At 65.0% G+C, this 57,671-nt stretch carries 44 protein-coding genes and 1 tRNA gene; 23 read left to right on the forward strand and 22 right to left on the reverse strand.

The features are described from left to right. Nucleotides 1-312 precede the first annotated feature (312 nt). The 6 genes from NLI89_RS05080 to NLI89_RS05105 all read left to right on the forward strand — a co-directional run bounded on the left by NLI89_RS05080 (nt 313) and on the right by NLI89_RS05105 (nt 5,624). Nucleotides 313-1,287 carry an RcnB family protein gene (locus NLI89_RS05080; RefSeq protein WP_254686027.1) on the forward strand — a complete coding sequence of 325 codons (975 nt, stop codon included), beginning with the start codon at nt 313-315 and terminating at the stop codon, nt 1,285-1,287. 191 nt (nt 1,288-1,478) lie between these two features. Further along, nucleotides 1,479-2,162: a prolyl hydroxylase family protein gene (locus NLI89_RS05085; protein ID WP_254686028.1), complete on the forward strand. Its 684-nt coding sequence runs from the start codon at nt 1,479-1,481 to the stop codon at nt 2,160-2,162. A 404-nt stretch (nt 2,163-2,566) separates the two neighbouring features. Next, nucleotides 2,567-4,318 carry a single-stranded-DNA-specific exonuclease RecJ gene (gene recJ / locus NLI89_RS05090; protein WP_254686029.1) on the forward strand — a complete coding sequence of 584 codons (1,752 nt, stop codon included), beginning with the start codon at nt 2,567-2,569 and terminating at the stop codon, nt 4,316-4,318. A gap of 61 nt (nt 4,319-4,379) precedes the next feature. Further along, a tRNA-Glu gene (locus tag NLI89_RS05095) sits at nt 4,380-4,454 on the forward strand. Between the two features lie 64 nt (nt 4,455-4,518). Further along, entirely contained in the window at nt 4,519-5,139 is a 621-nt protein-coding gene (locus NLI89_RS05100; RefSeq protein WP_254686030.1) for a hypothetical protein, read from the forward strand. Nucleotides 5,140-5,276: 137 nt separating this feature from the next. Then, nucleotides 5,277-5,624, forward strand: coding sequence for a VOC family protein (locus NLI89_RS05105; protein ID WP_254686031.1), 348 nt, complete (start codon nt 5,277-5,279; stop codon nt 5,622-5,624). A 353-nt stretch (nt 5,625-5,977) separates the two neighbouring features. On the opposite strand, the gene NLI89_RS05110 is transcribed toward NLI89_RS05105, so the two are convergent. From NLI89_RS05110 to NLI89_RS05125, 4 genes are all read right to left on the reverse strand, one after another. Beyond that, a complete protein-coding gene (locus tag NLI89_RS05110; protein WP_254686032.1) occupies nt 5,978-7,129 on the reverse strand; it encodes a cellulase family glycosylhydrolase in 1,152 nt (383 codons plus the stop codon). 66 nt (nt 7,130-7,195) lie between these two features. Next, nucleotides 7,196-7,912 carry a TetR/AcrR family transcriptional regulator gene (locus tag NLI89_RS05115; RefSeq protein WP_254686033.1) on the reverse strand — a complete coding sequence of 239 codons (717 nt, stop codon included), beginning with the start codon at nt 7,910-7,912 and terminating at the stop codon, nt 7,196-7,198. Continuing rightward, nucleotides 7,909-9,519 (reverse strand): AMP-binding protein, encoded by a 1,611-nt coding sequence (locus NLI89_RS05120; RefSeq protein WP_368077244.1) that lies wholly within the window; start codon nt 9,517-9,519, stop codon nt 7,909-7,911. Before NLI89_RS05120 ends, NLI89_RS05115 begins: the two co-directional genes overlap by 4 nt. Next, on the reverse strand, nt 9,501-11,030 hold the full coding sequence (locus NLI89_RS05125) for a carboxylesterase/lipase family protein (RefSeq protein WP_254686034.1): 1,530 nt from the start codon (nt 11,028-11,030) through the stop codon (nt 9,501-9,503). Before NLI89_RS05125 ends, NLI89_RS05120 begins: the two co-directional genes overlap by 19 nt. 160 nt (nt 11,031-11,190) lie before the next feature. On the opposite strand from NLI89_RS05125, the gene NLI89_RS05130 reads away from it, so the two are divergent. The 4 genes from NLI89_RS05130 to NLI89_RS05145 are packed head-to-tail and all read left to right on the forward strand — an operon-like array spanning nt 11,191 to nt 16,611. Further along, nucleotides 11,191-14,061, forward strand: a complete 2,871-nt coding sequence (locus NLI89_RS05130; protein WP_254686035.1) for a TonB-dependent receptor domain-containing protein — start codon at nt 11,191-11,193, stop codon at nt 14,059-14,061. Continuing rightward, nucleotides 14,058-15,368: a spinster family MFS transporter gene (locus NLI89_RS05135; protein WP_254686036.1), complete on the forward strand. Its 1,311-nt coding sequence runs from the start codon at nt 14,058-14,060 to the stop codon at nt 15,366-15,368. Before NLI89_RS05130 ends, NLI89_RS05135 begins: the two co-directional genes overlap by 4 nt. Further along, the gene (locus NLI89_RS05140) at nt 15,365-15,688 is read left to right on the forward strand and encodes a hypothetical protein (RefSeq protein WP_254686037.1); all 324 of its coding nucleotides are present in this window, start codon (nt 15,365-15,367) and stop codon (nt 15,686-15,688) included. Before NLI89_RS05135 ends, NLI89_RS05140 begins: the two co-directional genes overlap by 4 nt. Next, nucleotides 15,685-16,611 carry an alpha/beta hydrolase family esterase gene (locus tag NLI89_RS05145; protein ID WP_254686038.1) on the forward strand — a complete coding sequence of 309 codons (927 nt, stop codon included), beginning with the start codon at nt 15,685-15,687 and terminating at the stop codon, nt 16,609-16,611. The genes NLI89_RS05140 and NLI89_RS05145 overlap by 4 nt, the downstream gene beginning before the upstream one ends. Before the next feature lie 830 nt (nt 16,612-17,441). On the opposite strand, the gene NLI89_RS05150 is transcribed toward NLI89_RS05145, so the two are convergent. The 6 genes from NLI89_RS05150 to NLI89_RS05175 form a co-directional block, all read right to left on the reverse strand. Next, nucleotides 17,442-20,435 carry a TonB-dependent receptor gene (locus NLI89_RS05150; RefSeq protein WP_254686039.1) on the reverse strand — a complete coding sequence of 998 codons (2,994 nt, stop codon included), beginning with the start codon at nt 20,433-20,435 and terminating at the stop codon, nt 17,442-17,444. A gap of 98 nt (nt 20,436-20,533) precedes the next feature. Next, on the reverse strand, nt 20,534-21,388 hold the full coding sequence (locus NLI89_RS05155) for a FecR family protein (RefSeq protein ID WP_254686040.1): 855 nt from the start codon (nt 21,386-21,388) through the stop codon (nt 20,534-20,536). Further along, nucleotides 21,385-21,936: an RNA polymerase sigma factor gene (locus tag NLI89_RS05160; RefSeq protein ID WP_254686041.1), complete on the reverse strand. Its 552-nt coding sequence runs from the start codon at nt 21,934-21,936 to the stop codon at nt 21,385-21,387. The genes NLI89_RS05155 and NLI89_RS05160 overlap by 4 nt, the downstream gene beginning before the upstream one ends. A gap of 382 nt (nt 21,937-22,318) precedes the next feature. Beyond that, the gene (locus NLI89_RS05165) at nt 22,319-23,341 is read right to left on the reverse strand and encodes an IS110 family transposase (RefSeq protein ID WP_107956118.1); all 1,023 of its coding nucleotides are present in this window, start codon (nt 23,339-23,341) and stop codon (nt 22,319-22,321) included. A gap of 632 nt (nt 23,342-23,973) precedes the next feature. Next, entirely contained in the window at nt 23,974-25,002 is a 1,029-nt protein-coding gene (locus NLI89_RS05170) for a bile acid:sodium symporter family protein (protein WP_254686042.1), read from the reverse strand. 13 nt (nt 25,003-25,015) lie between these two features. Next, complete coding sequence (locus NLI89_RS05175) at nt 25,016-25,990, reverse strand: PDR/VanB family oxidoreductase (protein ID WP_254686043.1); 975 nt, start codon at nt 25,988-25,990, stop codon at nt 25,016-25,018. A gap of 242 nt (nt 25,991-26,232) precedes the next feature. Here NLI89_RS05175 and NLI89_RS05180 point away from each other — a divergent pair, with 242 nt between their 5' ends. The 8 genes from NLI89_RS05180 to NLI89_RS05215 all read left to right on the forward strand — a co-directional run bounded on the left by NLI89_RS05180 (nt 26,233) and on the right by NLI89_RS05215 (nt 35,405). Then, nucleotides 26,233-28,554, forward strand: a complete 2,322-nt coding sequence (locus NLI89_RS05180; RefSeq protein ID WP_439144477.1) for an acetamidase/formamidase family protein — start codon at nt 26,233-26,235, stop codon at nt 28,552-28,554. Between the two features lie 86 nt (nt 28,555-28,640). Then, nucleotides 28,641-29,588 carry a ribokinase gene (gene rbsK / locus NLI89_RS05185; RefSeq protein ID WP_254686045.1) on the forward strand — a complete coding sequence of 316 codons (948 nt, stop codon included), beginning with the start codon at nt 28,641-28,643 and terminating at the stop codon, nt 29,586-29,588. Then, a complete protein-coding gene (locus tag NLI89_RS05190) occupies nt 29,585-30,439 on the forward strand; it encodes an oxidoreductase (protein WP_254686046.1) in 855 nt (284 codons plus the stop codon). Before rbsK ends, NLI89_RS05190 begins: the two co-directional genes overlap by 4 nt. 128 nt (nt 30,440-30,567) lie before the next feature. Further along, a complete protein-coding gene (locus NLI89_RS05195; protein ID WP_254686047.1) occupies nt 30,568-31,788 on the forward strand; it encodes an aromatic ring-hydroxylating oxygenase subunit alpha in 1,221 nt (406 codons plus the stop codon). A gap of 95 nt (nt 31,789-31,883) precedes the next feature. Then, complete coding sequence (locus tag NLI89_RS05200; protein ID WP_254686048.1) at nt 31,884-32,975, forward strand: acetamidase/formamidase family protein; 1,092 nt, start codon at nt 31,884-31,886, stop codon at nt 32,973-32,975. 12 nt (nt 32,976-32,987) lie between these two features. Then, a complete protein-coding gene (locus tag NLI89_RS05205; RefSeq protein ID WP_254686049.1) occupies nt 32,988-33,944 on the forward strand; it encodes a helix-turn-helix domain-containing protein in 957 nt (318 codons plus the stop codon). 125 nt (nt 33,945-34,069) lie between these two features. Then, nucleotides 34,070-34,903: a DODA-type extradiol aromatic ring-opening family dioxygenase gene (locus NLI89_RS05210; protein WP_254686050.1), complete on the forward strand. Its 834-nt coding sequence runs from the start codon at nt 34,070-34,072 to the stop codon at nt 34,901-34,903. A gap of 10 nt (nt 34,904-34,913) precedes the next feature. After that, nucleotides 34,914-35,405 (forward strand): VOC family protein, encoded by a 492-nt coding sequence (locus NLI89_RS05215; protein ID WP_254686051.1) that lies wholly within the window; start codon nt 34,914-34,916, stop codon nt 35,403-35,405. A 128-nt stretch (nt 35,406-35,533) separates the two neighbouring features. Here NLI89_RS05215 and NLI89_RS05220 read toward each other — a convergent pair whose 3' ends face one another. Further along, nucleotides 35,534-36,655 (reverse strand): TauD/TfdA family dioxygenase, encoded by a 1,122-nt coding sequence (locus tag NLI89_RS05220; protein WP_439144478.1) that lies wholly within the window; start codon nt 36,653-36,655, stop codon nt 35,534-35,536. 317 nt (nt 36,656-36,972) lie between these two features. Here NLI89_RS05220 and NLI89_RS05225 point away from each other — a divergent pair, with 317 nt between their 5' ends. From NLI89_RS05225 to NLI89_RS05235, 3 genes are all read left to right on the forward strand, one after another. Then, a complete protein-coding gene (locus NLI89_RS05225; protein WP_254686053.1) occupies nt 36,973-39,423 on the forward strand; it encodes a TonB-dependent receptor in 2,451 nt (816 codons plus the stop codon). A 220-nt stretch (nt 39,424-39,643) separates the two neighbouring features. Continuing rightward, entirely contained in the window at nt 39,644-40,909 is a 1,266-nt protein-coding gene (locus tag NLI89_RS05230) for an MFS transporter (protein ID WP_254686054.1), read from the forward strand. A gap of 66 nt (nt 40,910-40,975) precedes the next feature. Continuing rightward, on the forward strand, nt 40,976-41,788 hold the full coding sequence (locus NLI89_RS05235) for a TauD/TfdA dioxygenase family protein (RefSeq protein WP_254686055.1): 813 nt from the start codon (nt 40,976-40,978) through the stop codon (nt 41,786-41,788). 66 nt (nt 41,789-41,854) lie between these two features. On the opposite strand, the gene NLI89_RS05240 is transcribed toward NLI89_RS05235, so the two are convergent. The 11 genes from NLI89_RS05240 to NLI89_RS05290 all read right to left on the reverse strand — a co-directional run bounded on the left by NLI89_RS05240 (nt 41,855) and on the right by NLI89_RS05290 (nt 55,331). Beyond that, nucleotides 41,855-43,228, reverse strand: a complete 1,374-nt coding sequence (locus tag NLI89_RS05240) for a peptidase M20 (RefSeq protein ID WP_254686056.1) — start codon at nt 43,226-43,228, stop codon at nt 41,855-41,857. After that, the gene (locus NLI89_RS05245; RefSeq protein ID WP_254686057.1) at nt 43,225-43,887 is read right to left on the reverse strand and encodes a cysteine hydrolase family protein; all 663 of its coding nucleotides are present in this window, start codon (nt 43,885-43,887) and stop codon (nt 43,225-43,227) included. The genes NLI89_RS05240 and NLI89_RS05245 overlap by 4 nt, the downstream gene beginning before the upstream one ends. Further along, complete coding sequence (locus NLI89_RS05250; RefSeq protein WP_254686137.1) at nt 43,880-45,004, reverse strand: LLM class flavin-dependent oxidoreductase; 1,125 nt, start codon at nt 45,002-45,004, stop codon at nt 43,880-43,882. Before NLI89_RS05250 ends, NLI89_RS05245 begins: the two co-directional genes overlap by 8 nt. A gap of 550 nt (nt 45,005-45,554) precedes the next feature. Then, nucleotides 45,555-46,925, reverse strand: a complete 1,371-nt coding sequence (locus tag NLI89_RS05255; protein ID WP_254686058.1) for an alpha/beta hydrolase family protein — start codon at nt 46,923-46,925, stop codon at nt 45,555-45,557. A gap of 26 nt (nt 46,926-46,951) precedes the next feature. Further along, nucleotides 46,952-47,989 carry an alpha/beta hydrolase gene (locus tag NLI89_RS05260; protein ID WP_254686059.1) on the reverse strand — a complete coding sequence of 346 codons (1,038 nt, stop codon included), beginning with the start codon at nt 47,987-47,989 and terminating at the stop codon, nt 46,952-46,954. 67 nt (nt 47,990-48,056) lie between these two features. Then, nucleotides 48,057-49,358: a family 1 glycosylhydrolase gene (locus tag NLI89_RS05265; RefSeq protein WP_368077245.1), complete on the reverse strand. Its 1,302-nt coding sequence runs from the start codon at nt 49,356-49,358 to the stop codon at nt 48,057-48,059. Nucleotide 49,359: 1 nt separating this feature from the next. After that, entirely contained in the window at nt 49,360-50,694 is a 1,335-nt protein-coding gene (locus NLI89_RS05270) for an alpha/beta hydrolase family protein (RefSeq protein ID WP_254686060.1), read from the reverse strand. Then, nucleotides 50,694-53,468, reverse strand: a complete 2,775-nt coding sequence (locus NLI89_RS05275) for a TonB-dependent receptor domain-containing protein (protein ID WP_254686061.1) — start codon at nt 53,466-53,468, stop codon at nt 50,694-50,696. The genes NLI89_RS05270 and NLI89_RS05275 overlap by 1 nt, the downstream gene beginning before the upstream one ends. An 86-nt stretch (nt 53,469-53,554) precedes the next feature. Beyond that, nucleotides 53,555-54,514 carry a FecR family protein gene (locus tag NLI89_RS05280; protein ID WP_254686062.1) on the reverse strand — a complete coding sequence of 320 codons (960 nt, stop codon included), beginning with the start codon at nt 54,512-54,514 and terminating at the stop codon, nt 53,555-53,557. After that, on the reverse strand, nt 54,511-55,083 hold the full coding sequence (locus NLI89_RS05285; protein WP_254686063.1) for an RNA polymerase sigma factor: 573 nt from the start codon (nt 55,081-55,083) through the stop codon (nt 54,511-54,513). The genes NLI89_RS05280 and NLI89_RS05285 overlap by 4 nt, the downstream gene beginning before the upstream one ends. A 38-nt stretch (nt 55,084-55,121) precedes the next feature. Beyond that, a complete protein-coding gene (locus NLI89_RS05290; RefSeq protein WP_254686064.1) occupies nt 55,122-55,331 on the reverse strand; it encodes a hypothetical protein in 210 nt (69 codons plus the stop codon). Between the two features lie 293 nt (nt 55,332-55,624). Here NLI89_RS05290 and NLI89_RS05295 point away from each other — a divergent pair, with 293 nt between their 5' ends. Both NLI89_RS05295 and NLI89_RS05300 read left to right on the forward strand, forming a co-directional pair. Continuing rightward, nucleotides 55,625-56,515, forward strand: coding sequence for a hydroxypyruvate isomerase family protein (locus NLI89_RS05295; RefSeq protein ID WP_254686065.1), 891 nt, complete (start codon nt 55,625-55,627; stop codon nt 56,513-56,515). Nucleotides 56,516-56,734: 219 nt separating this feature from the next. Then, nucleotides 56,735-57,385 carry a DUF2490 domain-containing protein gene (locus tag NLI89_RS05300; protein WP_254686066.1) on the forward strand — a complete coding sequence of 217 codons (651 nt, stop codon included), beginning with the start codon at nt 56,735-56,737 and terminating at the stop codon, nt 57,383-57,385. Nucleotides 57,386-57,671: the final 286 nt, after the last annotated feature.

Below are 57,671 nucleotides of genomic sequence, written 5' to 3' on the forward strand. Positions count from 1 at the left end.
GGGGATCTGGCGCGGTTGGTTCAGCCGCTTACGTGACTACTGTCAGCGTAACCCCCAACCGCTGCACCACCCCGGCGAAGGCCGGGGCCCAATTGGGGATGATGGGTAACGAAGCGCGCGGTTCATCATATCGGACGTTCCAATTGGGCCCCGGCCTTCGCCGGGGTGGATATTTTCTGGCAAGTGACGACCTATCCCAACTAAACCTGTCTAATCACTGACGAACCCATTCAGCCTCCCCACACTACCCGACGTCTAGAGCCGACACATCATAGGAGCCGGCTCGTGCGCCGGCAGTCGAGGACGACGGCGATGACGGGCAAGTTACTCAAACTCTTGATGGCGGCATCCGCCTTGGTACCGGGCACGATGATGGCAACCGCCGCCAGCGCGCAACAGGTCGATCAGGACCGCGGCGATCGGGGACCGCGTCAAGACCGCGGCCAGCGTCCCGATCGTGGCGATCGTGGCCCAAGCCGGGACGGCCAGGCCTTCCAGCAGCAACGTCCCGACCGCCCCGCAGCGCCCGACCAAGGCCAGCGCCCGCAACGTGCAGATCTCGGCCCACAGCAGCAGGTCCGCGGCGACCGTCCGGATGGCCAAGGCCGTCCCGACTGGAACGGGCAGAATCGCGGCGGCCAGCGCTGGAACGGTCAAGGCGGCAACGGCCAAGGCTGGAACGGCCAGCCCCGTCCCGACCCGCAAGCCGCTCAGAACCGCGGCGACTGGAACCGCGACCAGGGTCGTCCCGGCTTCGATCGCGGCAACCAGCAGGCGGATCGCGGACAGTTCGATCGCAACGGACGCAATGACGGTCGGGGCGACTGGCGCAACGACGGCCGGGGCGACAACCGCGGCGACTGGCGCAACAATGGTCGCGACGGCTACCAGAACCGCCAACCCAACCGCGCATACGGCAATTTCCAGGGCTATGGCCGCGGTGGCTACAACCAGGGCCATTACAACCAGGGCGGCGCGTGGAACCGTGGCTGGCGTAACGACAACCGCTACGCCTGGAGCAACTACCGCGCGTCGAACCGCGGCGCCTACCGCCTCCCGCGCTACTACGCGCCGAGCGGCTGGGGCTCCGGCCATCGTCGCTTCGGGGTCGGCTTCTCGCTGAACCGGATCCTCTACAACCAGAATTACTGGATCCAGGACCCGTACACCTATCGCCTGCCCGAGGCGTACGGCCCGTATCGCTGGGTGCGCTATTACAACGACGCGTTGCTGGTCGACCTCGACAGCGGCCGCGTGGTCGACACGGTGTACGACATCTTCTGGTAAGCGCGCGTCGATTGAAAAGCATCCTCCCCCGCCAGGGGGAGGTGGCAGGCGTCAGCCTGACGGAGGGGGAGGACAAGGCAAACCGCTGTTGCGTATCCTCCCCCTCCGTCACCTTCGGCGATACCTCCCCCTTGCGGGGGAGGATATGCGGGCCCCTTGCGTTTCGAGACGAGTTCGCCAAATCCTGCGGCGTGGGTATCTTTTCAAAAGCCAAGAAGGCCGATCCGGCCGCAGCACTCCGCCAGGCCTTCGGATCGCAGGTCGCCGCGCGGCTCGACGCCAATCCGGCGGTGCAGCGCATCGCGATGGACACGGTGCAGTTCTATTATCAGGACAAGTTCCTCGATCCCGCAACATGCAAGCGGCTGATCGCGATGATCGATTCGAAGCGGCGGCCATCCACCCTGCTGTCCGATCGCCCGAACAGCAATTTCCGGACCAGCGAGAGCTGCGACATGGATCGCTGGTCGCCCGACGTGCAGCCTACCGACGAGGCGATCGCGACGTTGCTCGGGATCGACCTGCTCCACGGCGAGACGATGCAGGGCCAGCGCTACGCCCCCGGCCAGCAATTCCGCGCGCACCACGATTATTTCCATGAATCCGAAAGCTATTGGGCCAGGATGCAGGAGCAGGGTGGCCAGCGCACGTGGACCGCGATGGTGTTCCTCAACGACGTCCCCGAAGGCGGCGCGACTTGGTTCCCGCAGGCGGGTATCAAGATCGCCCCGAAACGCGGCATGCTGCTGGCGTGGAACAACATGAACCCGGACGGGACGCCGAACGGGCTGACCTTGCACGAGGGCATGCCGGTGATGGAGGGCGTGAAGTATATCGTGACGAAGTGGTTCCGCGAGCGGCCCTGGATCAAGTGAGGAGGGCGAGTAGACCGCCAGGTCGCCCCCTCCCCCGTCGCGGAGCCCCCCCCCGGCGCGGATTCCTCATCCCCCGTTCGTCCTGAGTAGCCGTCGAGTAGCTCCAACGGAGCGTATCGAGACGGCGTATCGAAGGACAGGTTGGCGCGCGTAACCCATGCTTCGATACGCACCCTCGATACGCTCCTGACGGAGCTACTCGGTCGCTACTCAGCACGAACGGCGGGAGAGTTTACATTCCGCCAGTCCGCGCCAAACTGTTTCCCCGCGAAGGCGGGGCCCCAGACTGGGCTCCCGCCTTCGCGGGAGAACAAGACGCGTGCGGAACAACCGATTGCGAGGGCGCCTTAACAACGCGCTCCCTCCCCGCTCGACAATCCCCCCACAGCCACTACGTCCAAGACATGACAGTTCTCGGCGTAACCTCTTCCATCCTCGGCCAGCCCTGGCGTTGGCGAGCCTTAGCCGCCGACGGCCGGGACGGCTTCACCGGCGACGACCTCGTCACCCAGCTCCTGCTCGCCCGAGGCTGCCCCCGCGACGCACTCGACGCGCACCGCACCCCCTCGATCCGCGCGTTCATGCCCGACCCGTCGATCTTCCGCGACATGGACCGCGCCGCCGAGCGCCTCGCCGACGCCGTCCAGGCAGGCGAACAGATCGCGATCTTCGGCGACTACGACGTCGACGGCGCCACCTCCGCCGCGCTCATGGTCCTAGTCCTGCGCGACCTCGGCATCGAAGCGCGCCCCTACATCCCCGACCGCCTGCTCGAAGGCTATGGTCCTTCGGGCGAAGCGCTCGTCCGCCTCGCCGACGAAGGCGCCACACTGATCGTCACGGTAGACTGCGGCGCGCAGGCGTTCGAAGCGCTCGACGCCGCCCGCGACGCGAAGGTCGACGTGATCGTCATCGACCATCACAAATGCTCGACCGCGCTTCCCCACGCACTGGCCCTCGTTAACCCCAACCGCCTCGACGAGACCGAAGGCGCCGCACACGGCCACCTCGCCGCGGTCGGCATGTGCTTCCTCGCCGCCGCCGCGCTCGTCCGAACCTTACGCACCCGCGGCTTCTTCAAGGACCGTACGGAACCCAAGCTGATCGACCTGCTCGACATCGTCGCGCTCGGCACCGTCGCCGACGTCGCGCAACTCCGCGGCCTCAACCGTGCGTTCGTGTCACAAGGCCTCAAGGTCATGGGCGCGCGCAAGAACATCGGCGTCGCAGCCCTGATCGAGGCGTCGCGCCTGACCCGCAACCCGACCTGCACCGACTTGGGCTTCGCGCTCGGCCCCCGCATCAACGCCGGCGGCCGCGTCGGTCGCGCAGACTTAGGTGTCCGCCTGCTCACCACGCAGGACGCCGACGAAGCGCGCGCGATCGCCACCGAACTCGACCGGCTCAACGAAGAACGCCGCGCGATCGAGACTGCCGTGCAGGAGGCCGCGGACCTGCTCTGCAGCCGGGACCGCGCCGTCGCGGTGGTCGCGGGACACGGCTGGCACCCCGGCGTGATCGGTATCGTCGCCGGCCGCCTGAAAGAGAAGCTCGGCCGCCCCGCGATCGTCATCGCGATCGACGAGCACGGCATCGGCAAGGGCTCCGGCCGCTCGATCCCCGGCGTGGACCTCGGGGCGGCAGTGATGGCCGCACGCGAGCACGGCCTGCTCGTGGCGGGCGGGGGCCACGCGATGGCCGCCGGCCTGACGATCAGCGAGGCCGCAATCCCCGCCTTCACCGAGTTCCTCGAAGAGCGTCTCGCCGCCGCCGTGGAACGCTCGAACGGCGACCGCGCGCTTTTGCTCGACGCAGTCCTGGCGGCGGGCGGCGTAAACCCCGGCCTCGTCGAGTCGATGGAGGCCGGCGGCCCTTACGGCATGGGCTGGCCGGCCCCCCGCGTCGTGATGGGTCCGGTCCGCGTCATCAAGGCGGACATCGTCGGCAACGGCCACGTCCGCACGATCGTGGCGGGCGACGACGGCCGCAGCATCAAGGCGATGGCCTTCCGCGCTGCCGAAAGCCCCCTCGGCCAAGCCCTGCTCGGCGCGCCCCCCCACCGCAAGCTATGGCTGGCCGGCCGCGCCAAGATCGACGACTGGTCCTCGCGCCCCTCGGCCGAGCTTCATGTCGAGGACGCTGCATGGGCGGACTAAATTCTTCCACCGAAACGCTTGACGCCCCGCCCCCTTCTCCTTAGTCGGCCTCCATCACGCAGGCCCCTTCGTCTAGCGGTTAGGACGCGGCCCTTTCACGGCTGAAGCACGGGTTCGATTCCCGTAGGGGTCACCATTGCTGGTTTTTGATAGCTTACGCCGTTGAATAGACCAAAAGCCTCACGGTTTTATTTCACGGTTTGACCATCGGCGCGCACAAGCCTTGGTCCTCGTTGGTTTCGCTGTTGATCTCAACAGTCGTGCTATTTTTCAAATCGAGCGCTTTCATGCTCAACATGGTGCTGGTCGCCGCTGTCCTCTCCTGTTTCGCGGTTCCGTTCTTTGGCCATCTCGCCGACCGGCTTGGCATTCGCCGCGTCTATATGGCGGATGCGTTTGCGATGATGGTGATGGCTTTGCCCTATTTCTGGATGCTCGACACCAGGCGGACAATCCTGATTATCCTTGCGATCGTCGCCCTGATGACCGCGCATGATGCGATGTACGGTCCGCAGGCCGCCTACATCACCGAGACTTTTCCCGCCCATATCCCGCTACGCTGGCGCCTCGCTCGGCTATCAGGGAGCGTCGATCATCGCCGGTGGGCCCGCGCCACTGATCTCGCTTTGGCTCTACGACACGTTCAAGACCGGCTATGCGATCGGCGTCTATCTGGCGGTATTGTCGCCGATAAGCCTGGTCGCCGCGTTCTTCTTGGGCCGACCGACCAGAGACATGACGAGCGCTGTTGCCGCCGCGCCAGCGCAGCCGCACCACATCCGAATCGACGACGGCGCAAGATGCACCGCCCGTCCGAATAATATACCATGACGAGACCAAGGTTTCCGACGGACGCCCGCATCGCCGGCTTGATTCAAACAACGACTGCGGGAGCGCAGGTCGGGATGGACAGGCTGCGAACAGGTAAGATAGGCGTGCGACCGTGACTGGAAACGCAATGGTAACGGCCGTCGATCATACGGGTTTCTCCGTGTCATCGCTGGCGGAGGCGATACGGTTTTGGACCGAAGCGCTCGGTTTCACACTCGAACGGCAGTCGAAGATGCGCGGTGAGTTCATTCACCAAGTCACCGGCGTCGATGCTCCGGACGTGGAGACCGCCATCATGAAGGCACCGGACGGCTCCATGATCGAACTCCTGCAATATGGGCGGCGCGCACACAACGGCCGTGTTCCGGACAGTGCAGCCGCCATTGGCGCAGCCCATCTTGCCCTGACGGTCGCAGATATCGGATCGGCGGTCGAACGGATCGAAGCTGCCGGATGGGAAGCAAGGGGAAGCTAGCAGCCCATTCCCGGGGGGCCCCGAAAGGGAACGCGCGTCGTTTATGTCTCCGGGCCCGACAATATCGTGATCGAGCTGATGCAGCCCCCCACCTGACATTTTGGAACGCCGGTTTCGGCCGAACCGATCGGGATCGCGCTCCCCCATTGCGGCGAGCATCTTCCAAACTACGTTGCATCTAACTCACAATTTTTCCGGGGGTTCGGAGACCCAGTAGCGGACGTCCAAACGCTCTTCCTGGCTTCTCAACTACAGACGCTCTTTCATGCGCGATCTGAAACCGCTGCCCTCAGCTATTCACTTGCGAAACAACTGAGGCCTACAGTCGCGCACTGGCCCGATAGGCAGAAATATCAGCCGCCCTTTCGAGGTGGCTGGCGATTGCTTGTGGGCGCATCGACCAACCGCTTGATCAGGTCGACCTCCGACTGACGATATGGCGTTCCATCGGCCTTCAGCATGTCGTGGAACCAGATCGTTGGCTGGGTGAGCGTATAAGGATGATACCAACTGTTCCACGGCAGCCGCGTCTGAGTCTTTCCGTCGACGAAGCCCCAGTTCATCATCGCGACGTTGTAGCGCTTGCCGATCGGCAGGCTGCCATCGAACGTCGAGCCGTTACCTCGTGCCATAAACTCGGTGCACAGGATCGGCCGGTCATAGGGAAGTAGCTGTTTGATCTTGGCCTCGAACGTTTCAGGCCAATCGTAATTGTGAAAGCTGACGATATCGGACTGATCGAGCTGGATGGCTTCGATCGGCTTGCGCTTACCGCCCGGTGCCCAGTCGCCGTCATGGCTCCAAACGGGGCTCGTCAGAGGCTGAGTCGGGTTCATCGCCTGCGCCCACCGAAAGACATCACCGAGTATCGCCTGGACCTGGGCGACCTTGCCGGGAGTCGCCGCGTAGGCAGGTGCCAGATTATCGGGTTCATTCCATACGTCCCAGGCAAGCACGCGATCGTCCTTGGCGAAGGTCCCGACAATATCTTGTACATACGCCTTAAGCTGCGGCCGCGCAGCGCTGTCCGCCAAGATCGCGGCTCCCGGAGATTGTACCCAGCCCGAATTGTGGACGCCCGGGATCGGCGGATGCTGAGGACCCAGCTTCGGATCGGGATCCCAGCAACTGTCGAAGAAGACCAGCATGGGGCGGATCCCGTGGGTCTTCGCGATGGCGAGGAACGCATTGATCCGCGTCTTGAAGCCTTTGGGATCCTGCTGCCAGAGCTTGTCGTGAAGGAACACGCGCATCGTGTTCATGCCCATCGCCTGCGCCCAGCCGAACTCGCGGTCGATCGCCACGGGATCCCAGGTCGCGGCTTGCCACATTTCCAGCTGGTTGATCGCGTTGGCCGGAACATAGTTCGCGCCCACCAACCAGGGCTGCTTCGCATACCAGGCGTTGGCCTGTGCGCTCGTCCACCGTTCGCGGGCATTGGCTTTGCTCGCCCCCATAGCGGTGCAAGCCAGGGCGATCAGGGCAGGCCCCATCCGACGTTTCATGTGCATCTCTCCTGTCGCCGCGACCGCCGCTGCGGTTCTTTCGGCCTGTTGATCAGTGTTTCCTGCTCAGCCTTCCGAATCCTTCGCGCCCGACGTCGCTGCAAATTCACGGAAACCCGCTGCCATGAACCGCGCCATCCGCGCCTTCACCGCTTCGAAATCGTCGGAGTGGCACAGACCGTTCGACAGCTTGTCGATGCGCCCGGTCCGCGCGAGCGTGAGCAGCAGGCTGCCGGTAACGAAGTGATAGCCCCAGAAAATATCTTCTTCCGCCATGTCGGGCATCGCCCGCCTGAGCAGGTCGATCAGCCGCATCACGACCGGATCGAAATGCTTGTCCATCAGCTCGGCCCCATAGTCGGTGTTGCTGAGCTGGCCGCCGAGCGCACCCCAGTTGCGCCACCCTTCCCCGCCGGAAATGTACAGATCGAGATCGGTATCGAGGAACGCGTGCAGCGCGCCCTCGACCGTCGGGCGACCCTCGCACGCACGTTCATAGGCATCGAGCGCCTCGATCCGCCGCGCGCGCGTGACGGTGGCGCGCCGTTCGAAGACCTCGACGAACAACGCCTGTTTGTCGGCGAAATAATAGTGCATCAACGACGTGTGGACGCCTACGCGTTGTGCAACGTCCTTGAGCGTCACGCCGTAGATGCCGTGTTTCGAAAACAGATATTCCGCGGCGTCGAGGATCTGCTCGATGCTGTCCTCGCGGCGCTCCTTCCTGGAGCGTTTGGGCTGCGGGCGTTCGGCGGGTTTGTCGGTGGCCATGAGGATGGTCATGCGCGGAGGACCGCGTCGGACGCAACCGCTTCGGCCGCGCCAAAAGTTGCACGGAGCGCCAGCTTGTCGATCTTGCCCGTGACGGCAAGCGGCATCCGGTCGATCCTCACGATCGCATCGGGCATCCACCACCGCGGGATCCGGCCATCCAGCAGCGCTTCGACATCGACGTCGGCGCTGGCCTCGTAGATCAGGACCGGTCGCTCGCCCCATTTGGCGTCGGCGCGCGCGATGACCGCGACCATGCCCGTATCCAGACCCTCGGCGACGATGCGCTCGATCTCGCCGGGATTGATCCACTCGCCCCCGGATTTGATGAGGTCTTTCGCCCGTCCCGTAATCGTCAGGCTGCCGTCCGGGTCGATGCGCGCCAGATCGCCGGTGTCGAACCAGCCTTCGGAATCGGTTGCATCCTGCACAGCCCCGAAATAGCGCCGCACCACACTCGGTCCACGGACTTGCAGATGCCCCTCGGCTTCGCGCTGTTCGGCAAGCACTGCGCCGGATACGTCCGTCAGTCGCAGATCGAGACCGATCGGCGCGCGCCCCGCCGATCCGGGACGCGTCCGGTCCACGCCGTGGGGTGCCACGGTACCGAGCGGCGAGAGCTCGGTCATACCCCAACTCGCATGGACAGACACGCCGAGTCCGCGTTCCAGTCGGCGTTGCGCATCGATCGGCATGGCCGCACCGCCGAGATAGATCCGCTGCAAGGACGGGAGTGCAATACCGTGGCGCTCGACATGATCGAGCAGGTCGAGCCAGACCGTGGGTACGCCCGCCGCGACCGTCACCGCCTCCGACGCGATCAAGCCGGCGAGGGCAGCGCCGTCCAGGTTCCTCCCAGGCAGCACGAGTCCGGCACCCACCGCTGGAGCGGCAAACGGTATGCCCCAGCCATTGGCATGAAACATCGGGACGATCGGCAGCACCCGGTCGTCGGTCGTCAGCGCCAGCGCATCGGCCTGGAGAAGGCGCAGCGTGTGCAGATAGTTGCTGCGATGCGTGTAGAGAACGCCCTTGGGCGGACCAGTCGTCCCCGACGTAAAACAGAGCCCGGCAGGATCGTCCTCCAGAGCGGCGCCCCAGACCGGTGCCATATTGCCTTCACCACCGGTAATGAGCTCGCTGAGGGATGTACCGGCCGAGCGCTCCGGATCGTCGATCGCGATCGTCGCCAGAGCACCGTTGGTAACCTCGGACGCCAGTGATGAGAGGCCAGACCCATATAGCAGGAGGCGTGGGCGGCTACGCGCCGTCATCGCGGCGAGCTGCGCTGCGCTAAGTCTTGGATTGAGCGTATGGCAGATCGCGCCGATCGCGGCGGCCGCATACCATAGCAGCACGTGCCCCTTGGTGTTCCAGCCGAGCGTCGCGATCATGTCACCCCGCGTGATCCCTCTCGCGGACAAAGCGGCGGCCAACTGGCCCGCTTCGCGCCGCAGTTCGGCATAGCCTGTTCGAACCACCCCATCAGGGCCCGCCGACGCCACGGTCACGTCGGGATGCCATTTGGCCGCGTGGTCGAGAAACTTCTCTACGGTGAGGTCATGGCGCTGCATCGATCCTGCGTGCAACCGCTCGCCGGTCATGGTTCGTTCGTCCACGCAGCGATTGAGGTTGCCAGGGCGGCCTTGCGCGCCTGCTCCTCGAGCGGAGTCAGCATCGTCGCCCTGATCGGCGTCGCGATCGTCAGGCTGCGCGGCGCCGTCGCACCTTCGATCCGAGGCCAGACGACCGCCCCCTTCGCATTCGGATCACCCGTTCGCGCGAATTGCACCCAATAGTCACCCATCGCCCGCGAGACGGCACGATCGGCATCGTCCCACACCGCACCGTCATACGGGTTGCCGAAGAGATATTGCAGCTCGTCGCCATGCCCCGCACCTGCGGAACCGGCGCGTTGCGACGCAGGGACCTGGTCGAAGTAATAGCTGTATGTACGGCCACCGGCAGCGGCATGCATCGACCCGATAGATACCGAGGGCAGGATCGACAGGACATCCTCGGCCAGATCGGTTTTCGCGGCGTCCGCCGATCTACCCGGTCGTGCCGCGACATAGCGCGTCTCGAACGCGCTCGCTGCGGTGCCCAGTGCCAGCTTCACCCCATCGGCGTTGTTCGACGACAGGGTCGACTCGTTCGAATTAGCACCGATGATCAGCGGTATTTTCATCTCGCGCTTGCGCATGAACGCGGTACCCGGGCTCGCGACGACCACCCTCCCGTCGATAAACGGGAAGCTCCGCATCAACAGCTTGTCCGCCGGAAGCGCGCGCAGCTGCGCCGCCGTGATATCGCCCAGACCGGCAGCATCGCTCAACGTCTTGCCGATGGCTTCCACCTTCGCAAAGCTCGGCAGTACCGAACCGCCCGCACCCGACTGGCTGATCGCCTTGTCGAACAGACCCGCTGCCGCGGGCGCCCCCATCAGGAGCTGCACCGTGCCAGCCCCCGCGGACTCGCCGAACGCCGTGACGTTACGCGCATCGCCCTGGAAACCCGCGATGTTCTTCCGCACCCATCGCAGTGCGGCGATCTGATCCATGATCCCGTAATTGCCGAGCGCGCTGCCGGGTGCCTCGCGCGTCAATGCAGGATGCGCGAAGAAGCCCAGCACGCCGAGCCGGTAGTTGAGCGTCACCACGACGACGCCGCGTCGTGCCAGCGCGGCACCGTCATATAGCGGCACGCCTGCCGACCCATAGGTGAACCCTCCGCCGTGGAGGAAAACCATCACCGGATATCTGCCCGGTTTGGCCGGCTGCCAGATGTTGAGGAACAGACAGTCCTCGCTAGTCGGGCCGACCTGTGCCCAGGCTTCCTTGCGTCCCGCCGGCTGCATGCAGGCCGCGCCGAACCGCGTCGCGTCGCGCGTCCCCTGCCAGGCAATTACGGGGGCCGGCGCGCGCCACCGGCGATCGGCGACAGGCGGCGCGGCGTAAGGAATACCCTGGAATATCCGCAGATCGTCCGTGGCGCGTCCGGCGACAGCGCCACCTTCTAAGGTCACAACAGGCCCCTGCGGTACGGCAAACGCCGGTGCAACGCCTGCGAACATGGCCAGCGCCGTGACCAGCCCCGCCGCGACCAGCCCCCTCGTCAATCCAGATGTCATGCGCCCTGCTCCTCTATCCGATCCGCAGGCTCTTATGGCCTCGCTGATACCCCATTTCATCATTCACTAATTCACATGTCAATTAGTATTGACTCTATTTTGGCTTTCGAAGATGACTATGGGCGAGCGCCGAAGAGCGCCGTTTTTAGGGAGTAAGAGGATGCGAGGGCTTCTTCGTGCATCGGTATCGATGCTCGTGCTGACGGCATGGCCTGCCGCGGCGCAAACCGTAGCTGCGGGCGAGCGCGCGCCGGGGGCCACCAGTGCCGACCCGGTCCAGGCGGATGCCACGCCGCCCGACGACAGCACCGAGTCCAAGGATATCATCGTCACCGGATCGCGTACGATCGTCGACGGATCACGCGCGCCGACGCCGATCACCGTCGTGTCCGCGAGCCAGCTCGAAACTTCAGCCCCGGGCACCATCGCACAGGGGCTGAACCAGCTCCCCGCCTTCCGCGGATCGACCGGCGCGGCCAACGGCCAGAGCGGATCGAACGCCGCCGATTCCGGCAGTTTCATCAACCTGCGCAATCTCGGCGCGCAGCGCACGCTGCTGCTGCTCGACGGCCGGCGTGCGCCACCGTCGACGCCGCTGGGTACGGTCGACACCAACATCCTGCCGCAGGAACTGGTCAAGCGCGTCGATGTCGTCACCGGCGGCGCGTCCGCCGCCTACGGATCAGACGCGGTCGCGGGCGTGGTCAACTTCGTCCTCGATACCGGCTATGAAGGGCTTAAGGGCAGCGTCCAGGCCGGCACCACGACGTATGGCGACAACGGCACGCAGAAGGTCACGCTGACCGCCGGCTCGGGCTTTGCCGGCGGACGTGGCCGCATCGTCGCGAGCGGCGCGTTCTACAATTCCGACGGCGTCGGCAGCTCCGCGAAGCGCCCCTGGGGCCGGGACGCTTATGCCGTCATCCGCGACCCGGCGAATGCCGCACAGAGCATCATCGTCTCGGACTATAATAATCCGATCTTCTCGCCCGGCGGCGTGATCTACGGCGGCACCGGGCTGGGGTCTGGCGTGCTCCAGTTCGGTCCGGGCGGCACGTTGCTCCCGTTCGACCGCGGCACCATCGTCGACGGCGTGCAGGTCGGCGGTGACGGTCCCAAGACATCCACGAACCTGATCGCCAAGGTGCGCTACGGCAGCGGCTTCACGCATGCCGAATTCGACGTCACCGACACGCTGACCGTCTTTGGCGAAGGCATGTTCAGCAGCGTGCGCAACCGCTACAAACAGGTCGAAGACTTCTTCATTCCCGGTTTCAACGCGCCGACCATCCTGAGCGGCAACGCATTCCTGCCGACCGCCGTGCAGTCGATCCTGACCACCAACCGACTAGGCGGCTTCCAGCTCGGGCGCTTTTCGTACGATACGCAGCCCGCGACCGCGACGACGACCAACGACACCTATAACCTGGTCGCCGGTCTGAAGTGGAAGCTGCCGAGCGACTGGCGGCTCGACGCCTATTATTCGCGCAGCCACAACACCCAGCTGACCAAGGTCGCGAACGACGTCATCTACAGCCGGTTCTTCGCGGCGGTCGATGCGGTGCGCAATCCCGCCAACGGCCAGATCGTCTGCAATGTCACGCTGACCAACCCGGGGCTGTATCCCGGCTGCGTGCCGATCAACCTGTTCGGCAGCGGCAGCCCGTCCCAGGCCGCGATCGACTACATCAAGGGCACCGCCTTCTACCGCGCCGTGGTCAAGCAGCAGGTCGCCGAAGTCGCGCTGAGCGGCTCCGCGTTCACGCTGCCCGCCGGCGACGTCAGGGTCGCGATCAGTGCCGACTACCGCAAGAACTCGGTCACGCAGACCACCGACTCGCTATCGACCACCCCGGTGTCCGCCACCGGCCTACGTCTGGTTCCCGCCGCGGTGCTCGCCGGCGCCGGCAGCTATCAGCTCGGCAATACGCAGCCCTTGGGTGGTTCGTTCGACGTCAAGGAGATCGCCGGCGAAATCAACGTGCCGGTCCTGTCGTCGCGCTCGCCGGTCGGCTCGATCGATCTCAACGGCGCCGCGCGCTACACCGATTACAGCATCTCCGGATCGGTCACGACGTGGAAGGCGGGCGCGGTCTGGAAACCGGTCGACGGCATCGCGCTGCGCGGCACCGTGTCGCGCGATATTCGTGCGCCCAACATCCAGGAACTGTTCGGCGGCTCGATCCAGAGCCAGGTCACGGTCAACGACACGCGCAACAACGTCGCCGCCAACGTCATCCAGAGCCGGATCGGCAGCATCGCGCTCGATCCGGAGATCGCCAAGACCTATACCGGCGGTGTGGTATTCACCGGTGTTCGCGGCCTTGTCGCTTCCGTCGATTACTTCAACATCAACGTGAACGACGTCATTCAGACACTCACGCCGCAGCAGACGATCGATGCGTGCACCGCCTCGGTGTTTACGTCGGCACAGTGCGCGAACCTCGTCTACACGAATGCTGGGGCACGCACCGGACTGGTTCGTGTCTTCACGCCGCAACAGAATCTGAGCCGACTGAAGACGAGCGGCATCGACGGCGAGATCGGCTACACCACGCCGCTCGCCGGCGGAATGATGCAGGTCAGGGCGCTGGCGTCGTATCTGATCAAGTATTCGATCGGCGTCCCGGGCGGCGCGACGATCGATTACACCGGCGTCGTCGGGACGTATCAGAACCCGCGCGTCACCGCGCTTGCCAGCGCCTCCTATTCGGCCGGCGCCGTCACGCTCTACGCGCAGGAACGGCTGGTCGGGAAAGGCAAGTTCCAGGCGAGCACCGACTATTACAATCCGGCGCTCAGCCCGTCCGACAACCGCATCCGTGCGGCCTGGTACACCGACGTCACGCTGAAGGTCGATGTCGGCACGGACCGCCGCATGCAGCTGTTCGGTACCGTCAACAACCTGTTCAACGCGCATCCGCCGATCATTCCAAGCGGCGCGTTCCAATATGATTATCCGACCAATGCCAGCCTGTACGACGTCGCCGGTCGAACGATCACCATCGGCGCACGAATGAAGTTCTGGTGACCGCCGCCAGCGCCACGCCGGACGTCCCCTCCCCGCTCGTACCGGGGAAACCGACGCCAGCGCGGCGCTGGATCACGCTCGGCATCCTCACGGTCGTCTACATCCTCAACTATGTCGACCGGACGCTGCCGTCGGTCCTGGCAAAGCCGATCCAGGACGATCTGAAGCTGACCGACGGCCAGCTCGGATTGCTCGGCGGGCTGTACTTCGCGCTGTTCTACGGCGTGCTGTCGCTCCCCGTCGCCTGGATTGCGGATCGTTCGAACCGGGTGCGCATCGTCGCCGTCGCGTGCGCGCTGTGGAGTGCGGCGACGCTCGCCTGCGGTCTAGCCCGCGGCTACGGTGAACTCGCGACGGCGCGCATGGCGGTCGGTGTCGGTGAGGCTGGCGGCGTTGCGCCGTCCTATTCGATCATCGCCGATCTGTTTCCCGGCGAACGCCGCGCCACCGCACTGTCGCTTTACAATCTTGGGCCACCGCTTGGCCAGATGCTCGGCGTCGCCGGCGGTGCGGCGCTGGCCGCGAGCGGTGGTTGGCGCCACGCATTCCTGGTCGTCGGCGCGATCGGCATAATCGCGGCCTTGATCGCCTCGATCGCTCTCCGCGAACCCGCACGGCGCATAATGGATGCTGCTGTTCCAAATGCCCCGGAAGCGCCCGCGCGCATCGGCTTCACCACCAGCGTTCGCCTCTTCTGGGCCGACAAGACGCTCCGGCTAGCCGCATTCGCTGCAGCCGCATCGGCGTTCATCGGCTCGGGCACGCTCGCCTTCCTGACGCTGTTCCTGATGCGCGAAAAAGCCATGACATTGCAGCAGGTGGGCAGCTACTTCGCGGTCCTGCTCGGCATCTGCGTCTGTTCCGGCATCTTCGCCTCGGGCCGACTGGTCGATGTCTTGTCGCGACGGTCGACGGCCGCGTACGGCCTCATTCCCGCCGTTGCCACGGCGGTATCGCTTCCGTTCTTCCTCGGCTTCGTTGCAGCGCCTGATTGGCGGATTGCGCTTGCGCTGCTCGCCGTGCCGCTGTTCTTCAACTATTTCTACCTGACGCCGGCCGGTGCGCTGGTGCAGGCACGCGTCCCCGCCGAGCGCCGGGCGACCGCCAGCGCCGTCATGTTGCTCGTCATGAACCTGATCGGCGGCGGGCTCGGTCCGACGTTCCTAGGCATGGTCAGCGATGCCGCGCACGACGGCCATTCGGATACCCCGCTGCAATGGGCATTCTACGCGATGGCGCCGGTCTTTGCGATCGCGATCGTCCTGCACCTTGCCGTTGCGCGCAGGCTCAGGCGGCCGGCACCGTGACGCGCTCCGCAGCGCTAATCGCCGCCGCCCTGGCGCTCACTGCGTGCGACGGCAGCAAACGCCACACCAGCGACAGCGACAGCGACATCGTCGTCGTCCGCAACGACACCGACCTGCAAGCCGATGCGGTCAAGTTCGTCGTCCCCCAAAAACCGCAGACGCCGATAGTAACGCCGCCCCCACCGTCCGGACGCGAGGCTCCGCCGGCCGTCAGCGGAACCTTCACCGACACGCCGCTGCCATCCGAATTGGCGCACCTGAAAAATCTGGGCGCCGCGCTGATCACGATCACGTCGAAGCCCGAGGAGAGGATACCATGACGATCCGTACGCTGAGCGCCGCACTGGGGCTTTTGTCAGCCTTGCCTACCGCTGCGGCGGCGCAGAGCCTGGCACGGACCTCGCTCGTGCCCGGCGATGGCGACTACATCATCGCACCCGATATCGTCCCCCGAGCCTTCAAGCTCCACGTGCCCGCAAGCTATAACGGTACCCAGGCGGTGCCGCTCGTGCTCGACTTCCACGGTTTCAGCTCGACCGCCGAGGAAGAGCGCAGCGTCTCCGGCCAGCTTCAGCAGTCCGACAAGCACGGCTTCATCGTCGTCTATCCCGAGGGACTGGCGCGAAGCTGGAACGGCTATGGTTGCTGCTCGACGAGCAAGGCGACCGAGGTGCCCGACGTCCACTTCGCACGCGCGATTATCGACTGGGTGAAGGCCCGCGCGAAGATCGACGCGACCCGGGTCTATGTCACCGGTATATCCAACGGCGGTTCGATGGCGCACCGCATGGCGTGCGAAGCCGCCGACGTTGTCCGGGCTTCGGCCGCGGTGTCCTTCCCGCTCAACCTCGACAAATGCACGCCGCGCCGTCCGATCACGATGTTTTCGATCGCCGGCACCGCCGACACGACGATCCCCTATGACGGATCGAAGCCGGATGCGCCGGTCAGCAACATCGCCGGCGTACCGGTCCGCATCCAGTCCGCGCCGGCAAGCCTTGCCGCGTGGAAGGGCAATGACGGCTGCTCGTCCACCCTCGCCAGCCGTGCCGTGATCCCGGATCAGGTACTCGAGGATGTCTATACCGATTGCGCAGGCGGCGTCCGGACCGGACTGCTGACGATCGTGGGCGGCCGGCATGTCCTCTACAACGGCTATCGCGGTCCCACGCTGAGCTACAGCGGCGACAACGCGCCGATCGATGTGTCCGAATATATCTGGACCACCGTTTTCAATCAGTGACCGCGGGACGGCATCGCTCCCCCGACAGCGATCAGAACGAGGCGCATTGCACCATGTTTCAGAACCAGCCGACAGGCGTCACGACACGCCGTGAAGTAATGTTTGGCGCGGGAGCCATTGGCGGCCTCGCTTTTGCGGAAAGCGTTGCGGGGGCCGTGGCGGCGTCGCCCGGCCGCGACATCGTCCCGTTGCCGACGCCCGAGACGATCCGCCGCGACTATCAACGGATGGTGGATTTCGGACCGAGGCTGCCGGGACACCCCAATCATGTTCGCTTCGTCGACTTCCTCGCGCGCGAGTTCCGGCAAATCGGGCTGACCCTCGGCCCGTGCGACAGCTACGCCTATCGGCGCTGGGATCCGCTGGCCTACGGGCTCGATCTCGAAGACGACGGAACGATGAAGCCGGTCCCGAACATCGCCTATTACGTCCGGTCGCACCCCGCACCGCCCGGTGGTATCACCGCACCGCTATATTATGGCGGGACGATCGACAAAAACGGCCCGACCGCGCTCGGCGATGTTCCTGCGGGCAGCATCGTCGTGTTCGACGGCAAGCTCCCGCAGACGACGATCGAGCGCCTGGTCGATCCGCTCTACATCCACGTGCCGGATGCGGATAAAGCCGAATACCTGTCGAGGCCCTATAAACGGCTGTGGCTCATGCCCGCATTTCCGCTCGAGGCCGTGCTGGCGAAGGGGGCGGCGGTGCCGATCATCAGGGAAACCCGGCTCGTCGAAATATGGCTTTTCATACAAACTCCCGTGGCAGGATGTCGTGAGGTACGCCGTACGCTCTCGTCCGCGGCGGACACGCCGCGGACGAGGAGTTCAAAAGCTGGTCGTCACGCCGAAGGTGAAGATGCGGCCGCTGCGGGTGTAGACGAGCGTCCGGTCGGTCGAGAGATCGGTGAACTGCTCGATCGGCCGGTTGGTGACGTTGATCCCCTCGACGACGAAGCGTAGGTTTTTGGCCGGGCTGTAGCGGACCTGGAAATCGACGTTGTTGGTCGGGCGGATGCCGTCGCCGACATTGGCGTTGCCGCCTGCGCCCGTCAGATACCGGCTGCGATAGGCGGTCGAGACACGCGCACCGAAACGTTCGGTCTCGAAGTAGAGCGTCGCGTTGGCCGCCCATCTGGACAGGTTGTAGAGCGGGATGCTCTTGACGACGCCGTTGTAGACCGCGGTCTGGTCGCCATCGATCCACGTGCCGTTCGCGACGATGCCGAACCCGTCGAACGGCGCGGGAAGGAAGGTGAAGTCGTGCTGGAACGCGGCCTCGATACCCTTGATACTGGCGCCGTCCCCGTTGATCGGACGGGTATAATTATACGGCGTCGTGCCGTCCTGGCCGGGCAACAGCAGCGAGACCGGAAAGCCCGTCTCGCTATAGGGAACCTGCGACGTCTCCGACGTGATGAAGCTGTCGAGGTTCTTCCAGAAGAACCCGACCGACGCGAAGCCGTTGCGATCCATGTAATATTCGAGCCCGGCCTCCGCTGCGGTCGAGCGGAACGGCTGCAGATTGGGGTTGCCGACCGATACCGACCCGCCGAACGGCGCCACGGTCAGCGTTCCCGCCGCCGCGAGCTGCGGCAGGCCGGGACGGTTGACGTTGCGGCTGGCGGAGGCGCGCGCGATCAGCTTCGGCGTGATGTCGAGCGCGACGTTGAGCGCGGGCAGCCAATCGTCGTTGCTGGTGCCGACCGTCACCGGCTGGAGCGTGGTCACGCCGTTGGTCGCGGTGGCCAGCGAACCACTCGAAACCAGGTCGGTATGATAGTGGCGGACACCGGCGTTACCGCGCAGCCGCATCGATCCGATGTCGGTGTCGAGATCGAGCTGCGTAAAGCCCGCCCAGGTCTTTTCGCGGATGCGAAAGTCGCTGCCCGCCGTCAGGTTGGCGGCGGTCAGGTCCCGGTTGTTGCCGAGCAGCGCGTAGATTCCGGCGATGTCGCCACCGATATACGGGAGCAGGCTGTCACGGTTGATGACGTATTTCAGCGCGTCGGGGATCGCGCGATCGCGGGTCGCCGCGGTGCCGTAGAAGATGTTGGTGAGATACTGATAGCCGCTGTTGGTGAAGCGCTTGTATTCGCCGCCGACCTCCAGCTTCAGGATCGGCGTGAGGTCGTAGACCGCCTGGAGCTGACCGTTGAGATAGTCGCTCTTGATCATGTTCTCCTGCGTCACCAGCCGCTGGACGTTCCAGTTCGCCGGGTCGGTGAGGTCGAAGCCGTAGGTGTTCACGGGGATCGTCGGCTGCATGTCGAAACTGAACGCGGTATTGCGCGCCTGCAGGAAGATCTTGTCGAACATGGGCTGCACGAAGTTCGACTTCTGGTACCCGCCCAGCGCGGTCAGCTTCAGCCGGTCGCCGACGTCCCAGCTCACATTCGCCACCGCCTGGTAAAAGTCGGTCTGGTTCTCGACACGGTGATGCTCGGTACGCTGATCGATGCCGGTATAGCTGGCGGCGACGAGCGAATTGCCCTGGATCGTCGCGGACCGGATGACCTGCGTGCCGCTGACGTTGCCGGTCAGCGCGTTGTAGCCGCCTGCCGCGATCGCCCAGTCGTCGCGCTTGTCGGCGAGGTGTCCGTACAACAGGTCGACGTCGATCTTGAAATGGTCGCCGGGATGATATTGCAGCGCGCTCGTGACGCCGATCCGCTCGCGATCGGTGTACCAGGTCGATGGCGATTGTGCCTGGGGCGCGAAGATCGTGCCGCCGCGCAACAGCGCCCGCGTTGCCGCGTCGATCTCGGGGCCGATATTGTTCGCGCCGTAGGTGACCTTGCCCCAGTTCCAGTTGCGATAGCCATATTCGTTGTTGCGCACCTTCGAATAGGCGACCGAGACGAGCGCACCGAAATCGCCCTGGCGCTGCGAGAACAGGCCGACGAGCCGCGGGGTGACGCCGCTGGTCTGGTCGTTGGTCTGGGCCTTCGCGGACAGCACGATCTTCTGGCCGTCATAGTCGAACGGCTTGGCGGTGAAGAGTTGCACCGTGCCGGCTATGCCGCCCTCGTCCTGGTTGGCGGCGTAGCTTTTCTGCACGCTCACGCGGTTGAACAGCTCGGACGCGAACAGGCTGAAATCGAAGCCGCGGCTTCGGCTGACGTTGCCGCGATTGTCCATGCCGGATGCCGTGTTGCCGAGCACTTCCATGCCGTTTAACTGCGTGCGCGTGAAATCGGGGCCGAGACCGCGCAGCGCGATCTGGCGGCCCTCGCCCGTGTCGCGCGTGATAGCCACACCGGGAACGCGTTGCAGCGCCTCGGCGAGGTTCATGTCGGGAAACGCGGCGATGTCGGACGCGACGATGTTGTCCTCGGTCCCGACCGCGCGGCGCTTCAGGTCCTGCGCTGCCAGCAGGCTGCTGCGATAGCCGTTGACCACGATGTCGTCGGTGACCTCCGGCGTTTCACGCGCGATCGTGGTCGCCTGCGTCGCGGCGGCCGCAACGACTGGCGCACGCGCGCCGACGGTGCTCGGCACCGGCGATGCCTGGTCCCGGCGCAGGATCGTCACGCCGTTGCTCTCGACCGGACGCAGCCCCGTCCCGCGTAGCAGCATCGCGAGCGCCGCCGACGGGGTGAGCCGGCCGCTGACGCCCTTGGTCCGCTGCCCGCAAACGAGTGCGGGCGCGGCGATCACCTGCAGGCCGGTGACGCTCGAATAGGCCGACAGCGCGCGCGCGAGATCGCCCGCCGGGATCGCGAACATCCGTGCGCCCGTCGTCTGCGCGTCCGCCACCGCCGGCGCCGCCAGGGCGAACGCTACCAAGGCCAGTGCCGACGTTCCGTCAAACCGCGTCATCATATTCCCCCGTCTTGACGCTGTCAGGCGCCACCCGGAGGGAAGACGGCCAGGGCCGCCGAATCCGGACAGTGTTTATTTTTTCGTTTAGTTTTGCGTCAGTGCGCGGGTTCGAGCGTCAACGTCCCCTGCCGCTCGATCACTGCAAAGCCGAACCCGCTGCCGATGGCGTTCAGAAGCCGATGCGGATGGTCGGTGCGAAAGCGCCCGAACACGGTCGTCGATGCCAGCGGTTCCGCCGGACGTGCGATCCTGACACCCCCCTGACGGTCGAGAACCTCGACCAGGTCGTCCAGGCGCATGCCCGTCGTGTCGATCCAGCCCTTGCGCCAGTCGGGCAACACCGGATCGAACCGCGTCGGTGCTGCCGCCACACCGCCGCGTACGGCGCTGCGGTACCCGGCCCGGACCACGACGCCGCGCGGTGCCCCTACCGGATCGAAGCCGACCGCGCCGCGATAGACGGCCAGTGCAACCTGCGTCCGGGTCAGGTCCAGGTCGAACGCGGTACCGAGGACGCGTGTCTCGCTGGCACCCGCACGCACGACGAAGGGGCGAGCAACGTCATGCCGCACGTCGAAGAACGCCTGTCCCGCAAGCAGTTCGGCACGGCGCCGTCCGTCCGCATAGACAATGCGAAGCCGGGTCGCGCCGTTGAGCGCAACGGTCGAGCCGTCCGCCAGCGTCACGGTCGTGCGTTCCCCCGCACGGGTGGCGAACATTCGGGTCGAAACCGGTGCCGCGGTCGGTGTGCGGACGAACGCGCCGGCGCCCATGAACAGCGCGGCAATGGCGACCGGCGCCGTTGCGACCGCGGCGATGGCGGATCGCCGTCGACGCCTGAGCGACCGGACCTGCTCGTCCGACAGCCGGCCGCAGCGGATCGCGGCCGTCCGCAACGCATCCGCAAGCGCCGCTTCGGTCACCGGTGTCCCACTGCCGGCTACGGTCATGCGCCGGCCTCCATCGTGAAGCCGCGCTTGGCAAGCGCGCCACGCAGGTCCTGGAAGGCGCGGACGACGTGCTTCTCCACCGCCGCCATGCTCATGTCGAGACTCTGGCCGATCGCGTCGGTCCTGAGGCCGTCGAGCCGTTTCCGCAGAAAGATCTCGCGGCGCAGTGGCGGCATATGCTCGAGCGCCTCCGCCATGATCACGACAGCACGACGGAAGGCCAAGACCCTGTCGGCAGTTGGTTGCTGACAGACCATCGCCTCGTCGAGTTCGACATGTACGGAGCGTCGCGCGGCACGGTGATGATCGAGCAGCAGGTTGCGCGCGATCGCGAAGCACAGCGCCTTCATGTCGTTGACCCGCGCGGTCGCCTGATAGGCGAACAGCCGCAGATAGGTTTCCTGCACGACGTCGTCGCCATCGGCATGGTGATCCAACCGACCTCGCACGAAACGCCGCAATGCGCCCGCCAGTTCGGCGTCCGGATACTCCAGCGTCAGAGCGTGCGCAGGTAACGGCCCTTCGCCAAGATATCCTCTGCTGCTCACCACGCCCCCATCTGCAGTTCTGGAGCGTCTTATGAGGCGATCGTGAAGGCTGGATGACAATGTACCAGGATCGTTTCATGAGATTGGCCTTCCTGGCTGTCTCGAAGCAAAGACCCATGTGTGGACGGCCCTCCGTTGGCAAGCTTGAACAGTGGCGTTGCAATGCTGGTTGGTGCGGCCATGTGTCCGACCTGTTAGTGCGGCTCATAGCGCCGCTGGCCATAATGCCATTCGCGCGGTTCGGGTCCCGATCACAAACACGCACTCGAGGTGCTTGGGTCTTTGTGGGTTTTCCCGATCCGGCGGTTCAACCGGCTTGTTGCATTAGCTCCTATCCACCCTTCCCAACCTCGTCCGGTGCGGTCGCCCGCACCGTATCCTGTTACGCGATCTGCGGCTCGCGATAGCGCTCGCCGCTGGCCATCATCGCCCAGATCATGCGGGCGTTCTTGTTAGCGAGCGCGACCGCGGCGACCTTGGTCTTCCGCCTGGCAAGCAGTTGCACAAGCCAGGGCCGCTTAGCCCCGTTCCGCTCGGCATAGCGCACGACGGCCATAGCGCCGACGATCAGCATCTGACGCAGGTATTGGTGGCCCGCCTTCGTTATACTGCCCAGCCGCTCCTTTCCGCCGCTTGAGTTCTGCCGCGGTACCAGGCCTATCCAGGCAGCCAGGTTGCGGCCCGAGCGGAAGATCGCGGGGTCAGGAACCGTGGCGACGATGGCGCTGGCGAGCAGTGGACCCACGCCGGGTATCTCCATCAATCGGCGACCAAGCTCGGTCTCGCGTGCGCTCGCCAGGATGCGACGATCGTTCTCGAGGATCTGCTCCTTTACGATGCGCAACTGGGCTGCCAGCATCTCCAGGCAGAACCGCGCATCGGCCGGTACGCGTTCATCGGTAGGATCAGCGATTACGTCGAGGAGCTGCTCGATGCCGTTTCTGCCAATCGGCGCTGCAATCCCGAACTCGGCCAAGTGCGCCCGCATCGCGTTCGACAGCTGCGTGCGCTGGCGATTGAGGATCAGGCGGACACGATGGAGCATCATCGCGCTCTGCTGCTCGGGCGACTTGATCCCGACGAAGCGCATGGTCGGCCTAGTCACGGCCTCGCAGATCGCCTCGGCATCAGCCGCGTCGTTCTTGCCTCGCTTGACGTACGGCTTCACGTACTGCGCCGGCATCAGCTTCACGTCATGCCCGAGCGCGACCAGCTCGCGCGCCCAGAAGTGTGATGTCGCACACGCCTCAATGCCGATCAGACACCGGGGCAGCTTGGCGAAGAACTTCAACATCCGCCCACGCGTCAGACGCTGGCGAACAACCACTGCGCCATCAGCATCCACTCCGTGCACCTGAAACACGTTCTTCGCGATATCCAGACCGATCGTTGTGACGTTTCCCATCGTTGCTCTCCTTCGACTCTCCGCAGGACATTCTGCTGGAGGGTTGGAGAGCCGTCCACGTCATCACAATCAGACATTCAGGGCTATAGGCGCTTCCCAGAACCGAAGTTCATTCATCTTTGCCGCAGACAATTTAGGGACGTCCAAGGGACCTAATTTGACGGCGAAACACCGAGGTAGCGCGCACTATCAATCTGCATCAGCAATTGACGCCTTCCGGCCTGCCAGCAGCCATTTATTCTGCGGGCGACATGAGGGAAACGAATGTCGAGGGACAAGTTCAGGAATATTGAGGAAGTAAGCCCTCAAAACCCCCAGATTCAAGCTCGCCGATAATCGGGCGTGCTTTGGCGAATAGACCTACTTGGATCAGAATTTTCAAGCTAAGATAGTGATCGGACATGCCTCCTGCGCGTGGGCTGGCAAAGAGTACTCCGATGGCCGATCCGCCTGCAATAAGGAATCGTTTACAAGTTTGAGTGATGGGCCGATCGGTGGGCCGATCTTGAAAAATGCCAATTTCTTTGAGATAAGCATTGCACGCCCCACAAGAGTTCTTTTGGCTGCCTTTCGCCGTTATTTGGAAAAGGCGGTACGTTATTGCTGCTGCGGCGCCTCAGGCTAATTTCGCGTCAGCAGCTATTCCGCGCCTTGGGCGACACGACCGCCGTCGGATTGCCCCCGTCCGCAGTCTCCGCCTCTTCTTTCATCGCACCTGCTATAGTCGCGCAGGTGATCAATTGGAGCTGGTGGAACAGCATCAGTGGTAGCATCACCGGGCCGAGCACCGCCGGTGGAAACAGCGCGGACGCCATCGGCACGCCCGATGCCAGGCTCTTCTTCGATCCGCAGAACAGCATCACCACCCGGTCTTCGCGCGCCAAGCCGAGCTTGCCCGAGACCCACCATGTCAACCACAGGACGAATGCGAGGATCGCCGCGCACAGCACCATCACCAGCGCCAAGTCGGCCAGGTCGACCTTGGTCCATAGCCCCTCGATCACCGACGCGCTGAACGCGGTATAGACCACGGCCAGGATCGACAGGCGATCAACGCGTCCGACCAGCAGCTTGTGGCGCGCGATTGCCCCGCCGATCAGCGGACGCGCGAGATGCCCGGCGACGAACGGCAACAGCAACTGTCCGACGATTCTGACCACCGAGCTCGTCGATACGCCCGCCGACTGCTGCATCAACAACGCCACCAGCAGCGGCGTGAGGACGATGCCGGCGAGGTTCGACAGCGAGGCGCTGCATACCGCGGCCGCCACATTGCCGCGCGCGATCGCGGTGAAGGCGATCGACGACTGTACCGTCGAGGGCAGCAGGCAAAGGAACAGGATCCCGCTCAATATTCCCGGCGCGACCGCACCGGTAAGCAGCGCCTGCAGTGATAGCCCGATCAGTGGGAACACCACGAAGGTCGTAGCGAGGACTGCCGCGTGCAGCCTGAAATTGCCGAACCCGGCGACGATCGCCGCGCGCGATAACTTGGCACCGTGGAGGAAGAACAGCAGCACGATCAAACCGTTCGCGCCGTAACCGGCGATCACCGCGCCCTGTCCGCGTACCGGAAGGACGCTGGCTAGCGCGACTAGGCCTAGCATCAGCAGGATGAAGGGGTCGAGCGCCGCAAGGGCCGCCCGAAATCGCCGGATCATGCGTCGGTCCGTTCTAAAGATCGAGGACGAGCATGGGCGAACGTGAACCCGAACAGCATACCATCATCGACGCGTTGGACGCCTTTTCGGCGTCCGACAGCACGTCGTCGCGGTGATCGGGAATACCGGAAATCACCCGCGCCTCGCAGGCACCGCAAATGCCTTCTGCGCACGAATGCGGCACGTTGATCCCATGCAGCTTCAGCGCCTCCAGGATGGTCTGTCCCGGTTCGACCGTATAGCGACCGCCGGTACGCGCGAGTTCGACCTCGAACCCGCCGTCCGTCGCGGCTGCGCTGGTACCGGCAAAGCGCTCATAGTGGAGGCGGCCCTCGGCAACGCCCTGGCCCGCCGCAAGATAGGCATCGAGCATGCCGCTTGGCCCGCACGCATAGAAATGCGCGTCGACCGGCGCGCGCGCGACGATACCGGCGAGATCGAGCCCGCGATCGTCCTCGTCGGCGAACACCGTGTGGAGCGCAACACCTACGGTCGCGAGGCCGGCCGCGATCTCCGCCAGCAAAGGCGCGGTGGCGGCCGATCGCGCGCCGAAATGAAACTCGAACGGTCGACCGAGTGCGATCAGTCGCTGCGCCATCGACCAGATCGGGGTGACGCCGATACCGCCGGCGACGAGCACGCTATAGGGCGCATCCTCGACGAGGTGGAAATGGCAGCGCGGCGTGCCGATGACGAGCACATCGCCCTCCTCGACCCAGTCGTGGAGGTGGCGGGACCCGCCGCGGCTGGCAGGATCGAGCGCGATCGCGACGACGTAGCGGTGCCGCTCGCTCGGGGCATTTAGCAACGAATATTGCCGGATCACGCCGTCGGATACGACCAGATCGACATGAGCGCCGGCTTCGAATTCGGGCAGGTCGCGCCCGTTCTCCTGGCGCAGGTCCAGGATCCGTACCGCACCCGGCGTGCCGGGCACGCCGACCTGCGTCATCCGATGAATCCGCGTGCGCAGGGTCGAATCCGTCATCATCGCCAAGCCTCTGCAATCGCCGCACGCCCGCCCCCGAGATGACGCAACGCGGTCTGAGCCCTCGTCCATAGGGAGCCGCCGCATGGATTGGCTTGTCGATAGCGGCACATAATCTTGCATCGGCCCCTCCACGACGGATGCAGGAGCGGTCGCTGGCGGCCGGTAGCGATTGCCGGTCCGGGGGTGGTCGCGCATGACGATGCCACCGCCATGAACGGCGGCTGCGCTATCGTCCGGAGATCACCGCATTGCGGATCACGACCCACGCATACCCACGCGAACAACGATGGGACGCATGGCGTTTCGCACTGCACCGCAAGTCGCTCCGCCTCGATGCGATGGATACCGATGCATCGTTCGGGGAGCTATCGAGCTACAGGAGCGAAAACGGGCTCGACTTCATCGGCCTGTCTTCGACCCAGCAGTGCCTGACCATCGACATGGCCGAGCGTGCCGATGACCTTTGGTTGATCGAACTGCTCGAAGGCGACCTGACCATAACCGCGGGACCGGACGTGTTGCGCGTCCGCGAAGGCGACATCGTCTTCGGTCATGCCGAAGTTCTGGCGAGGCTCGAATTCCCGCGGGATCACCGCTTCTTGATGATCCAGATCCCGCCGGCCTATTTCCCCCAACGGGTTCGCAACCACCTGCCGTCGGCTATCACCCTGATCGCCAGCGACACCGGGGCGGGGCGCATCCTGTCCGGCATGCTTCGCGCGGTCGGCGACACGATCAACGATCTGAGCGCCGATCGCCTGCGGCCGGTCGAGATCAGCCTTCCCGATTTCCTGCTGACCGCGTTGATGGAAGGGGCCCCGTCCAAATCGCTCGGCGGCTCGGCGGGCGCGCGCGCCATGCTGCTCGAACGCGTGTTTCAGTCGATCGAGATGCATCTCTCCGACCCGCACCTCAATCTCGAACAGGTGGCCGCGAAGCACGGCATCTCGATGCGCTACCTCCAGAAACTGTTCGAGACCGTCGGCGACAGTTTCGGCCATTACGTCAAATTGCGCCGCCTCGAGCGTTGCCGGATGGATCTGCTCAGTCCGCTCCATGCGCAGAAGTCGATCTCGGAAATCCTCTTCCAATGGGGCTTCAACGATTCCGCCTCGTTCAGCCGCGCGTTTCGCGAACAATATGCCATGTCGCCGCGCGAATACCGCAAGGCACCGCCGGTCGCGCTCGCCGCCGAAGCGCCCCGTCGCGGCAGCCCGGTCCCCGAGCCGAAGACCGATCGCATCGGTATCGACGACGATACACACGGCGATCAGGCGGACGACGACGCCGTCGACATCGCAGCCACCGGCGTCGGCCAAATCCGCCACCACTTCCTTCCGGCGACCGTCGAAACGATCCGGTGGGGGCATCTTTCGCGCCACATCAAGCCCGTGCTACGCGTGCGATCGGGCGATTACGTCACGATCGAAACGCTGACGCATCACGCCGCCGACGATCACGAGCGGATGATCGAGGGCGATGCCGCGATCGAGCAGATCTATCACTGGACCAAGGACGATAAGACGATCGACCGACGCGGGGCCGGGCCGATGGACGCGTCCACGCTGGGTCGGGGGGCGGGCGAAGGCTTCGGGGTCCACATCCTCACCGGCCCGATCGCGATCGCCGGTGCGAAGCCCGGTGACATCGTCGAGGTGCGCTTCCTGGAAATCAACGCCCGCCCTTCAGGCAACGAGAAATATGCCGGGCGCAGCTTCGGGAGCAACGTCGCGGCGTATTGGGGCTTCCATTACAACGACATGCTGACCGAGCCCAAGCCGCGCGAAGTGGTCACGGTCTTCGAGGTCGAGACCGGGCACGACCGCAGCTGCGCGCATGCGCTCTACAATTATCGCTACACGCCGCAGGTCGATCCCGACGGCGTTCTCCACGAACGCTACGACTATCCCGGCGTGCCCGTCGACCAGGCCAGCATCGTCAAGAATTTCGAGGTGCTGCAAGGTGTCGAGATTCCCGTGCGCCCGCATTTCGGCTTCGTCGCCCTGGCACCCGCCTATGACGGATTGGTCGACACCGTCCCGCCCGGCGATTTCGGCGGCAATATCGACAATTGGCGGCTGGGGCCTGGCGGCTCGATCTTTCTGCCGGTCAACGTCGCGGAAGGGCTGTTGTCGCTCGGCGATCCGCATGCCTCACAAGGCGATTCCGAACTCTGCGGCACGGCAATCGAATGCTCCATGTCGTCGGTGATACAGATCATCCTCCACCCGAGGGAAACCCAGCGCAACACGCTCCGCGATCTCGACTATCCGCTGATCGAAACACGCGACGAATGGGTCATCCTCGGCTTCGCACAGCCCAACTACCTGCGCGAACTGGGCAGCAAGGCGCAAAGCGAGGTGTACAAGAACTCCTCGATCGAGGCGGCGATGCGCGACGCTTTCCGCAAGGCGCGGCGTTTCCTGATGACCACCAAGTCGCTGACCGAGGACGAGGCGATCTCGCTGCTGTCGGTCGGCGTCGATTTCGGGATCACGCAGGTCGCCAATGGCAATTGGGGCGCGCACGCCATCATCCGCAAGGCGCTCTTCACGAACTGATCGCAGCGGCAAAAGGTGGGGCGCGCCCGAACAAGACGCATTGTCCCAACGGCTGCGATGGCGGGCCGATCACATCTGGAGCAACGATGACCAGCTTCTCAAATGCCGTACCGCGCATCGTCGTCGTGGGCAGCGTCAATATCGATATCGTGCTGAGCGTCGCCGCCTTGCCGCTGCCCAACGAAACGGTCCTTGGCCGTGGATCGAAGACGGTCGTCGGCGGCAAGGGGCTGAACCAGGCGGTCGCCGCCGCGCGTCTCGGCGCGGAGACCTATATGGTGGCGGCGATCGGCGACGACGCGTTCGGCGATGCGGCCCGCGCCCATCTCGTCGCGCAGGGCGTCGACGCCTCCCACGTCACCATGGTTGCCGGCATGGCTACCGGCACGGCGCATATCCTCGTCGCCGACGACGCATCGAACAGCATCGTCGTCACGCCCGGCGCCAATGCGGCACTGACGCCGGCAATGGTCGAAGACGCGGCCGATCTGATCGCGGGTGCGGACGCGGTCGTCGTCCAACTCGAGGTGCCGCTGCCGACGGTGCGTGCCGCGCTGGAGATCGCGCGACGCCACGGCGTGCGCACGATCCTGAACCCGGCACCTTCCGACAAGGCTGCGCTTGCGCTGTTGCCACTCGCCGACCTGGTCACGCCCAACGAGACCGAACTGGCCAGCCTGACGGGGATCGACGGAACCAACGATGCGGCGCTCCATGCCGCGTTGCACGATCTGACGCAGCATGGTGCCCGCGAGGTGATCGTCACGCTCGGCCCTCGCGGGAGCGCCACGCTCGTCGAGGGCACGCTGGTGTTCGAGCCAGCCCTTCGGATCAAGGCGGTCGATACGACCGGCGCCGGCGACGTGTTCAACGCCGCCTTGGCTTGCGAGCTGGCCCGCGGCCTTTCGCTGCTTCGGGCGATGGCGTTCGCGTCCGCTGCGTCTGCGATCTCGGTGTCGCGCGCCTCCGCCGATGCCGCCCCCACCCGAGACGAGGTCGAGGCGATGCTTGCACATGCTGGAGACCGGCCATGATCTGGCTGATAACAGGCGTTTCACGGGGCCTCGGCCGCGATCTGGCGCTGGCGGCCCTCGCGCGGGGCGACATTGTGGCAGGCACCGTGCGGACACAGGCAGCCGCAGCCGCTTTCGCGGCGTTGCATCCAACCAACGCGATCGCGCTCGTTGCCGACGTCACCGATGCCTCCTCGATCGAAGCGGCAGTGGCGCACGTCGAGGCACGGCATGGCCGCATCGACGTCCTCGTCAACAATGCGGGCTTTGGGATGGTCGGTGCGATCGAGGAAACCAGTCTCGCGCAGATCAGGGATCTGTTCGAAACCAACGTGTTCGGTGCGATCGGCGTGATCCAGGCGGTGCTGCCGGGCATGCGCGCACGCCGGGCCGGGCATATCGTCACCATCACCTCGGTCAGCGGCTGGGCACCCTGGGCCGGCACCGCCATCTATGGCGCGAGCAAGTTCGCGATGGAATGCATCGGCCGCACGCTCGCGCAGGAACTCGAGCCGCTTGGCATCAAGGTCAGCAACGTCGCGCCGGGCGGCTTACGCACCGATTTCGCCGGTACGTCGCTGCGCGTCGCCGCGCACCGCATCGACGATTACGCCACCACCGCGCATCAGGCCGAGCGCATCTTCGCCGACCACGCCGGCGAGGAACCCGGCGATCCCGCCAAGGCCGCGCAGGCGATCCTCGCGCTGGTCGATGCGGATACGCCGCCGTTGCGCCTGCTGCTCGGTGCCGACGCGCTCGGTTATGCCGAGAGTGAGATCGCGGCGATGCAAGCCGACATCGCGGCATGGCGGCCGCTGACCCTGTCGATAGCGGTAGCGGGGGCGGTGACGGGCGCAGACCCGGCCGGCTGAGGCGCCGCGCAACTTACCGTGCGCGCGGGAACAAGATTGGCGGCCGGCCACCGTGTAGGTCGTCGGCGTTGGTATCCGCCCGGACTGTCAGATCCGGGGGCGCTGCCACGCAACGATCAGAACACGGGGTGCTGATCACCATGCCTGCACGATTGCCCGCCGCCACTTTCATCGCGTCGCTCGAATCCTCGGCGATCGACCTGTCGGAGGCCCAGACGCTTCCCCCCGAATGCTACACCGACAAGGACTTCTACGAGTTCGAGAAGGAGGCGCTGTACCACCACGAGTGGCTGTGCGTCGGGCGTGAGAGCTGGGTGCCCAATATCGGCGACTATTTCACGACTCAGATCATCGGCGAGCCGATCGTCGTCGCCCGCGGCCGCGACGGTCAGGTCAACGCGATGTCCTCGGTCTGTGCGCACCGGGCGATGCTGGTGGCCGAAGGCTCGGGCAACACGCGGATGTTCCTGTGCCCCTATCATCACTGGGCCTACGGCCTCGACGGCAAGCTGACCGGCGCGCCGGCGATGGAAAGGACCTGCAACTTCAAGAAGGAAGAGAACGGCCTGACCCGCTTCAAGGTCGAGGTCTGGCAGGGCTTCCTGTTCGTCAATTTCGACCTGGATGCCGCCCCGCTCGCGCCCCGCCTGACCGCGGTCACTGAGGCTATCGCCCATTACGACCTGCCCAACGCGGAGGGCGAACGTCCCCGCGAACCGGGCGTCTTCGCCTGGAACTGGAAGGTGATGTTCGAGAACAACAATGACGGCTATCACGCCTCGAAGCTGCATCAGGGGCCGCTGCACGATTTCGTGCCCTCCGAACGCGCCGAATTTCCCGAGGCCGATCCGGCCGATGCGGGCTTCCTCCGCTACAACGGCACGTTGCATCCCGATGCGAGCTTCAACGCCACGCAGCGCGCGTTGCTGCCGATCTTTCCCGATCTCGACGAGGCGGATCGCAACCGGATGACCTTCGCCAACATCCCGCCGACGCTGTCGCTGGTGATGATGAGCGACATGGTGATCTACCTGATCCTGCGTCCGACGGGGCCAGAGACGATGGAGCAGGATACCGGCGTGCTGGTCGCGCCAGGCGCGTCGCGGCATCCGTCGTTCGCGCACAAGATGGAAATGAACATGGTCGCGGCGATGCACATCATCGACCAGGACATGCACGTCGATGCGCTGGTCCAGGTCGGGCTGCGGTCCAAGTTCGCCCCGCGTGGTCGCTATGCCTGGCAGGAAGGTGCGCAGATCCAGTTCAACCGGTGGCTCGTGAAACGCTACCGCGAGACCTACGCCCGGCTTAGCGGGGCCAAACAGCAACCGGCGATACCCGCGCCCTGACGTCCTTTACCGCGACGGCGTCGTGCCACCGCCCGGACGCGCCGGGCGGGCCGACGCCCCGCGCCACCCTCATACGCTGATTACAGGGGCTTCCCATGGCATTGATCTGCAAATCGGGCGAAATCCGCCAAGACACCGAAACCCGCAATCTGCACATGCTGCGCGCGACGCCGGAAACCATCCACTGGGGCTATTTCCATCCGGAGATCAAACCCGCGCTGCGCGTCCAGTCCGGCGACCTGGTCATGGCCGAGGCGGTGACGCATCACGCCGGTGACGCCCCCGACCTGATGATGGACGAGGCGATCACGCGCATCTTCACCGAGGTGCCCGAAGCCGACCGCAATCCCGGCGTGCATATCATGACCGGGCCGATCTTCGTCGAGGGCGCAGAGCCCGGCGACATGCTCGAAGTCCGCTATCTGCAGATGACGCCGCGCTTCAACTACGGGTCGAACCTCGCCGCGAACTGGGGCCATCTGTACGAGGAATTCGACCGGCAGGAACGCGTTACGATCTACGCGCTCAATCCCAATACCAACACCGCCTCGGCGCATTATGCGTACGACTTTCCCGGCGTGTACCTGACCCCTGGCACGATCACACACTGCGCAGAATGCGACCGGATGCCGGCGCTGGAGGGGATTTCGATCCCGGCTCGCCCGCATCTCGGCACCGCCGGCGTCGCACCCGCGGTCGGCGAGCGCGTCTCCACCATCCCCCCCGGCCTGCACGGCGGCAATATCGACAATTGGCGGATCGGCGCGGGTGCCACGATGTACTATCCGGTGCAGGTCGCGGGCGGGCTGTTCTCGATCGGCGACCCTCACGTCTCGCAAGGCGATGGCGAGATTTCGGGCACCGCGATCGAAGCCTCGCTGAACTGCCTGTTCCAGATCATCCTGCGCAAGGACTTCAGCTTTCCCTCGCCCCTGCTGGAGACGCCGAACAACTGGATCGTCCACGGCTTCCACGAGGATCTGAACCAGGCGATGAAGAACGCCTCGCTCGACATGCTCAAGCTGTTGACCGAACATCAGGGCCTGTCGCGCAACGACGCCTATTCGCTGATGTCGGTTGCCGCCGATTTCGGCGTGACACAGGTCGTCGATGGGACGAAAGGCATCCATGTTCGCATCGATCGCGGCATCTTTCCGACCAAGGGCGTGGTCAAGGACCCGGAGTGACGATTTTCGACGATGGCGATCTGGACGTTTTCCCTCGACGCGATCCCGGAGGCCGAACGTCAGGCGGTGTGGATCGACACGCTACGCCGCCTGAAGTTGCCAATCGCCGATCCCGCCGCATTGGCGTGGATGACCGGATCGGTCAGGGTCACCACGACCGCGCTGGGGTCGGAATTCGCGGTGCTGCGATCGTCCGCGCAGACGTTCGGCGGGCGCAACGCCGACCATAATTCGGCGATCTGGCTGGCCGCGCTGATCGAGGGCGAGGCAGTCCTCGAATCTGGCGGCATCGAGACGGCGATGGGGCCGGGATCGATCGTGGTCGGTGCGTCAGGCGTCGATTCGACGCTGCGCATCACGACCGACTTCGAGATGCTGTTCATCAAGCTGCCGCAACTGGCGGTCAGCCTCCGCCTCATCATCCCGCTGGGGCAGCGCGTCGGCCTGCTCGGCGCGCACTCGGGCATCCAGAAGATTTTCCACGGGCTGCTCGCCAACATCGCCCAGACGCTCGATGCGCTGACCGAGGACCAGTTCCAGCCGATCGAACAGTCGATCATCGAGTTCCTGGTCGCGTGCCTGGCGAGCGACGGGCAAGTCGAATCGCGCGGTGGTGCGGCGGGGGCGCGCGCGTCGCACCTCAAGCGGATCTGCATGCGTATCGAGACGATGCTGCACGATCCCGAACTGTCGCTGGAAACGGTCGCCGCGGACAACGGCGTGTCCCAGCGCTATGTCCAAAAACTGTTCACCGCCAGCAACACCACCTTTTCAACCTATCTCAAGCGGCGCCGGCTCGAGCGGTGCTACGCGGATCTGATCAGCCCGATCCATGCGCAGCTGGCGATCGCCGAAATCTGCTTCCGCTGGGGGTTCAGCGATGCCGCGCACTTCAGCCGCGCGTTTCGCGAACGCTTCGGCCTGTCGCCGAGCCAGCATCGCCAGAGCGCCGGGTCGACGCGGGTCTGACGCCACTCGGGCGGGAGTCGGAGACCTCGCCACCAAACAAGAAACGCGGCGCGCTCGGACAAGCGAGCCCATGCCTCCCAGCGGTACACGTCGTGCGATTATCGATTGCCGATGGGATTTTCGCCATGCCCGACCAGACGTCCTCGCCCGCTACCCTGCAACCGACCCTGTTCATCCCGCATGGCGGCGGCCCGTGCTTCTTCATGGACTGGTCCGTCATGGGAGGCCCCGCCGACACCTGGGACGCGATGGCCGCTTGGCTGAAAAGCCTCGCGTCGACGCTGCCCGAGCGCCCCAAGGCGATCGTCGTCATATCGGGGCATTGGGAAGAGCCCGAGTTCACCGTCGCCGCCGTCGAAGCGCCGCAGATGATCTACGATTACAGCAACTTTCCGCCGCACACCTACGAACTGCAATATCCAGCGCCCGGATCGGCCGCGATCGCGGTGCGGATCGTCGAGTTGCTGACCGCGGCCGGCATCCCGGCGCGGACCGATGCCAGGCGTGGTTTCGACCACGGCGTGTTCATCCCGTTCCTGCTCGCCTTTCCCGACGCCGACATTCCCGTGGTGCCGATGTCGATCAAGACCAACCTCGATCCGGCCGAGCACATCGCCGCGGGTCAGGCGCTCAAGGCGCTGCGGGCGGAGGGTGTGCTGATCGTCGCGTCGGGCATGAGCTATCACAACATGCGCGCGTTCCGCACGCCGGCCGCGACACTGCCCTCGAAGGCGTTCGACAACTGGCTGACGACGTCGCTGGCGCAGCCTGACGCCGATGCTCGCCTCGGCGCCCTGACGCATTGGTCGGAAGGGACCGCAGCCCGCAACGCGCATCCTCGCGAGGAGCATCTGCTGCCGCTCATGATCGCCGCCGGCGCCGGCGACAGCGACCCCGGCGAGCGCGTGTTTTCCGACGTCGTCATGGACGCGACGGTCTCGGCATTTCGTTTCGGTTGAGGAGTTTTACGTGACCTACCCCAATACGCTCATCTTCGTCGATCTGGCGTCCGACGATCCCGAAGCCGCCGGCATCTTCTACGCCGAGGTGTTCGGCTGGACCAACGAAGGCCGACCGACGGGGGTCTATCACCGCCTGGTCCCCGGCGATCAGTTCAAGAACAAGGACGGCAGCCCGAGCGAGATCAGCAACCTGCACATCGGTATCTTCAATTCCAACAACGCCCGTCCGTTCCCGACGCCGGAAGGTCCCGGCGCTGCGCCCTTGAGCCGAGGCGACCGCAAGGCGCGGATCTGGGTGATGGTCAGCGACGACGATACGCCCGAACGCATTCTCTCGGCGGCCGAGACACGTGGCGCGAAGATCCTCTGGAAGAATCATTACTGGAGCGAGTTTAACGGCTATAATTATGCCTTCGAAGATCCCTGGGGCAACGAGATCATCCTGTGGGGCAAGGCCGGCGAGAAGCCCGTCGTCCCCGACAGCTACACGCGCGAGTGATGCCGTAGCGGGGTGTAGCGCGGCTGGGTGCATCGCTTTCCATTTTCGCGACATCTGTGCAGCCACCCAATCGCCCTCAAACTGAATCGCCCGGCCCCGCCACCTGCGGAGCCGGGCGTTTTCTTGTCTCAGCCGTGGTCGGCAAGCAGGCGCGGCACCGGCGCGACGCCGATCCGGAAAAAGCCCTGATCGTCGACCAGCTGGCCTTCGCGGGGCTTGTCGCGAACCTGCACCACGCCGTTCTTGCCGAACCCGTCGATCACCGGCCGGCTGCCCTGCCGGCTGAGCCACAGCCGCAGCAGATGACGGCGGCGCTGCGGCTCCGGGTAGTCGTGGAACAGCGTGCGGGCGTGCAGCGCGGCGTAATTGGACAGCCACTGGATGTCGCCGGGACGGAAATCCATTTCGATCGCCATGCCCGGTTCGTATGCGATCTCGTCGAACAGCTTGAGTACCTCGATCTGCTCGGGGCTGAGCTTGGGCACGCCGTCATATTCCTGCGCGGTCAGGATGTAGAGTGAGCCGGCATACATGCTGAACACGCCATCGGTCAGGTCGATGATCGGCGACGTATAGGTGTCTGCTGGCGCGTTCACGTCCTGGCGGCGCCAGTCCCAGTGATAGCGCTCGAACAGCAGGGGCGCGAGATCGGGACGGCGACGCAGGATCTCGTTGTAGATCTCCGCGCCCGAGACCAGGCACGACGCGCCGCCTTCCTTGGCCGGGCGCAGGCACATCAACGCGACGATATCCGACGAATCCGAATGATAGACGAGGTGATCGCGAACCTTCGACGACTTGGCGGTCGGATCATCCATCATCTTCTCGGACGTGGCGTAGATCGAATCGATCAGGTCGCCCTTCTCGTTCTGGCGGATCGGATCGCCCATATAAAGCCCGAGGATGTAGTAGATCGCCGCCGACAAAGCGTCCGAGTAGAGATGCGTCCGCAACCCGCGCACCAGCACGAAGCCGCGGCCGAAGTCGACGTCGTTACCCCATTCCTCGACCGCTGCGAGGCACTCCACCAGCGGATAGGCGCTCTTCTGGACGAAGCGGAGATCGGGGTCGTCCTCGACGAACTGCGTCCCCAAGGCTTCGAGTTCGGCGATCTGCGCGTCGGACAGCCTGTAGATCCAGCTGTCGCCTGCCGACAGCGCGTCACCGCGCCAGGCCGCGGCGGTGGTAATCTCCGTCAGTGGTGGCCGGGTTTCGAGCGTTGCTGCAAGCGTCATCTTGGCGTTTCCCATAGTCATGGCGAGTGGCGATGGGCCTTTTCTACCAGTGTTCGTTCCGTGGCTCTTGTTACCCGGCACATGAATCGTTGAGCCTCGCCGAACCTTGCGGCGCGCGCGAACCATATCGCCTTGAGTTTTCTCCGTTCTTTGGCGGGACAAGACCAGCATGCCGAATTTTGGCCCGCTCGACTGCCGCAACGTCGTCAATTCATTCTTCGCCCAACAACAAGACACGGAGCGCCATCACTGGCTCTTTGCAGCATCGGGAAGCCCCAATCGAAGGTGGCAATCGTGGAGAGGACATCACGCATTTTTGGGGGGTTGGGTAGATGAGGATATTGTGCACGAAGGCGGCGTTGCTCGCGGCCGGATCGGCTTTAGCGATCATGCTACCGGTCAGCGCGCGGGCGCAGGGCCCCGCCGCCGCGAACACGACCAGCGTAGCGGCGGAACCCGAGACGCAGCGCACGGTCGCCGCGGTTGCGGATACCGACGATCAATTGAGCGACATCGTCGTCACCGCGGAAAAGCGCGACGTATCGCTGCAGGACGCGTCGCTGTCCGTCACCGCCGTCAGTGCCAAGTCACTCGCGGAAGCCAACATCACCGACATCACCGGCCTCAACGGAACCGTGCCCGGCCTGGTCGTCGCGCGCAGCGGTGGCGGCGAGCGGATGATCTCGATACGCGGCATCGGTTCGGAAACCCCCGAGAACACCAACACGCAGCCGGGCGTTTCCTACCACATCGACGGCGTCTACATCTTCAACTCGATCGCGGCGAGCGCGGCGTTCATCGACGTCGCCCAGGTCGAAGTGCTGCGCGGGCCACAGGGCACAACCTTCGGCCAGGGTTCGACCGGCGGCACGATCAACGTCGTCACCAACCAGCCCTCGACCAAGGCGCTGTCGGGCACCGCGGACGTCGGCTTCGGCAACTATAATTTCGTCAAGACCGCGGCCTCGCTCAACGTGCCGATCACCGATACACTGGCGGTACGCGGCTCGGTGCAGCATCTGGAGCATGACGGCTATTCCTATGCGACCGGCGTCCCCGGCATCTCGCGCTATCAACTCGACGATCAGGACGAGACCGGGTGGAAGGTTGGCGCTCTATGGTCGCCGACCAGCAATTTCTCGATCGCGCTCAATACGATCCAGTACCGCAGCAGCACCAACGGTCCGGCGCAGAAGAACATTCTCGATCCGGTCGCCGATCCCCGCATCCTGAGCCAGGATTATCCCGGCCGCTCGATCGTCGACACTGAACTCTATTACGGCGTCGCGAAATATGATTTCGGCTTTGCGACCATCAAGTCGATCACCAGCTATCAAAAGCTCCACAGCCTGCAGGCCTGGGATTCGGACGGCCTGACCTCGTCCTTGTTCAACGCCGCCACGTTCAACCCGATCCTGGGCTCCGGCACGAACTACGATCACGTACCCGGCTGGCAGACCGATACCAAAAGCTGGACCCAGGAGGTCAATCTCGCCTCCAACGGCGATGGGCCGTTCAACTGGATCGCCGGCGGCGTCTATCTCCACTCCAAGAATTCGCAGTACATCGTCGAATATCGGAGCGGCGCGGACAATGATTTCCTTCGGCCGGCGGTCTCGCCGACCACCCTCTTCAACGATCCGGCGGTGAGCCAGATCACCTATGCCGAGCTGTCGGAGATCACGCGCAAGGCCTGGGCGGGCTATTTCGAGACGTCCTACGCGCTCACCGACCAACTCAAACTCACCGGCGGCGCGCGCTACAATCACGACACGTTCAGCGGTTTGAGCGACAGCATCTCCGGTGGTGTCAGCAACCAGACCTCCGGCGCCTATCTCCAACCCACGCCGACCGAAGGCACCACGACCGACGAGTGGACCGGCAAGGCGGCGATCCAGTACGACGTGCTGCCCGCCAGCATGGTCTACGCCAGCTATACGCGCGGCTTCAAACCCGGCGGGATCAACAGCGCCGCAGCCGGCGGCAACAGCTCGTTCCTGGCGCTTGGTTTCCCGACCGGCGTGAAGCCGACCTACCGGCCCGAAACGGTGGACTCCTTCGAGATCGGCACCAAGAACCGCTTCTTCAATAACCGGGCGCAGCTCAACATCTCGGCCTTCCTCTACAACTACAAGAACATGCAGTTCCTCGAGGAGGACGCCGTCCTGTTCGGCGAAGGGATCAGCAACGCCCCCAGCGCGAAGATCTACGGCGTGGAATATGAGGGCAGCTGGCTGCTCGACTCGCATTGGCAGGTCGAGGGGTCGCTGTCGCTGCTGCACGGCGAGTTCAACAAGGATTATCTCGCGCTCGATCCCGTCAACGCCGCGACGGCCCAGAACGCCGCCGGTTTTCCGGGCACGGGGCTGTTCTTCGGCAATTTCTACTCCGCCTCGCTCGCTCGCGAAGCGGCACGCGTCAACATAAACGGCAACAGCGTGCCCAAGCTGCCAAAGGTGCAGGGTGCGGGTTCGTTACGCTACATCAACCGAGTCGGCCCCGGCGAACTGACCGCCAAGGCGCAGCTCGTCTATCGCGGCGAATACGACTACCGGCTGTTCAACAACGGCGCGACCGACAAGACACCGGACTATGCCCAGGTGAACCTGTTCTTCAGCTACGTGCCCGAAGACACCAACTTCACCGTGTCGGTGACGGCGACCAACCTGTTCGACACCGCCGGCGTCAATTCGCGCTTCTCCGATCCGTATGGCAGCGCCCAGACCTTCGACACGTACATTCCGCCACGGCAGGTGTTCGGCTCGATCGCCTACCGGTTCTGACAAGGGGTCTTGCCGGTCGCGCCTAAGGCAAAAATCGTCGAGCACAGGTTGCCGCCGACGCACGGTTTCCGTCGCGGCGGCCTGTCCGGCTCACCCTCATGCGTGCCGAACGAGGACAGTGGGCCGCATCGGGATCAACTCTTCAGGCGCTGACGGTCAAGCCCCGGCGGGATCCCCGAGCTACCTTGCAGCCATTATCATCCCGCAGAAAGTATCCGCCATGCCGCGTAATCTGCTCATCATGATCTCGGCCTCGCTGGGTTTCTTCTTCGTGACCGCCACGACCTTCACCTCGCTCGGCTATGTCCTGTACACCATGGTCGCCGAGCTTGGCTGGTCGCAGGCCGCGGCAGGCGCGAGCTTCTCGTTGCTCGGTCTGGCCTGCGGACTCTCCAGCCCGCTATCCCCGATGCTGATGAAATCGGTCGGGACGCGACTGACGATGGCGGCCGGCGGACTGGTGCTCGCGGCCGGCTTCGCGCTTGCTGCGATGGTCCACCAGATCGGGATGTTCTTCGTCGCCACGTCGCTGATGGGAATCGGCTTCTCGCTGATCGCGCCGTCGCCGGCCGTGTTCCTGATCGCGACATGGTTCCCGCGCACCTCGGCCCGGATGATCGGCTTCTACTTCATGGCGGGCGCGCTCGGCGGTGTCGCCGGGCCGCTGATCGTCAATCAGGTGGTGGGATGGAGCGGCAGCTGGCGAGTCCACTGGATGGTGATGGGAATCGCAGCGCTCGTCCTGTCCGTCATCTTCCTCCTGACGATCCGCGACGCCGTGACGGTTGAATCGATCGATCAGGTCAAGCATGCCGGCGCCAGCGAACCCGTGGCGGTACCCGCCACGTCGGCATGGACCGTCGGCGCCGCGATGCGCACGCCGACGTTCATGGTGATCGCGTTCGCGATGATCGTGGTGCAGACCGTCGTCACGACAATGCACTCGGTCCTGGTCACCCATGTCGCGTCGTTCGGTCACGGCGGCGGCGCCGGCGCGCTGGCGATGAGCCTGCTCGCCTTTACCGGCACGATCGCCAAGGGCTCCACAGGCGCCCTCAGCGAGCGGGTCTCGCCGAAGCTGCTGCTGGTCATTGGGCTCGGGCTGCAGTCGGTCGCGATGGTGCTCCTCGCGCTCGCGCCCTCGCCGGTGGCGGCGGGAATCGCGGCGATGCTGTTCGGCGTCGGATGGGGGTTCAGCTGGCTGACCGCGCACATCCTGCTGCTGCGGTATTTCGGTGCATTTCTCGCGGCCGAGCTCGTTGCGATGGCGACGATGTGCACAACGTTCGCGGTCCTCGGCCCTCTCACCGCTGGCTGGATGGCCGATCGCACCGGCAGTTTCACGACGTTCTTCGCGATCCTTGCCGTCCTGCTCGCCTTCACCACGATCGTCACCGCCACGCTGCTGCGTGCGCCGCTACCCGATCGCGATGCCGTGCCCGATCATGACGGCCTGCCCGACGGAGCGCCGGTGCCTGCCGAATGATCGCGATACTCCCGGCAAAGACCCCCGGCACGGATTGCGGCCCAGGCCGCCCAGAGGAAGACCATCATGGGCTATGAAATTCTCGACGTCCGCCCGCTGACCAAGCGCATCGGCGCGGAAGTGTTCGGGGTCGACCTGAATGCGCCGCTCGGCAACCAGGCGGTCAGCGAGCTGCACGATGCGCTGATGCAGCATCAGGTGATATTCTTCCGCGATCAGTCGCTCACTTACGAGGGGCATAAACGGCTCGGCCGCTATTTCGGCGATCTCGCCGGGCACAGCGCGGTCGCGGGGATCGCCGAGCATCCCGAGATCGTCGCGATCCATGCGGACGAGACCAGCACGTTCGTCGCCGGCGAGGACTGGCATTCGGACCTGAGCGAAAATGCCGAGCCGCCGATGGGCAGTATCCTCTACATGCACGAACTGCCGGACACCGGCGGCGACACGCTGTTCTCGAGCATGTATGCCGCCTATGACGCGCTGTCCCCGGCGATGAAGGCGCTGCTCGATCCGCTGACCGCGGTCCACGACAGCAACCACATCTACCGTGAACTCTTCCCGGACGTGGACAAGAAATACCCCCGCAACACCCATCCCGTGGTCCGCACGCATCCGGTGACGAAGCGCAAATGCCTGTTCGTCAGCCAGTCGAAGACGGTCCGCATTAACGAACTGTCGAAGAAGGAGAGCGACGCGGTGCTCGGCTTCCTTTTCGATCACGTGAAGGATCCCAATTTCCAGTGCCGCTTCCGGTGGCAGAAGAAGTCGGTGGCGTTCTGGGACAATCGCTGCACGCAGCATTTCGCGGTCTGGGACTATTTCCCCGACGTCCGCTCCGGCTTCCGCGTCACGATCACAGGCGACCGGCCGTTCTGAGGGTCACGTCCTGAAACTGGCGGCGCCGTGCGAAATCGCGCGGCGCCATTCCATCACCACGCCGTGTCAGAAGGGTGATGCCCCTTCGCCGTAGACCGATGTCGGCCCGACCGATGCGCGATCGTCCGGCCCGCGTCCGCAAACCGCCAGCATCGTCAGGGCATAGACCAACGCACTCGACGTCATGTCCGCAGGCGTCGGACGCCAGCGGGGCATACCGGTCGTCAACGCCGGTACGCGGTGCATGTTGAAGACATTATGGTCGCGCCACATGCTTGAATACACCGGATCGGCCCGTTCGAGCGCCGCGCCGCGCGCCAGTCGCGTCGCCGCGTCGACCGCGCCCGCGAGCGGCGCGATCGCCTCCGCGTCCGCCTCGAACCCGTGACGCACCACCACCGGCTCGACATCGAAGCCGTCCAGCGCCACGCCACGCATCGCCGCAACAAGGCCGTGCATCGCATCCGCCGCCTTTTGTCGCGGGTTCAGCGTCACGTCGAGGTACAGCGCGCACACCTCGGTTCCCGCCCCGAAATCATACGGTGCACCACCGCGCACTGACGCCAGCTGCACCTTGGGCACGGCCCGGCCGCCCGGCGTTTCCAGCACCGACGCGCGCTCCCAGTCCTGACTCCAGCGGTGGATCGCGTCGATCGCCGGGCCCAGCCTATAGATTGGATTGGGGTGCGCCGCAGGATCGGCCGGTGCGTCGAGGATCGGGGTGAATACGCCGCTGCCGAACAGCCGGATTCGGAACAGCGCATAGCCGCAGCCGACCCAGGTCGCGCCGAAATCGCACCCTTCCGCCGCGATCGCGTAATCCGGCGCGACCCCGCCGTGATGGAACAGGTAATGCGCGCCGATGTCCTTGCCGAGAAAGCCGATGCCGGCGAATTCCTCGATCGGTTCCGGTCCGATCTCGCCCGGACAGGCGGTCAACCACGTCTTGCCGGCCAGCGCGATCCCCGCGGTCCGCAACGCCTTGGCGGCGATCAGGAAGCACGTCATCGGCCCGCGATCGTTCGATATCGGATAGCCGCGCAACTTTCCGTCATCGAGCCAGCATCGCGTCCATTCGGGATCGGCTAGCGTCGATGCCTTATAGCGGAAGCGGTCCTGCGCCTCGATCCCGCTGGGACTTTCGGTATCCAGATGTGCGGTGAACAACAGGTTCGCGCCCATACCCGTGCCACCATATTCGCCGATCACATTGGGGCGCTCGGGCGTCGCGCCCACCTTGCGCGGATTGAACCCCTCGCGCGCCATCCAGTCATGGACATATTCGGCCGCTGCCGCCTCGCTGCGCGATGGCGCGGGGATGTTGCCCAGTGTCAGCGCCAGTTCGACCAACTCGTCGGTGTCGATCGCCGCCGCGATCACGTCGCGCTCGGCGTCGGTAACCTGATAGGGCGCGCGTGCCGGATCGGCGAACGACGTCACGCGGCGGCCCCCCACGTCGCCAGGACGGCGGACGTCGTCGTCAACAGCGCGCAATTCTTCTGCAGCACGTTCAGCGATCCCGAATGCAGATCCGGCTCGTATGCCGCGCACGCGTCGGACACGACGAACACGTCATAATCGTGGTGAAACGCCGAGCGTGCGGTCTGGTCGACGCAGCAATCGGTGCTCAGCCCAGTCACGATCAGCGTATCGATGCCGCGCGCGCGCAATTGCGCATCCAGGTCGGTCCCGTGAAAGCTGTCGTAGAGCAACTTCTCGATCTCGATGTCGCCGACCTGTGGCGTTATCCGGTAATAGTCGGCCCCGCCGTCGGAGATGCGACAGATCGCCTCGCCACCAGGCATTCCCCGGCGCGCCATCAACCGCTTTAGCGCGCCCGGATCGCTCTCTTCACGGGTCACCACGCGCATGAACGCGATGGTGGCACCGGCCGCGCGCGCGGCAGCGATCAACGCCTCGATCCTGTCGATCGCCAGTTCGGCCGGGGCCAGATCGACTCCGACGCGCCCGAGCAGTCCGAGCGGCGCGGCGAAATCGACCTGGATATCGATCACCACCAGCGCGGTCCGCGCCGGATCGGGCATCATCGCTGCGAGTTCGGGCGCCACGACGTGCGGCAAATCCGCGACCTCAACCATGCGCTGCGATCTTCACCTTGCCGGGAAAGCGCTCGCGCAGCGCGGGCAGCACTTCGTTGCCGAAAATCGGTATGCCCTTCAGATAATCGGGAAAGATCAGCATCAGCCCGTCGACCCCGGACTCGTCCAGCAGGTCGCCGATCTGCGCCAGCACCGTCGCGGGCGTGCCCAGCACATGCGGCGTCATGAAGGTCGAGCGGCTCTTCGCCACGAACGCATTCTCCTTGCCGATCTCCGCATCCAGGAAACCATAAGCGCGCATCATGCCGCGCAGCGCATCCTCGTCCAACCCCGCGCGGAAATGCTCGGCCGTGCGCTGCGCGGCGGCGTCGGTCTCGTCCAGCACCACCGTCATCATCGAATAGGTCCGCACCACGCGACCCAGTTCGGCGGCATCGTCCTTGGCCGCGCGGCTCGCCACGCCCAGTTCGGTCGCGTCGCCGCCGGTCAGGAAGATCGCGTCCATCTCCTGCGAGGTGAAGCACATGCCCTTTTTCGACGAGCCCGCGCAGACCAGGAATGGGCGTTGCTCGGGCTTGGGCAGCGACCGGCAATCGTCGAGCTGGAAATATTTGCCGTCCATGGTGACGCTGTCTTCGGTCCACAGTCGCTTGATCGCCGTGATCCACTCCTTGGCCAGATCGTAGCGGCCGTCATGGTCGACCCCCTCGGGCCACGCGCCCATCTGCGAGAACTCGCCCTTATAGGCGCCGGTGACGACGTTCAGCCCGGCTCGCCCACCGCTGATTTGGTCCAGCGTCGCCATCATCTTGGCCGCCACCGCCGGGTTCTGCAGGATCGTATGGACGGTCGTCCACACCTTCACGCGGCTCGTCGCTTCCGCCAGGGCCGCCATCAGCACCACGGAATCGAGTGAGCTTTCCCAGTGCCGGGTGTCGCCGCCGTACCCGCGGTACTTCGCCATCGCCATCACGAAGTCGAGCCCGGCGGCTTCGGCCAGGACCGCGACCTGCCGGTTATAGGCGTAGGAGCCGTCCAGCGGGGGCTTGTTGAGCGACAGGATCCAACCGCCATTGGCCATCGGCATGAACACGCCCAGATCCTTGCCGCCGGTGTCGGATGGAAGACCGAACGGCGTCGGTTCGTGGTCGCTCATGATCGTCATCCCCGCGAAGTTGTCATCGAACACCTATCAGCCTCCCACCCCCCGTTCTTGACCCAACGCGTATGATCTGTTGCCGCAAGCACACCTGGGCAGGTAACGCTGATCGTAGCGGCCTCTCCTTCAATTTTGACGAGCACGCCTGTTCGAACTCTGCCCAAATGCGAGATTTGCTTCGCTCATATCGAACGATGTCGATCTTACTTGCCGCTGCCCAATCTATCCGACGACATGCTTCATAGAGTCGCAACAGATTGATCTGGTGACTGGATGAGGAAACTCAGTAGCGGACATTCATGTGCCCCTCCCGGCTCTCCAACTACGGCCGCTCGTTCATCTCCGCGCCATGACCGCTTCACGACCTGAGCATTGCAGGAACTCGGCACCGAGGCAGCCGCTTTTGAAACGGCAAGCCGAGATAATTTTCCTTAGGCACCAAACATCGACATCGGCATGATGCCGAATGTTGACGCGCTCGGGTATTACGCCGCTCAAGAAAATCTGCAGACAACGGTTCGTGGCGCTCGCCGCTACGCAAGCATTTTTATTTCACGGCATCGGCTGCAGGGCGCTTGTTGGTCGTCACCCAATCCCGCAACGCGCGCCAAGCAGCCTTGGTTTGGTCCGGCGTGAATCCGCAATGCGTATAAGCTTCCACGCCGCCCACCGGCAGCGGAGCGCGCAGCGGGGCGACCGGATATTCGGCAAGATTGACGCTACGCCCGGCCTTGGCGACCGTCTTTTTTAGCGCCGTCTCCTGCGCGTAGGGGACCAGCGAATCGATCCGATTGTGCATCGTCACCAGCGGGTCGGCGATACGCCCCGTCGCTTCGTGCCAGCGGGTCAGATAGGCCAGCGCGGCTGGCGTTGCGGCGACGCGCTGTATGCCGTCGTTCAGCGCTTTGGCTTCGGCGGCGGTCATCGTCGGGTCTGCGTAGACCTTGCCGATGTTGCCGTAAGGCTGCCCCCCCGTCGTCGCCGCCATGTCGTCGGCGCCAAGGGCTGCGGTCAGCAGCGGAAAGGCGAGCGCGCCGGGATCGACCGCATATCCGCCGATCGCCGCCACCTGCGCCACGATCCGCGCCTCGCGTCCGCCGGGGTTCTTTTGTGCGGCCGCGTAAAGCGCCAGGACCGGCGTCGCCACCTTGGTCACCTGGGCCCAGCCATAGGCCTTCGGGTCACCCTGGAAGCCGGGCGGTGGTACAGAAGAAATGGCGGAACGACGAATGTCCTGCTCGCCGGGGATTGCATAGGGCGTGCCGCGGGTGAGGAAATTATACGCGGCGCGCATGTCGTAGAGGCGACCGAGCAACGTCTTCCAGCTGTCGACCACGCCGCACCGCGCAAGCCCGCCGGCAAAGGCGCCTGGATAGGTCTCGAGCAGCGTGACGACGATGCCGCCGCCCATCGAATCCCCCGCCGCATACACGCGGCGCGCACCCAGTTTGACGAGGAAGTCGCGCAGCCGCTTGGTGTTGAGCGTTCCCGTTTCCACGCCGAGCCCGTCCTTGTCATAGGCGCTGTGGCCGACTGCGACGCCGTCCTCATAGGCGAACCGCATCAGTCCGCCACCGGTGCTCGCGGCGACCGGGTCTTCCGCTACCGCGACAGGCGTCCCCGGCGTCGAATAGCCGTGCGCATAAACGAGCCCGTCGCCGTTCCAACCGGCCGGGATGGCAACCGCGAACTGATCGCCCTCGAGCGTACCCACGAGCGTCATGCCGCCGCCGGACGCCGGACGCGCCACGACATCGGCCGCCCCATTGCGCCGCGCCTTCTCGACGAGCGCGGTCTGCGTCGGGGTTAAGGGTGCTGCCGAGCCAGCGACGGACGGCGGCGCAGTTGACGGAGATTGGGCGGCACTGGGCGTGAACGCCAGAAGCGCGAGCGGCAGGGCGACGAGGCGAAGCGGCATGGATATCTCCGGAAAAGGGGATGGTGTCAGTGCGGCCGACGACCGAGATGCTGGTCGAAGAAGCGCGCGATCGTCGCGTAGGCCTCCTCGGATTCGGGCATGTCGGGCCACATGAAGAACGCGTGGGGCAGTCCGTCGAACAGGTGCAGCTCGCTGGCCACGCCCGCAGCGGCGAGGCGGCGGTGCGCGAGCGTCAACGCACTGACCGCGAAGTCTCGTCCGCCGGCCAGCAGCAGTGTCGGCGGCATCGCCCTGACTTGGACATCGGACGACAGCGGATAGGCGAGAGGATCGCGCGCCGGTACGCCGTCCATGTAGCTGACGGGCAGCGTCGCCGGCAGCGCGGGAATTGCGGGTGGCGCATTCCCGGCAAGCGCGGGCGCGAGATACGGGCTGTCGCCGCTGTAGGCGGCGCCGGTCCCGCAGAAGGTCCCGACCGCCCCCGGGCGAGGCAGGCCCTGCTTGCCGATCCACGCGGTCGCCTGCGCGGTTATGATGCCGCCCGCCGAACAGCCGTAGATGCCGATATTCTCGGGCCGATAGCGCTTGAGCAGATCGCGGTAGACCGCCGTCACGTCCTCGGACGCAGCCGGGTAGCGATGCTCGGGTGCCAGCCGGTAGTCGACCGTCACGACGCGGATGCGCATCGTCGCGGCGATCGGGATTGCCTCGACCAGCGCGCCGCTGCCCGCCCCCCACATGAACGCGCCGCCATGCACGTTGATAAGGACCCGGGCGGTATTGCCGGAAGCAACGCCGTCGGCGGGTTCGACGATGTCGACGCCGACGTCGCCGATCATGCCATGCCGTACCGTCGTGCGGAAACGCCGTCGCATCTCCGCGAGCCGATCGTCGTTCCACTTGCCGTAGAAGGCGCGCTGCTTGGCGACGTCGCCTTTGATCGTGTCGGGCGCGGTCGCGGCATCCATGCGCGTCAGCACCTGCCGTGCCGCCGCGCTGAGCTGATTGGACGGCGGCAGGGTGAACGCCGGCACCTGTTTCACCGGCGCTTGCGCCGCCAGGGGCGTGGCGAGCAGGGCGAACGGCATCAGCCAGCGGATCATCGTGTCATCTCCGAATATAGGCAAAGGCAGCGCGCCATCGCTGCGCCCCAAAGGAAAGCATGGTCGCTCACCGTTTGGTGCCACCGGCGCGCGCGATCGCGCCGAACACATGCGCGCTTGGCTTGACCGTGCGCTTGAACGTGGCGCGGTCGACTGCGACGAGGCCGTAGCGCGGCTTGTAGCCGCTGAACCATTCGAAATTGTCGAGCAGCGACCAGTGGATGTAGCCGAGCACCGGTACGCCATCGCGTCGCGCGGCCTCGACCGCAGCGACCGCGTCGGGAATGAACCGGGCGCGGTCCCGGTCGTCGCTCGCGTCGATGCCGTTCTCGGTCACGAGGATCGGCTTGCCGGTCGCCTTGTGCGCATAGCGGACCGAGCCGCCGATCGCGCCGGGTTCATAGGGCTTGCCGTCGGCACGCCGTTCGGTCGACTTCGGCGCATCCGCAGGGCCGTCCGCGCCGAGATAGGTGCGCTCATAGGTCTGCACCCCGACGAAATCATCGTCGCGCCCCGCCTCGAAGAAGGGTTCGTAGGACGCGCGTCGCTTGGCGGCGAGCAACGTGTCGCCGCCGATGCTGACATCGTCCGAAATCGCGAGGCTCAGCCCGACGGGAAGGTCGCCGCGCACCGCCTTGATCGCCGCGCGGCCGAGGCGATGTGCCCGCAGTACGCCAGGGATCATCGGCGTCGGATCGCCGCCATTGAGCAGCGAGAACCGATCCGAACCGGATGCCTTCGCGGCGGCAGCGATCATCGCCTGCGTGGTCGCGCGCATTTTGGCGCTGGGCTGGAACCGCGACCAGGGCCCGCCGATCGACAGGTTGGGCTCGTTGAAGGTCAGCGCATGGCTGATACCGTGCGCCATCGCCCGCGCCACCCGGTCGCAATAGCGCGCGAACAGCATCGGCGCGTCCGGCGCCTCCCATCCGCCACGGGCGGCGAACCAGCGCGGCGTGGTAAAATGGTTGAAGGTGACGACCGGCGCCAGACCCGATGCGCGGCAGCGGTCGACTATGCGCGCATAGTGATCGAGAAACGCCTGGCTGAACTGCCCCTCGGCCGGTTCGATGCGTGCCCATTCGACCGAGAAGCGGTAGGCGGTCAGCCCGAGCGCCTCGACGATCGCGACGTCCTCGTCCCAGCGGTGCAGGCTGTCGCACGCATCGCCCGACGGTTCGGCGAACAGCGTCGGCTTCATCTGTTCGAGCAGCCAGATGTCGGCGTTGATGTTGTTGCCCTCCACCTGGTGCCCCGCGGTCGCCGCGCCCCACAGGAAGGGGTCGCGCGGACCGCGTGCAACCGCCGGGGTCGCGATTGCGGCCGCCCCTAGCGCAAGCGCCTGGCGACGATCGATCATGCCCGCCATGTCAGTAGACACCCGCTGCGGGCTTGCGACCGCTTTCGACCCAGCGGTACAGTTCGGTCCACAACACCCCCGCCTGGCGCGGGTTGAAGCCGCAATGCGCCCAGCCCTTCAGGCCGGTGCCGGGAATGTCCTTCTGCAGCGACGGCGCCCAGAGTTGAAACAGGTGCGCCTGATTGTCCGCCGCCCGGACGCGCTGTCCGAGCAGGAGCGCCTGCTGCGCGAAGACGAGCCCGTCGTGGCGGTTGTGCACGGCGATCAGCGGCGTCGTGAAGCGCCCCGTCGAGCGATGCCATTCGACTGCGAAGGCGCGCGCGGACGCGTCCGAGGCGATGCGCTGGATACCGGCGTTGAGCGCAGCCTTCTCCTGCGCATCGAGCAACGGACTGTCATAGACCTTGCCGACATTGCCGTAGACGACACCGCCGAAGCTCGCCCGCATGTCCTCCATGCTGACCATCGCGGTCATGATCGGGAAGATGAAGCTGGCGGGGTCCGCATCCGCCTTCGCGACCGAGGCGATGCGTGCGATCATCCTGGCCTCTGGACCGTTCGGATCGGCCCGCGCGGCCTTGAACAGGTCGGCGATCACGCCGCTCATTTTTTTGATCTGCCAGAACAGCCACGGGGTCCGCACGAACCCCAGGCCCGCCGGCGGGGTCGGCGACAGGCCGTTCGCCGCGATGTCGGGATTGCCGGGCAGTGCGTATTTTGTGCCGCGGGTGTAGAAATTATAGGCGGCGCGCAGATCGACAAGGCTGCCCACTTCGCTGTCCCAGTCTCCGGTGACGCCGCACGCGCTCATCGCGCCGGCAAAGGCGCCGGGATGCTGTTCGATCAGCGCCATGACGATGTTGCCGCCCATCGACGCGCCGCCGAGGTAGAAGCGGCGCGTGCCGAGACGTTCGAACCAGCCCCGCAGCCCGAGCGTGTTGGCCACCCCGCTCTTCACCGCCATCGCCGGCTTGTCAAAGGCGCTTTGGCCGACCGCAAAGCCGTCCTTGTAGGCGGCCGTCAGGAACCCGCCCGACGGGTCCTTGGCGACCGGATCGGCGGGAACCGACACCGGCGTCCCCGGGATCGAATAGCCGTTGGCGAACAGCACCGCCTGCCCGTTCCACCGGGCGGGGACGGCGATGCCGAACGCGCGCCCCTCCAGCGTGCCGGCGACGCTCATGCCGCCGTCGGCGCGACCATTGGCGTCGATCGACGCGGCCCCTGCCCTTGCCATCCTGTCGACCAGCTGCTGCTGCGCGGATGACAGCGCACGCCGTTCGGGCGGCGAGGCACACGACGTCATCAGCATCGCCACGATGATGGTCCCGAAGCGCGCGCGCATCAGAAGCGATACCGCAGCGACAGGCCGTATTGTGCGGGCTCCCCGTAGATCGAATTGCTGAACCCGGAGTTGTTGTACCCGGTGTTGGCGGTGATCCGATAAGCCTTGTCGAGCACGTTGGTGCCGTAGATCGCAAGGTCGAGCGGCGCGCCGCGCATCTGGTTCCATTCGAGCCGGAGATTGAGCAGGCCGTAGGACGCGATCGTATCGAATGGCTGCGCATCGGGCGCGACGCGCTGGCGCGACTGCCACGAATAGGTCGCACGGATCGCCATGTCGCCCTCGGCCGCCGGAATCGGTAGTGCGAGACGCCCGTCGAGGCTGAACTTGTGCCGCGCGACGTAGGTGAACGGCGTGCTCGACAGATTGCGCGACGGCTGTGCCGCGGTCAGTGCCGACGGGATCGCCGGGATCGGAATGGTGATGTAGTCGAGAAACTTGGCGTCGTTATACGAATAGGTGCCGCTGATCGTCAGCGGCTCGACGGGGATGATGAGCCCTTCGAACTCGAGGCCGATGACGCGCGCCTTGTTGGCGTTGGCGAGGATGTCGGCCCCCGCGATCGCGGCGCGCTGGATCACCTGGACATCGTTGAACCAGGTGTAGAACGCCGCGATGTTGGTGCGCGCCTTCACGCCGCCGATCGTCCAGTCGCGCTTCAGACCCACCTCGGCATCGGTCACCCGCTCGGGCTTGACCGCCGCGAGCGGATAGTCGCTGCCCAGGAACAGCGTGACGATCGGGTTGTTCGCGCCCGATTTATACCCACGCCGAGACACCGCATACAGGAGCGTCTCGGGATCGGCCTGCCAGTCGAGCCCCAATTGCCAGGTCGGCCCGTCGCTCTTGCCGCTGAACGTCGGCTTGGTGCAGTTCGGATATTTCCGCGTCGGAAAACCGCCGGCGGCCACCGCGAGAAAGGCATCGTACACGCACAGATTGGCGTTAAGGCCGATGACCTGCGCCGCCTGCGCCGGGGAAAGCAGGCCCAGAGCCGCGAGGCGGTTGAACACCTGGTAACTCTGCGCGTCCTGATAGCTCTCGATATCGCCGCCAAAGCTGTCCCAGGTCCAGCGGAAGCCGGCGGTCGCGGTCAGCGTCGGGACGATCTTGTATTGCGCCTGCGCGTACAACGCCTTGCTGCGACCGCGTACGGACGCATCCGGCTGAATATTGAGCGCGGGCAGTAGCGGGCCGTTCACCCCAAGCAGCCCTTGCGCGAACCCGGGCAAGATGATCGGGCCACCGCCGAGGATGCCGCCCGCCTGCAACGGATTGACCGTCAGGAAGGTGAGCGGGGACGGACTTTTCTCGTCGAGGAAGAACCCGCCGCCCTGCAAGGAGAACCGGCCATTGTCGTAGCGCGCCTGCAATTCCTCGGTGAAGGTCCGGAGGTTGTTGTTGTACTTGCCGGGAAAGGCACCGAGCAGATCGGCGATCGGGAGCGGCGTGGAATCGCGATCGCTCGCGCTCGTCGACCGTGTCCGGCCGTAGCTGAAGACGTTCTTGATCGTCAGCTCGGACACCGGGTTCCATGTCGTGTTGTTGAGCACGAGCAGGTTCTTGGCCTTCTCGAACGTGTTCACGCCGCTCGACGTCAAACGCGGACCGCGAGCCTGCTGCTGCGCCAGATACGGTTGCAGCACGCCCGCATAGGGACTGCCGGGACGGACCGCGAGCAGGACGCTACCACCGCCATGCTCGTCGACGTCGATGTAATTGACCGCGGTGTAGCTGCTGATCGTATCGGTCGGGTTGAACTGGACGCCGAGACGCAGCGAATAATTGTCGCGGTTGAGATAGTCGCGGCCGGTGATCACGTCGCGGACATAACCATCGCGCTTGTCGAACTGGCCCGCGACGCGGATCGCGAGCACATCGTCGATGACCGGAATGTTGAGCGCACCCTGCATGCTGCGCCGACGCAGGTTGCCGAGCGTTCCCTCGACATAGCCTTCGACGGTGTTCATCTTCGGCCGTGCCGGTTCGAGCAGGACCGCGCCGCCGGTCGTGTTGCGCCCGAACAGCGTCCCCTGCGGACCCTTCAGCACCTGAAGCGACGCGAGATCGTAGAAGCTGCCGGGGCCGCTCGCCGAGGACGGCACTTCGGCGAAATAGCCGACCACGCCGGGGCCGCTGCCGGTCCCTGCCCCGCCACCGCCGCCCATGCCGCGGATCGTGTAGGTTTCCTGGTTGCGCGCGACGTTGCCGACCACGGTCAGCGAGGGCGTGAAGTTCTGCAGGTCGGTCGCGGTGTTGATGCCCTTCTGGCGGATCGTGTTCTGCGTGAACGCGGTCAGCGAGACGGGCACTTTCTGCGCGCGTTCCTCGGTGCGTCGCGCGGTGACGACGATGTCCTGAATGCCGCTCGCATCCTGCGCGTTGGGATCCTGCTCCGGGTTCGACGCCGCGACCGACGCGTCCTGCGCCACGACGCTCGCATAGGCGACCGGACGGGTGATCGCGACCGCTCCCGAGGCATCGCGGTGCATCTTCAGCCCCGAGCCCGCCAGGATGCGATCGAGCGCATCGATATCTCCCAACCGCCCGCGCACGCCCGGCGAGCGCAACGTCCGCACGTCTTCGGTGCGATACAGGATCTGTTGTTTCGTTTGGCGCGCCCAGGCATCGAGCGCCGCCTTCATGCTGCCGGCGCCGATCGAAAATGCGCGCACTGCCGCGACGGTACGCGTTTCGGCCTGTGCCGCGGCCGGCACTGCCATGATGATTGCGCTGCTCGCCACGGCGATCATGAGCGTACGGATGTTCCGCATATCCCCCCCTTATCTGCTTGTCCCGCCGACCTCTCCGGGCCGCCACAAGACCAGACGTCTCATCGATCGAAAGCCGTAACGCCGGCTCAAGATTTAATCGTAACGCCGTCCTTGTCGTTGGAGACGCGCAGCCCGAACGCGTCGTGCAAAAGCCGCGTGAAGGCGTCGATATTGGTCGCCTCGAACGATCCGCCGATCCGCATCCTACCGGCCTGCGCATCGCCGAGACGGATCTGGCGTCGATTGTACCGATTGAACTCGTGCGCGACCTGTTCGAGCGTCACCTGATCGAAGGTCAGCACCCCGCGTCGCCACGACAAGGCGTCCTGCACGCGCTCTTCGGAGCGATCCGCCAGCAGCATCGACTGGCCGCGTGCGATCGCGACATCCCCTGCGGTGATGATCGCGGCACGCTCAGGCGTGGCCGGATCAGAATCCTCCACGCGCACGCGCCCCTCCGCTACCGCGACGGTGACGGTATCGCCGTCGCGGCGGACCGAGAATTTGGTCCCGAGCACGGTCACCTTGCGCCCGCCTGCGAACACGACGAAGGGGTGCCGCCGGTCGTGCGCGACCTCGAAATAGGCTTCCCCGCGATCGAGCCAGACCTGCCGCTGGCCGCCGGCGAACGACGCGCGCACGGTGCTGGCGGTGTTGACCGTCACCGCACTGCCGTCGGCCAGCGCGACCTGACGACGGTCGCCGACCGCCGTGGCCACGCGGATCGCCGCGCTATCGACGCTGCTCGGGAAAAACTGCCACATCGCCAGCGCCGCCATGCAGACGATCGCCACCGACGCGGCGATCGCCCAGACTTGTTTCGGCATCCACTGACGAGCAGGTGCGACCAGCCTGCCGACACGCGTGGCGGCCAATCTGTCCGCGGCGCGCCAACCGGCCTCCAGCCGCCAGAATGCCGCCTTGTGCGCGATACTCTCGTCGAGCCACGCCGACAGCGCGTGCGCATCGTCGGCGGACCATTCCGGCTGCTCGCGCGCAACCAGCCAGTGCGCGGCCTGCTGTTCGATATCACGTACGACGCTCACCGCTCGGCCTCGTGCACCGGCGCCACGACGACTGGCGACCGGCTGATCCGGCCTTCGCCACCTAGCATGAAATTGGCCAGCGCGCGCAGGCCCAGCGTCAGCTGACGCTCGATCGTGTGATGGCTGACCCCCAACTGGTCGGCGGTCTCGCGGATGCTGAACCCCTCGACCTTGCGAAGGCGGACCACCTCGCGGCACCGCGGCGGCAGTTGCGCGAGCCCCAGCATCGCCCGACGCAATTCGTCGCGCGCGGTCATGTGTCGGTCCTGTGCGGACAGATCCATGTTCCAGTCGACGGTGTCGATGTCGGCGATCTGCTCGAACGACACGATCTTGGCACGCCGCGCGCGGTCGATCAGCACGTTGCGCGCGATGGTGAAGACATATCCCCGCGTCGAGCGCAGGCCATCCGCCGGCGATCCGGTCAGCGCACGCTCATACACTTCCTGGCGGATATCGGCGACGTCGTCCTGATTGCGGCAATGCCGGGCGATGAACCGCACGAGGTCACGCTCCAGTGGGAGCACCTCCTGAATGAACCATCGTTTGATCGCGGCATCGTCCGTCATCTTGGGTTTGGACGAACGATGGCGGCGAACCCGTAACATCACCGTGCGACCGCATCGATGGCGTTCAGCGCAGGACGACGCATCGCCAGGATGACCGCGACCGCAGCGAAATAGGCCAGCGCAAGCGACGTCATGCCCGTCGCCAGTCCGAAGCCGCCGGAAACGCGGGCGACGAGCAGCGGCGACAAGCCCGCACCGATGAAGCCGTCGAACAGCCCCTTGCCGACGCTCGATGCGATCAGCACCATCGCGTCGCCGATCCGAGCAGCGCCGACCCGGACAGGTCGAGCCCGAGCAGATCATCGGACATCGCCGGCATCTCCGTCATGTGCATGACATTGGCCTCGCCGCGTATTCTTTGGCAAGCCAGGGCTGCTTTGGGTGACCTGCCCACCGCTAATTTCGCCATGCATTCGGGCCCTGGTCGCATGAGCCTTGGTCGCGTGAGCCCTGGTCGCATGAGCATCGCCATCGATGAAAGAAGCCCCCGTTCCGTTCTCGCATCCGCTGGATGGCGAGGATCCGGTGGCGGCTAGCGGCCTTGGGCAGCAATGCACCTTGCCGCCATCGCCTTCTAGATTACTGTGCAGGCATGATCACACGCCGCACTGTCATCGCTTCTTCTCTCGCCATGGGCGCGACCTCGGGGATGGCAGCCGCGCCCGCGCGTCGTGGCCGCCTGAAGCAGTCGGTCAGCCGTTGGTGCTACCAGAATATTCCACTCGATCAGTTGTGCGCCGCCGCGGCGCGCATCGGGCTGGAAGGCATCGATCTTCTGGAGCCTGCCGATTACGCGGTGCCGCGCCGGCATGGATTGCGCTGCACGATGGGCTATGCCGCCGACATCATGACGATCCCCAATGGTTTGAACCGGCGTGAAAACCACGCTGCGATCGAACGGGCGTTCCGTATCGGTATCCCGCAAGCAGCCAAGGCCGGCGTGCCTAACGTGATCGCCTTTTCAGGCAATCGCCGTGGCATGTCCGACGAGGAAGGCGCCGACAACGCGGTCGCAGGCCTGAACCGTGTCAAGACGATCGCCGAGGATTATGGTGTGACGATCTGCATCGAGTTGCTCAATAGCAAGGTCGACCACCCCGACTATATGGCCGACCATACCGCCTGGGGTGTGCGCGTCGCCAAGGCGGTCGCCTCGCCACGCGTCAAGCTGCTATACGATATTTACCATATGCAGATCATGGAAGGCGACCTGATCGATACGATCCGGAAGAATATCCAGTGGATCGGGCATTTCCATACCGGCGGGGTTCCGGGGCGCCATAACCTCGACGATACACAAGAGGTGAATTGGCGTGCGGTTGCGCACAGCGTTGCCGATCTCGGCTTTCAAGGCTTTTTCGCGCACGAATTCGTGCCTGTCAGCGATCCACTGGCGGCGCTTGCGGAGGCGGTCCGGACCTGCAGCGTGTGACCCAGTTCCGGACATTCAGCGCTTCAGCGACCTCCCAGAAGCCGGCCGTTTGTTCATACGCCATTCGAGCGTAATGCCGCTTCTCGCAGACCGGTACACGCTGGCACCGCCATGCCACAGGCCAGCGTGCCCGGCGATGCTCGCTCGAACTCCGAACATACCTCGAGATCCCTGGCCATCTTTTGCCTGCCGATCTAAAGGCGTATCAACCAACGTCCCATGCCACGCGCCGCATCTCTCCTGGTTCTACTCTCGCTGCTCGTTGCCACACCTGGGTTGGCGCAGACGCAGGACGTGCAGGCGTGGGAGCAACTGAACCTTGTTATCCCGGTCGCTTCGAAACTGTGGGTAACGTTGGAAGAGATCGCGCGCACCAGCGATCGCCAGGACGGACTCTATACAACTGAGTTCGGCGTGCTGCTCGGGTACCGAGTGACAAACGGGGTCGATCTCGGTTTTGGGTATCGCCACGTCGGCTTCTACAACGGCAATACCGGAGCCGACGAGGAGCGCTTGCGACAGCAAGTCATCTTTACACACGGTCGCTTCGCAGGACGCCTGCGTCTCGACGAACGGTTTAATCCCAGAAGATCCGAAATAGGTTTCAGAATTCGCCCGTTGTTTCGCTACAATCTGCGGCTGCGGCCAGATCACGTCGTACTATTCGCGAGTCACGAGAGTTTCATCCTGCCGAACAGTACAAGTTGGGGCCAACGCGCCGGTTACGAGCGAATGCGCAATAATGTTGGTTTGGCCTTCCCGGTTAGGAAAGCCGTCAGCGCAGATGTCGGGTATCTCAACCAATATCGCCCGGCTCGAGGCGGCGCGCGTGGACAAATGGATCACGCTTTAACGTGCAGCTCACCGTGAACCTGGGGACAATGGGCGTCGCAGGACTGCACGATTAGCTACCGTCCCAAAAGTCAGAAAAAGGGATTCGTACCCGATTCGTCCCACCGAGTTAGTCGGCCGGAGGCCCATTGAGGCACATACCGCGCAAATGGCACGATCATGACCCAAATCCGGACTTTCAGACCGTCCCACACGTTCCCAACTTTAGCCGTTCGTTCATCTACCGCCGGCAGGATGCGACAACGAGGACCCGACACAGTCAAATGTCACGCGGCCGACCAAAGTGAAGCCGGCGCGCTTCCCC

Origin of the sequence: Sphingomonas faeni, from assembly GCF_024273235.1 — a bacterium.
Taxonomy (GTDB): Bacteria; Pseudomonadota; Alphaproteobacteria; order Sphingomonadales; family Sphingomonadaceae; genus Sphingomonas; species Sphingomonas faeni_A.

Excerpts from the sequence above, each read along its gene's own strand:
- NLI89_RS05270 (WP_254686060.1), bottom strand. The coding sequence starts at position 50,694 with ATGCGCGCGCGCTTCGGGACCATCATCGTGGCGATGCTGATGACGTCG.
- NLI89_RS05300 (WP_254686066.1), top strand. The coding sequence starts at position 56,735 with ATGCCACGCGCCGCATCTCTCCTGGTTCTACTCTCGCTGCTCGTTGCC.
- NLI89_RS05125 (WP_254686034.1), bottom strand. The coding sequence starts at position 11,030 with ATGACATCTGGATTGACGAGGGGGCTGGTCGCGGCGGGGCTGGTCACG.
- NLI89_RS05205 (WP_254686049.1), top strand. The coding sequence starts at position 32,988 with ATGGCGATCTGGACGTTTTCCCTCGACGCGATCCCGGAGGCCGAACGT.
- NLI89_RS05200 (WP_254686048.1), top strand. The coding sequence starts at position 31,884 with ATGGCATTGATCTGCAAATCGGGCGAAATCCGCCAAGACACCGAAACC.
- NLI89_RS05250 (WP_254686137.1), bottom strand. The coding sequence starts at position 45,004 with ATGAGCGACCACGAACCGACGCCGTTCGGTCTTCCATCCGACACCGGC.
- NLI89_RS05230 (WP_254686054.1), top strand. The coding sequence starts at position 39,644 with ATGCCGCGTAATCTGCTCATCATGATCTCGGCCTCGCTGGGTTTCTTC.
- NLI89_RS05260 (WP_254686059.1), bottom strand. The coding sequence starts at position 47,989 with ATGATCCGCTGGCTGATGCCGTTCGCCCTGCTCGCCACGCCCCTGGCG.
- NLI89_RS05130 (WP_254686035.1), top strand. The coding sequence starts at position 11,191 with ATGCGAGGGCTTCTTCGTGCATCGGTATCGATGCTCGTGCTGACGGCA.
- NLI89_RS05155 (WP_254686040.1), bottom strand. The coding sequence starts at position 21,388 with ATGACCGTAGCCGGCAGTGGGACACCGGTGACCGAAGCGGCGCTTGCG.
- NLI89_RS05145 (WP_254686038.1), top strand. The coding sequence starts at position 15,685 with ATGACGATCCGTACGCTGAGCGCCGCACTGGGGCTTTTGTCAGCCTTG.
- NLI89_RS05175 (WP_254686043.1), bottom strand. The coding sequence starts at position 25,990 with ATGACGGATTCGACCCTGCGCACGCGGATTCATCGGATGACGCAGGTC.
- NLI89_RS05225 (WP_254686053.1), top strand. The coding sequence starts at position 36,973 with ATGAGGATATTGTGCACGAAGGCGGCGTTGCTCGCGGCCGGATCGGCT.
- NLI89_RS05245 (WP_254686057.1), bottom strand. The coding sequence starts at position 43,887 with ATGGTTGAGGTCGCGGATTTGCCGCACGTCGTGGCGCCCGAACTCGCA.
- recJ (WP_254686029.1), top strand. The coding sequence starts at position 2,567 with ATGACAGTTCTCGGCGTAACCTCTTCCATCCTCGGCCAGCCCTGGCGT.
- NLI89_RS05165 (WP_107956118.1), bottom strand. The coding sequence starts at position 23,341 with ATGGGAAACGTCACAACGATCGGTCTGGATATCGCGAAGAACGTGTTT.
- NLI89_RS05105 (WP_254686031.1), top strand. The coding sequence starts at position 5,277 with ATGGTAACGGCCGTCGATCATACGGGTTTCTCCGTGTCATCGCTGGCG.
- NLI89_RS05290 (WP_254686064.1), bottom strand. The coding sequence starts at position 55,331 with ATGGTGCTGATCGCATCGAGCGTCGGCAAGGGGCTGTTCGACGGCTTC.
- rbsK (WP_254686045.1), top strand. The coding sequence starts at position 28,641 with ATGACCAGCTTCTCAAATGCCGTACCGCGCATCGTCGTCGTGGGCAGC.
- NLI89_RS05220 (WP_439144478.1), bottom strand. The coding sequence starts at position 36,655 with ATGGGAAACGCCAAGATGACGCTTGCAGCAACGCTCGAAACCCGGCCA.
- NLI89_RS05235 (WP_254686055.1), top strand. The coding sequence starts at position 40,976 with ATGGGCTATGAAATTCTCGACGTCCGCCCGCTGACCAAGCGCATCGGC.
- NLI89_RS05115 (WP_254686033.1), bottom strand. The coding sequence starts at position 7,912 with ATGACCATCCTCATGGCCACCGACAAACCCGCCGAACGCCCGCAGCCC.
- NLI89_RS05210 (WP_254686050.1), top strand. The coding sequence starts at position 34,070 with ATGCCCGACCAGACGTCCTCGCCCGCTACCCTGCAACCGACCCTGTTC.
- NLI89_RS05080 (WP_254686027.1), top strand. The coding sequence starts at position 313 with ATGACGGGCAAGTTACTCAAACTCTTGATGGCGGCATCCGCCTTGGTA.
- NLI89_RS05170 (WP_254686042.1), bottom strand. The coding sequence starts at position 25,002 with ATGATCCGGCGATTTCGGGCGGCCCTTGCGGCGCTCGACCCCTTCATC.
- NLI89_RS05190 (WP_254686046.1), top strand. The coding sequence starts at position 29,585 with ATGATCTGGCTGATAACAGGCGTTTCACGGGGCCTCGGCCGCGATCTG.
- NLI89_RS05275 (WP_254686061.1), bottom strand. The coding sequence starts at position 53,468 with ATGCGGAACATCCGTACGCTCATGATCGCCGTGGCGAGCAGCGCAATC.
- NLI89_RS05285 (WP_254686063.1), bottom strand. The coding sequence starts at position 55,083 with ATGACGGACGATGCCGCGATCAAACGATGGTTCATTCAGGAGGTGCTC.
- NLI89_RS05150 (WP_254686039.1), bottom strand. The coding sequence starts at position 20,435 with ATGACGCGGTTTGACGGAACGTCGGCACTGGCCTTGGTAGCGTTCGCC.
- NLI89_RS05110 (WP_254686032.1), bottom strand. The coding sequence starts at position 7,129 with ATGAAACGTCGGATGGGGCCTGCCCTGATCGCCCTGGCTTGCACCGCT.
- NLI89_RS05265 (WP_368077245.1), bottom strand. The coding sequence starts at position 49,358 with ATGGCGGGCATGATCGATCGTCGCCAGGCGCTTGCGCTAGGGGCGGCC.
- NLI89_RS05255 (WP_254686058.1), bottom strand. The coding sequence starts at position 46,925 with ATGCCGCTTCGCCTCGTCGCCCTGCCGCTCGCGCTTCTGGCGTTCACG.